Annotated in this window: 37 protein-coding genes and 2 pseudogenes; 15 read left to right on the forward strand and 24 right to left on the reverse strand. The window is 45.1% G+C overall.

The features are described from left to right. From ACNPNW_RS08575 to argS, 3 genes are all read right to left on the reverse strand, one after another. Nucleotides 1-284 (reverse strand): helix-turn-helix domain-containing protein (locus ACNPNW_RS08575; RefSeq protein ID WP_448766646.1); only part of this gene is annotated, 284 nt, incomplete at its 3' end. A 115-nt stretch (nucleotides 285-399) separates the two neighbouring features. Beyond that, nucleotides 400-1017 (reverse strand): SPOR domain-containing protein, encoded by a 618-nt coding sequence (locus tag ACNPNW_RS08580; RefSeq protein ID WP_005245641.1) that lies wholly within the window; start codon nucleotides 1015-1017, stop codon nucleotides 400-402. Nucleotides 1018-1374: 357 nt separating this feature from the next. Further along, on the reverse strand, nucleotides 1375-3165 hold the full coding sequence (gene argS / locus ACNPNW_RS08585; RefSeq protein WP_004729091.1) for an arginine--tRNA ligase: 1791 nt from the start codon (nucleotides 3163-3165) through the stop codon (nucleotides 1375-1377). 259 nt (nucleotides 3166-3424) lie between these two features. On the opposite strand from argS, the gene ACNPNW_RS08590 reads away from it, so the two are divergent. Then, nucleotides 3425-3712 (forward strand): DUF2798 domain-containing protein, encoded by a 288-nt coding sequence (locus ACNPNW_RS08590; RefSeq protein ID WP_004729094.1) that lies wholly within the window; start codon nucleotides 3425-3427, stop codon nucleotides 3710-3712. An 88-nt stretch (nucleotides 3713-3800) separates the two neighbouring features. On the opposite strand, the gene ACNPNW_RS08595 is transcribed toward ACNPNW_RS08590, so the two are convergent. The 3 genes from ACNPNW_RS08595 to ACNPNW_RS08605 are packed head-to-tail and all read right to left on the reverse strand — an operon-like array spanning nucleotide 3801 to nucleotide 6257. Next, nucleotides 3801-5102: a DUF445 domain-containing protein gene (locus tag ACNPNW_RS08595; protein ID WP_448766884.1), complete on the reverse strand. Its 1302-nt coding sequence runs from the start codon at nucleotides 5100-5102 to the stop codon at nucleotides 3801-3803. An 11-nt stretch (nucleotides 5103-5113) separates the two neighbouring features. Beyond that, nucleotides 5114-5665 carry a CC0125/CC1285 family lipoprotein gene (locus ACNPNW_RS08600; protein ID WP_148335211.1) on the reverse strand — a complete coding sequence of 184 codons (552 nt, stop codon included), beginning with the start codon at nucleotides 5663-5665 and terminating at the stop codon, nucleotides 5114-5116. Nucleotides 5666-5717: 52 nt separating this feature from the next. Continuing rightward, on the reverse strand, nucleotides 5718-6257 hold the full coding sequence (locus tag ACNPNW_RS08605) for a DUF924 family protein (RefSeq protein ID WP_004281270.1): 540 nt from the start codon (nucleotides 6255-6257) through the stop codon (nucleotides 5718-5720). Nucleotides 6258-6468: 211 nt separating this feature from the next. Here ACNPNW_RS08605 and gshA point away from each other — a divergent pair, with 211 nt between their 5' ends. Further along, nucleotides 6469-8046, forward strand: a complete 1578-nt coding sequence (gene gshA, locus ACNPNW_RS08610; RefSeq protein ID WP_005245643.1) for a glutamate--cysteine ligase — start codon at nucleotides 6469-6471, stop codon at nucleotides 8044-8046. A 19-nt stretch (nucleotides 8047-8065) separates the two neighbouring features. After that, a complete protein-coding gene (locus ACNPNW_RS08615; RefSeq protein WP_004729102.1) occupies nucleotides 8066-8593 on the forward strand; it encodes a disulfide bond formation protein B in 528 nt (175 codons plus the stop codon). Nucleotides 8594-8645: 52 nt separating this feature from the next. Here ACNPNW_RS08615 and ACNPNW_RS08620 read toward each other — a convergent pair whose 3' ends face one another. After that, nucleotides 8646-9977, reverse strand: coding sequence for a PGAP1-like alpha/beta domain-containing protein (locus ACNPNW_RS08620; RefSeq protein WP_448766885.1), 1332 nt, complete (start codon nucleotides 9975-9977; stop codon nucleotides 8646-8648). 246 nt (nucleotides 9978-10223) lie between these two features. On the opposite strand from ACNPNW_RS08620, the gene ACNPNW_RS08625 reads away from it, so the two are divergent. Both ACNPNW_RS08625 and parE read left to right on the forward strand, forming a co-directional pair. Further along, nucleotides 10224-10817 carry a YqiA/YcfP family alpha/beta fold hydrolase gene (locus ACNPNW_RS08625; RefSeq protein WP_005105323.1) on the forward strand — a complete coding sequence of 198 codons (594 nt, stop codon included), beginning with the start codon at nucleotides 10224-10226 and terminating at the stop codon, nucleotides 10815-10817. A gap of 1 nt (nucleotide 10818) precedes the next feature. Further along, nucleotides 10819-12699: a DNA topoisomerase IV subunit B gene (gene parE / locus ACNPNW_RS08630; protein WP_448766886.1), complete on the forward strand. Its 1881-nt coding sequence runs from the start codon at nucleotides 10819-10821 to the stop codon at nucleotides 12697-12699. 59 nt (nucleotides 12700-12758) lie between these two features. On the opposite strand, the gene ACNPNW_RS08635 is transcribed toward parE, so the two are convergent. The 9 genes from ACNPNW_RS08635 to urtA all read right to left on the reverse strand — a co-directional run bounded on the left by ACNPNW_RS08635 (nucleotide 12759) and on the right by urtA (nucleotide 21686). Beyond that, nucleotides 12759-13055, reverse strand: coding sequence for an FmdB family zinc ribbon protein (locus ACNPNW_RS08635; protein ID WP_044108806.1), 297 nt, complete (start codon nucleotides 13053-13055; stop codon nucleotides 12759-12761). 108 nt (nucleotides 13056-13163) lie between these two features. Next, nucleotides 13164-14342: a formamidase gene (fmdA, locus tag ACNPNW_RS08640; RefSeq protein ID WP_001163819.1), complete on the reverse strand. Its 1179-nt coding sequence runs from the start codon at nucleotides 14340-14342 to the stop codon at nucleotides 13164-13166. Between the two features lie 31 nt (nucleotides 14343-14373). Then, a complete protein-coding gene (locus ACNPNW_RS08645; protein ID WP_044108807.1) occupies nucleotides 14374-15498 on the reverse strand; it encodes an AAA family ATPase in 1125 nt (374 codons plus the stop codon). 26 nt (nucleotides 15499-15524) lie between these two features. Then, nucleotides 15525-16568 carry an aliphatic amidase gene (locus tag ACNPNW_RS08650; protein WP_004777704.1) on the reverse strand — a complete coding sequence of 348 codons (1044 nt, stop codon included), beginning with the start codon at nucleotides 16566-16568 and terminating at the stop codon, nucleotides 15525-15527. Between the two features lie 229 nt (nucleotides 16569-16797). Beyond that, nucleotides 16798-17496, reverse strand: a complete 699-nt coding sequence (gene urtE, locus ACNPNW_RS08655) for an urea ABC transporter ATP-binding subunit UrtE (RefSeq protein WP_004756673.1) — start codon at nucleotides 17494-17496, stop codon at nucleotides 16798-16800. A gap of 10 nt (nucleotides 17497-17506) precedes the next feature. Continuing rightward, a complete protein-coding gene (urtD, locus tag ACNPNW_RS08660; RefSeq protein WP_044108808.1) occupies nucleotides 17507-18265 on the reverse strand; it encodes an urea ABC transporter ATP-binding protein UrtD in 759 nt (252 codons plus the stop codon). After that, nucleotides 18262-19425 carry an urea ABC transporter permease subunit UrtC gene (gene urtC, locus ACNPNW_RS08665; protein WP_004813838.1) on the reverse strand — a complete coding sequence of 388 codons (1164 nt, stop codon included), beginning with the start codon at nucleotides 19423-19425 and terminating at the stop codon, nucleotides 18262-18264. The genes urtD and urtC overlap by 4 nt, the downstream gene beginning before the upstream one ends. 19 nt (nucleotides 19426-19444) lie before the next feature. Next, the gene (urtB, locus tag ACNPNW_RS08670) at nucleotides 19445-20365 is read right to left on the reverse strand and encodes an urea ABC transporter permease subunit UrtB (protein ID WP_000365952.1); all 921 of its coding nucleotides are present in this window, start codon (nucleotides 20363-20365) and stop codon (nucleotides 19445-19447) included. Between the two features lie 82 nt (nucleotides 20366-20447). After that, nucleotides 20448-21686: an urea ABC transporter substrate-binding protein gene (gene urtA / locus ACNPNW_RS08675; protein WP_004813834.1), complete on the reverse strand. Its 1239-nt coding sequence runs from the start codon at nucleotides 21684-21686 to the stop codon at nucleotides 20448-20450. A 204-nt stretch (nucleotides 21687-21890) separates the two neighbouring features. On the opposite strand from urtA, the pseudogene ACNPNW_RS08680 reads away from it, so the two are divergent. Then, nucleotides 21891-25034: pseudogene (locus tag ACNPNW_RS08680) on the forward strand (hybrid sensor histidine kinase/response regulator); the annotation flags it as partial. 325 nt (nucleotides 25035-25359) lie between these two features. Next, complete coding sequence (locus tag ACNPNW_RS08685) at nucleotides 25360-26280, forward strand: response regulator (RefSeq protein WP_005220520.1); 921 nt, start codon at nucleotides 25360-25362, stop codon at nucleotides 26278-26280. A 56-nt stretch (nucleotides 26281-26336) separates the two neighbouring features. On the opposite strand, the gene ACNPNW_RS08690 is transcribed toward ACNPNW_RS08685, so the two are convergent. From ACNPNW_RS08690 to ACNPNW_RS08705, 4 genes are all read right to left on the reverse strand, one after another. Next, complete coding sequence (locus tag ACNPNW_RS08690; RefSeq protein WP_129716220.1) at nucleotides 26337-27041, reverse strand: phospholipase D family protein; 705 nt, start codon at nucleotides 27039-27041, stop codon at nucleotides 26337-26339. Nucleotides 27042-27107: 66 nt separating this feature from the next. Further along, entirely contained in the window at nucleotides 27108-27830 is a 723-nt protein-coding gene (locus ACNPNW_RS08695; protein WP_044108811.1) for a hypothetical protein, read from the reverse strand. Between the two features lie 172 nt (nucleotides 27831-28002). Further along, nucleotides 28003-28515, reverse strand: a complete 513-nt coding sequence (locus tag ACNPNW_RS08700; RefSeq protein WP_044108812.1) for a GNAT family N-acetyltransferase — start codon at nucleotides 28513-28515, stop codon at nucleotides 28003-28005. Between the two features lie 81 nt (nucleotides 28516-28596). Then, nucleotides 28597-29322, reverse strand: coding sequence for an outer membrane protein OmpK (locus ACNPNW_RS08705; RefSeq protein WP_129716224.1), 726 nt, complete (start codon nucleotides 29320-29322; stop codon nucleotides 28597-28599). Between the two features lie 1006 nt (nucleotides 29323-30328). On the opposite strand from ACNPNW_RS08705, the gene ACNPNW_RS08710 reads away from it, so the two are divergent. The 4 genes from ACNPNW_RS08710 to ACNPNW_RS08725 all read left to right on the forward strand — a co-directional run bounded on the left by ACNPNW_RS08710 (nucleotide 30329) and on the right by ACNPNW_RS08725 (nucleotide 34002). Beyond that, nucleotides 30329-30694 (forward strand): HPF/RaiA family ribosome-associated protein, encoded by a 366-nt coding sequence (locus ACNPNW_RS08710; protein ID WP_004647220.1) that lies wholly within the window; start codon nucleotides 30329-30331, stop codon nucleotides 30692-30694. Between the two features lie 127 nt (nucleotides 30695-30821). Further along, the gene (locus tag ACNPNW_RS08715) at nucleotides 30822-31364 is read left to right on the forward strand and encodes an ankyrin repeat domain-containing protein (protein WP_039902494.1); all 543 of its coding nucleotides are present in this window, start codon (nucleotides 30822-30824) and stop codon (nucleotides 31362-31364) included. 21 nt (nucleotides 31365-31385) lie between these two features. Continuing rightward, entirely contained in the window at nucleotides 31386-32141 is a 756-nt protein-coding gene (locus tag ACNPNW_RS08720) for a transporter (protein WP_191112660.1), read from the forward strand. A gap of 19 nt (nucleotides 32142-32160) precedes the next feature. Beyond that, nucleotides 32161-34002: a protein-disulfide reductase DsbD gene (locus tag ACNPNW_RS08725; protein ID WP_448766892.1), complete on the forward strand. Its 1842-nt coding sequence runs from the start codon at nucleotides 32161-32163 to the stop codon at nucleotides 34000-34002. Between the two features lie 25 nt (nucleotides 34003-34027). Here ACNPNW_RS08725 and ACNPNW_RS08730 read toward each other — a convergent pair whose 3' ends face one another. Beyond that, nucleotides 34028-35224, reverse strand: coding sequence for a GGDEF domain-containing protein (locus ACNPNW_RS08730; RefSeq protein ID WP_191112659.1), 1197 nt, complete (start codon nucleotides 35222-35224; stop codon nucleotides 34028-34030). Nucleotides 35225-35566: 342 nt separating this feature from the next. Here ACNPNW_RS08730 and ACNPNW_RS08735 point away from each other — a divergent pair, with 342 nt between their 5' ends. Next, nucleotides 35567-36136, forward strand: coding sequence for an FMN-dependent NADH-azoreductase (locus ACNPNW_RS08735; RefSeq protein WP_448766887.1), 570 nt, complete (start codon nucleotides 35567-35569; stop codon nucleotides 36134-36136). Between the two features lie 61 nt (nucleotides 36137-36197). Here the strand turns inward: ACNPNW_RS08735 and ACNPNW_RS08740 are convergent, their stop codons facing one another. Further along, the gene (locus ACNPNW_RS08740; RefSeq protein WP_044108817.1) at nucleotides 36198-37109 is read right to left on the reverse strand and encodes an alpha/beta hydrolase; all 912 of its coding nucleotides are present in this window, start codon (nucleotides 37107-37109) and stop codon (nucleotides 36198-36200) included. 156 nt (nucleotides 37110-37265) lie between these two features. On the opposite strand from ACNPNW_RS08740, the gene ACNPNW_RS08745 reads away from it, so the two are divergent. After that, the gene (locus ACNPNW_RS08745; RefSeq protein ID WP_005105342.1) at nucleotides 37266-37703 is read left to right on the forward strand and encodes a DUF2147 domain-containing protein; all 438 of its coding nucleotides are present in this window, start codon (nucleotides 37266-37268) and stop codon (nucleotides 37701-37703) included. A gap of 73 nt (nucleotides 37704-37776) precedes the next feature. On the opposite strand, the gene ACNPNW_RS08750 is transcribed toward ACNPNW_RS08745, so the two are convergent. Together ACNPNW_RS08750 and ACNPNW_RS08755 are read right to left on the reverse strand one after the other, a co-directional pair. Continuing rightward, nucleotides 37777-38127, reverse strand: coding sequence for a Spx/MgsR family RNA polymerase-binding regulatory protein (locus ACNPNW_RS08750; protein WP_044108818.1), 351 nt, complete (start codon nucleotides 38125-38127; stop codon nucleotides 37777-37779). A 473-nt stretch (nucleotides 38128-38600) separates the two neighbouring features. Further along, entirely contained in the window at nucleotides 38601-39419 is an 819-nt protein-coding gene (locus ACNPNW_RS08755; protein WP_044108819.1) for an exodeoxyribonuclease III, read from the reverse strand. 40 nt (nucleotides 39420-39459) lie between these two features. On the opposite strand from ACNPNW_RS08755, the gene pyrE reads away from it, so the two are divergent. Together pyrE and ACNPNW_RS08765 are read left to right on the forward strand one after the other, a co-directional pair. Next, nucleotides 39460-40110: an orotate phosphoribosyltransferase gene (gene pyrE, locus ACNPNW_RS08760; RefSeq protein WP_044108820.1), complete on the forward strand. Its 651-nt coding sequence runs from the start codon at nucleotides 39460-39462 to the stop codon at nucleotides 40108-40110. Between the two features lie 130 nt (nucleotides 40111-40240). After that, nucleotides 40241-40729: pseudogene (locus ACNPNW_RS08765) on the forward strand (IS4-like element ISAbe18 family transposase); the annotation flags it as partial.

A 40729-nucleotide genomic window follows, 5' to 3' on the forward strand; every position in this document is an offset into this window, starting at 1 on the left:
CCTAAAATTTGTTCTGGTGACCAGTCCAAGCCAATCAAGTAATCAATATAAGCGAAGGCAAATGCTGTCATGGGTGATGAAGGACGGTACCGTCTTTGACTTGCAAATTTCGCTGCCTGTTGAGCTCTATATCCACGTTGCCCAGTATTTCTTTTTAATTCACGGTAGATGGTTGATCGTGAACGCCCTAACTCCCGAGCAAGGCTAGCGATTGAACTTTTACTTTTCAAAGTAGCATAAATTTCGTATCTTTCATCTTGAGAAAGTTGGGTGTATTTCTTCATTGTGTGCTTTCCAATTGCGAGTTGAAAAAGTCCAATGATTCTACGAATACACCTAACTTTTTCAACTAACTACAAATGTGTCGCACTTGAGATTTGAATCTGCGTTTCTAGAAAATTATCGTTTCACGACGATGGAATCGATTCCGCTATTTTGCAAGGTTTGCTGCGCGATAATCGCTGCTTCTGCAGAATCGTAAGGGCCTGAAACCACGCGATACCAGACTTTGCCATTTTCTACACTGCGTACCACATCGGCAGATAAACCATTGAGAATAATTTCGGCGCGGCGGGCATCGGCCTGATCTGGATCATCAAAGCTGCGAACTTGCAGAATATAACTGGCCGGAGCGGCAACGGGTGCTTCGCTGGCTTCTAAACCAGGCTCAGTTGTGGTCGCCTCAGGTGTAGCCACTTCAGGTCGAGGTGCTTCTACAATCACTACCGTATCCTGATTTTTGTTTTCAGGGACGGCCTGTTCAGGAATCGGCGTCACTTGCTGTTGTGGTAACAGGTCATAAAAACGATAATCTTTGTTGGTATCTTCTTCTTGGACAGATTCAGCACTTGTTTGAGTTTTCGGTTTAACCGGTTCCCATGGCTTCCAGAGCATCAGTGCCATCAAAAAACTTAACACGATTAAAATGATCACGAGTGTGCCGAGCCAGGTTGGAATAAGTGGCTTTTTAGGCTTATTCGGTCTTTCAGATACACCGCGTTGCGTTTTTCCAAACACTTGGGATTTTCCTCTTATTAATCGGGACATATAGAAAAGGCATAACAGCAGTTATACCCCTACTATCACTTCATCCTATGTGATCAGGATACAAAAGTCATCCTCTAGATCACAAATCACACAGAATTTTAATTTATCTGTATCTTCAAGCACATAGCTAAAGTTACAAAATGTCTGCTCAGCGGATAAACGGCAATGTTTTGCTTACATGCTCACTTCGAGCATAGCTCTTGTCTTGCATCAATGTAAAAGCAGTGCTTTGACTATTTACCTTCTTGCATCAATGTAAAAGCAGTGCTTTACATTTCTGCTTCGAGCCTAGCTCTCGCCTTGCGAGCATGCAAAACAGTGTTTTGCTTACATGCTCTCAGGAGCTGATACGCCAAGCAGTTCCAGACCGTTACGCAGTACCTGACGCACGTTCACTGATAACAATAAGCGTGCTTGGGTCAATTCAGCATCATCACCGAGTACTTTATTGTCGTTGTACCAGCCGTGGAATAATGCTGCCAGTTCTTTTAGGTAGTTACCGATTTGATGCGGCTCATAGCTGTTTGCAGCACGGACCAGAATTTCTGGATAGGCCGCCAGCTTGGCCAGGATTTCAGTTTCAGCATCAAGCTCCAGCTTAGCCGCTAAATTACGTGCCGCTGTAGCATCAAAGTTAACATTGGTAGAAGCTGCTTTTTCTAACATACGACAGATACGGGCGTGTGCATACTGGATGTAATACACGGCGTTGTCCTTGCTTTGTGACACAGCAAGATCCAGGTCAAAATCAATGTGCTGTTCAGACTTGCGCATCACGTAGTAAAAACGAGCGGCATCATTGCCGACTTCTTTACGCAAATCACGCAAGGTCACAAACTGGCCTGAACGGGATGACATTTGTACCATCTCGCCGCCACGCCATAGGCTCACGAACTGAACCAGAAGAACCGTTAATTTTTTCGAGTCATAGCCCAGCGCATCAATGGCCGCTTTTACACGTGCGATATAACCGTGGTGATCTGAACCCCAGATATCGATGATATCGGTATAGCCACGTTGTAACTTGTTCAGGTGGTAAGCGATGTCAGACGCGAAGTAAGTGGTCTGACCATTACGACGTTTCACGACACGGTCTTTTTCATCACCGAATGCAGTGGATTTGAACCAGATGTTGCCATCCAGTTCATACAGGAAACCACGCTGATCTAAGGTCTGTAAGGCTTCTTCAATTTTGTCTGTCAATGATTCTTCGCTGAACCATTGATTGAAGGTTACACCAAATTCGCCTAGGTCATCTTTAATATCATCTAAGATAGCTTTAAGCGCGGCTTGCAAGAATACGCGGTAGCCTGTGCCAATTAACGCTTGTGAATTAAAGATCAAACCATCGATGTGTTTTTCTTTATCGCCAGACAATACGACTTTATTACCATCTGCATCTAATTCAGCTGCAAACTGTACATCTTCAGGCACGTTTTTATACACGTCAGCCACAGGACGTACATAGGCGTCGCCATCCTGATCAATAATGCTTTGCGCGATTTCTTTAACGTAGTCACCTTGGTAGGCATTTTTCGGGAACACCAGTTCCTGACCCGTTAATTCTAAGTAGCGCAGATAAGTCGAAGTCGCCAGAATGTCCATTTGACGGCCAGCATCATTAACATAGTATTCACGATCGACTTTGGCGCCAGTCGCTTCAAGCAAGTTCGCAACCGTCATACCATACGCGGCACCACGACCATGGCCCACATGCAGGCTGGAGGTCGGGTTGGCAGACACGAATTCAACCTGGATACGTTTATCCGCATTGACCTGGGTACGACCATAAGTCGCCTGTTGTGCCTGGATTTGATCAAGGACTGCAAAGCGCTGGTCGGCATTCAGGAAGAAGTTAATAAAACCAGGACCGGCAATTTCTGCCTTGCTGATATCCGCCACTTCAGGCAGGGCAGCAAGAATTTTTTCCGCTAAATCACGTGGCTTCATAGCCGCAGCTTTCGACGCGATCATGGCAATATTCGACGCAAAGTCACCATGGCTTCGGTCTTTGGTACGCGTCAAATTACTTGTATTGTTCCAGTCAGATGGGAGTACGCCTTGTGCCTGTAAAGTGTGCACTGCATGATCGAGAGCTGCTTGTATTGCCGTATTCATAATCAGTCGAAAATAGAGATCGCAGAAAAACAGCAAATATAGCAAATTTCAGGCTGTTTAGGTAAAAGCATTTCTAGGGAATAAAAAGTAGAGGATCACTTCGTTAGAAGTTTTTGATTAAAGAAAGGGAAAATAACCGGATTAATCCCATGAAAATAAAACCAGTTTTTAGCTCAACATTTCAGATGAAAAAAACAATGCTCCACCGTACAGAATTTGGCTTATATTAGTCATCTGAAAACAGTAAAAAGAGCATGTCGTGGCTGCATCACAACGTCCGACCATTATCGGTCATATTCCTAAACTCCCTGCAAAATGGGCATTGATTATTGTGCCTTTTATCCTGTCCTGCCTGATGAGTGGCATTATTTCCATGATCAATATGCTGCGTAATCTTGGCTGGATTGATGGATTTATAGCACTCTGGTTTCATAACTGGATGATTTCCTGGGCGATTGCTTTTCCGATTGTAGTGACCTTATTGCCTTTTGTACGTAAATTCACTGGGCTATTGGTCGATATGTCCGGATCTCAGCCACCCAAATGATCATTTTTTAAATCTTAAATTTGATCTGGCTGGAGTCAATTCTTGGATATTTTAAAAGTCGGGATGTATGGGACGAATAGCGTCATCTTTAAATTAAATGCTCTACCGCCGCCCGGATAATCCCAAGCACCAGACCGATACAGGCACCGACCACGACTCCATTGACCCGGATCATATGCAGGTCGCCGCCGACTTCATTTTCAATCTTGTCGATCATCTCGCTTGAATCCCATTCGTGAATGCGCTCGCTGATAAAGCGAATGACTTTTTCACTGTACTGGTCACTCAGGTCAACCGCGATTCCGCTGAGACGTTTATTCAGCAGCTCACGTACCGAGGCATTTGAGATGATATTTTCTCCGACCTGTTGAATGGCAATTCTGAGATTTTCCGCAATACCAGAATCAGGTTTTTGCAAGTCTTCCTTGATCGCATCACATAAAATCACCACCGCACCGCTGATAAAATTCAGCACCTGTGGACTATCCAGTAAGGCATCTTTGGTTTCATTCAGACGCTGGCTGGCTTCACTATCGTTATCCGCCAGCTGTAACATCCAACTATGTCCCATGCTCTCAATTTTAAGTCGCCATGGATGATCTGGATCGGCCAGCATGGCTTCAACGCGCCCGATCACGGAATCAATACTGCGTTGCTGCACATCAATCCCGATCCAGCTAGCACCTTTGGCTAGCTTCCACACGCCCATTTCCTTAAACAGGTTACGGGTCAGCTCGCGGGTTTGTTCAGGATGCGAGGTCATCCAGGCATGCACCACATCCAGTCCGCGCTGTAGCACATCCTGATGGAAATCATTGTCCAGAACAGCATGCAGCATTTCGCTGGCCAAGGTATTGATCTGGGTATTTTTGACCCATTGCACGCTGTTGCTCTGGATAAATCCGGCAATCTGTTCCTGTCCGACAAATTCAAAGATTTTAGGAACCGTCTGCTGGATGACCTGAGTCACTTGGGCATTGTTTTGTGGATTGGCCAGCCAGCGCCCTGCAGCCAGACTCAGGTCGGTACTGTCCAGACTGCGTTGCACAATTTGCGGAGAAAGAAAATTTTCCTGCACAAAACGGCCCATCGACTCTGCAATACGAGCCTTGTTGCGTGGAATGATTTCGGTATGGTCACGTAAAAACTTGGGAATGGGCAATCTGCCAAAAGGGTTACGAAACAGCACGGTAATCGCATACCAGTCCGCCAGTCCACCGACCACACCTGCTTCTGCCGAGAGCATCAGAATATGAATGAGCCAGACATATTCTGGTAGCAGTTTGGCTGCAACCATCAATGCCAACCAGGTCAGTACGGCGACCACCAGGGCGATGGTCGCGAAACGTTTACTGCGTTGTAAGCTCGGGGAGATACTCTCTGTCTGCATAGATCATCCTGTCAGGAGGGATTGGCCGGTTGCGGTTGCAGCACTGCACCGGATGGACTTAAACCATATTTAGCCCCAAGTGACTGTAAAATCAAGCGGGCATCAAAAGCATCTTGAGGCGCCTGACTGGCCTTGAAGCATTCAATGGTGTAGGCCACCTGGGCAGGATCCAGAGTCACGGTATAAGGACGGTCATAGAATGGGTCCGGCCAGAATCCCGGATATCGGCGGTAATAGCCGTACGGATAAAAGCTCGGCGCCGGATAGACGATGGCTTGCCGTGGAGGTTGCTGGGTGCGGTTACTTGGATCATTCAGTACTCTGAAGAACTGAAAGCCATTTTGTACGGTAGTCTGTGCGGCTTTGAGCAGGGTAATTTCTTCCGCCGTTCCAAAACTCATGTTGGGGCGGGCCTGAAAGCTGATGCGGTAAGTGTTGCTATTGAGGGGAGTGGTACTGTAGCGACCTAACTGATCAAATGTTAAGGGCTTTGAAGGTGTCGTTGCACAGCCAGTCAGGCTGATGGCAGCAATCATACTCAATCCCAGTAGCATGTTTTTCATGTTCGATCTCCTGATGCAATGATCCAGTCCAAACAGCCGGTCTTAAAAAATCTTAAAAACTGCTATCGGGCTGGGTCAGGAAAGTAAGTTCTTCATCGGTCGATGCACGACCCAGAATCTGGTTTCGGTGCGGGTAACGTCCAAAGCGGTCAATAATGACCTTGTGCTTTTTCTCGAATTCCAGATTGGTCGGATTGCCCAGACGCTGAAACAGTTTTAAGGCGAATTCATGAATCAGTTTGGATTCGCTGTGCATAAATGGCATATACAGAAAGGCACGCTGTTCCGGACTGAGCTGTTGATCCAGGTTCAGGCTGATGGCTTCCTGAGCCAAGGCCAGTGCCAGACTGTCTTGGGCGAAAGCTTGGGGAGAATCACGGAATAAATTTCGTGAAAATTGATCTAGCACAATAATTTCGGCCAGCCGGCCTTCTGCGGTTTTACGCCAGCCCCAAAGTTCAGCCTGGGCTGCCTGCTGATGGGTGCTCATGAACTGCTGCGCAATACTTTGGTCGAATTCATGACTTTGGCTAAACCATAAGGGCTGGCTGTCCGCATGAAACCAAAAGTCTAAAATATCTTGATAATTCATAATATTTACAATTCATTAGCATCTATTTGTTAATAAAATCACAAATTTTCCATGTCTTATAGAGGAAGTTTGTGTTAAAAATTTGCCAAATTAAAAATCAATGGTTTGCCTGAAAACTAGGCAGCCTGTCATATGCCGGCACGAAATCACGTTATACTGATTAAACCGATGATTTTAATTTAATAATTTAGCCCCCTTAAGCGAGATTGTAATGAGTCAACCTGAATCGACTTCCCAAAATGTGTTACCGACCTGGGTCGAGTCGTCACTCATCAAAGGCATGTTGCGTGGTATCGAGCGTGAAAGCTTACGTATGCAAAGTGATGGTTTCCTGTCACAGGCAGCGCATCCTCGTGCCTTGGGTTCAGCCTTGACTCATCCACATATCACCACGGACTATTCTGAAGCATTGATGGAGTTTATTACTCCGCCACAGGACAGTATTAAAAAAGCGCTGGACTATCTCAGCGATATTCATGCGATTGTCCATCGTCATCTGGAAAATGATGAAAAGCTCTGGCCTTTGTCGATGCCGTGTATGCTGGACAGCCGCGATGACAGCATTCCGCTGGCACAGTATGGCAGCTCGAATATCGGCCTGTTTAAAACCTTGTATCGTCATGGTTTAGGCGTGCGTTATGGTCGCCGTATGCAGACGATTTCAGGCGTGCATTACAACCTGTCTTTCCCGGATCATCTGTTCGAGGCCTTACAACAGCAGGAACAGGACGAGGCGCTGCAAGCATTGAGCTTGCAGGATTATCGCAGTCATCGTTATATGGGCCTGATCCGCAACTTTATTCGTCTGACTCCACTGGTGATGTTCCTGGTGGGGGCCAGTCCGGCGGTTTGCCAGTGCTTTATGACTGGCCGTGATCATTTCTTGCTGCCATTGGTGAAAGGCACCTTGTATTCGCCTTATGCGACTGCGCTGCGTATGGGACGTTTTGGTTATCAAAACTCTGCGCAGAAACAGCTCGGTATTCACTACAATAATTTGCAGGACTATCTGGACGGGCTGCAAAAAGCCGTCAAAACGCCGTATAAACCGTTTAGTCGTCTGGGACTGGATGATGCCAATGGCCAGCCGATCCAGATCAATGATCATGTGCTGCAAATCGAAAATGAATATTACAGTCTGGTGCGTCCGAAACAGGTGCCGATCGCGGGTGAAACGCCGTCACAGGCACTGGAAAATCGTGGGATTGCCTATGTCGAGCTGCGCGCAGTCGATGTCAATCCATACAGCCCGATTGGCATTAATGAAGATACGGCCGGTTTCCTTGAAGTGGTAGCCTTGTACTGTTTATTGCAAGACAGTCCGGCGCTTCTTAGTGATGAACAGGATATTATTGAGCAGAATCAAGCCGAGGTCGTCAACCGTGGCCGTGCGCCAAATGCCGCAATTATGGAAAATGGCCAGTCTTATCCGATTGAAGACTGGTGTGCCATGCATTTGCAGCGTATGCATCCCTTGGCCAAGCTGTTAAATTCGGCCTATGACAGTACTCTATATACTGATGCTTTAAAAACCATGATGATCCGGGTCGATGAAGTCGATGCCACCTTGTCTGCTCTGGTGGTCGGGGATACACGTGAGCAGGGCGGTATGTGGCATTTTGGCCAACATCTGGCCCAACAGCACAGCAGTGTCTATGAAGAACATCAGCTCAGCCCGGAAACCCTGGCTTATTTTGAAGAAATGTCACAAAAGTCATTGCAGCAGCAACAGCAACTCGAGCAAGATAGCAGCGTCAGTTTTTCTGATTATTTAGCCCAATATCGATAAAAAAATAAGAGGATTCACCATGCAATGGGGTTATCGCTTCGTGAGTGGTATGTTGTTTCTGGCTGCTGTCATCGGCATGGCATTTGCCTTATATCTTGAGCATGTACAAGGTCTGGCGCCTTGTCCGCTCTGTGTGTTTCAGCGTGTCGGATTAATCGGACTCGGGATCATCTCACTAATCGCATGCCTGCATAATCCTGCATCCAATGTCATGAAGCGGCTGTATGCCTTGCTGGGTTCGCTCAGTATTTTGTGGTCTGTGGGCGTGGCTGCGCGTCATGTCTGGTTACAGAACCTGCCACCGGATCAGGTACCGAGCTGTGGTCCCGGTCTGGAATACTGGCTGGAAACCCTGCCAATGCAGTCCGTACTGCAGCAGGTCTTAAATGGTTCGGGGGAATGTGCTGCGATTGACTGGACTTTCTTGGGTCAGTCCTTGCCTGTCTGGTCTTTGATCTTCTTTAGTATTTTATTGCTGGTCAGTTTATGGCAATTGCTGCGTAAATATAAAACCGTAGCGGTTAAACGACTCAGAGATAAATATTAATTCCGCATTTAAAAAAAGTCCTCAATCGAGGGCTTTTTTATTTTGCTTAAGTTTAGGTCAGGGCAATGCCTTCCAGACTGTCCAGATCCATCACATATTCATGAATCTGATCAAAGGCTTCATCTTCTACACTTGGATAGAACCAGCGCGCCACCTGCTCGGCCACCAGCGGATGATACTGAATTTCAAAATGGTTCAGGCCATAGAAAATCGCCTTGTTTGCATCTGGGACTTTGAGCTGAAAGCGCGGATTGGGATGCTCGCCCAAAGCACTTTCAATACTGACCAGATAATCGCCAATCACATGCAAGGTCTTGTTCTTGCGGTTTTCAAACTCGATGGTGCCGGCGACCAGATAGGTATCGATATGAGATGGAATCGGGGCAGGTTTACGGTGATCGTCCATAAAGCCGATCCGAAGCGGATTATGCTCCCAGTCATCATCTCGGACGCTACCATGGCGTAAATCCAGAATACCGTTACTGCGAATATTGACCAGATGGCCAAGCAACCGGATCAATGGAAAATGTCCGAGTTTGTCCTGCAAGCTAAAACCAAAACGTTCCAGTACCGCACCATGATGCGGTGAACCCAGACAGACTAGATTTTCCACCATATTGACCCAGCTATAGACATTCTGCTTGCCATAAAACAGCGCACCACGAGAGACCAGACCACCCATGCTATGCCCGATCAGGTCAATACTGGTAATTCTCGGATTGCGAGCAATCAGATCCTGTAAGGTATTCGCCAGACTTCGACCATTGGCAGAAATCCGGCGTCCAGTATTGTAATTCAGATAGAGCATGGTATTGCGGTCACGCTGCGCCAGTAATTTTGCCCCAATGCCCTCATATTTGCGATTTGACCAGTCTAAATGGTTCATGCATAAGCCATGTACAAACAAAGTAATACGACCGCTTAGCTCACCTTTTTGCAGCGAGCCATAATGGTCATAGATCACCATCGGCAAGGCCAGAGGATTCTGATATTTCAGCAGATAATCCCCGATAATGCCATTTAAGACACTGACCAGGAAATGCAAGGAAGGTGTCAGCGGTTTATTATGCAGTTTAGGAAAGCGTTCAATAATCTGGCGCAAAGCAGGGGCAATCAGGGTATTGCCGTAATGAAACAGCATGTCATAAGACATTTGATAGAGCCGCACAATCGACGGAATACTCTGAATTTTTTCAGAATTATTTTCACTTAAACCGAAAATACTCATTAAAATTTCGCGTTGAATACTCTTGATCAGCTCCTGGATCACATCGTTAAAGCGCATCGTTACCAGCTGCGCCAGACCTTCCAGTACATCGGCCTGACTCGGCGGGGTTCGATCCCATCGACAATAGGTTTCATGTAACGGTGTCAAACTTGGCATCTGATCCTGTCCTTTCAATGAGCCGCATGTGGTGCCATCTTTCTTTTTAAAGAACTTCGCGGTATAAATTCTTTTTCTTGTTGAGTTTCCTGATTTTGAGGGCCTCAGCTTAAAATAACGAGAATGAGAGAAGATTTTGAGCTTTTTTGTCAGACAATTTAAGCAATTAACTGGTCTTATAACGTAGTGTACTGCACATTTTTAAAATTAAATTTTAATGATTAATGGGTTTTTTGTTGGTAGTTCATGAATATCATTTATTTGCATGGTTTTAAGAGTAATTCGAACTCGATCAAGGGGAAATTGCTGCAACATTACTGTGCAAAGTATCCTGAAATTCAGGTACATTTACCCGATTTAAACATGTCACCGAAGGCTGCCATTGCGTATGTTTCTGGCCTGATTGAATCGATGCATGATGTGGCGTTACTGGGCAGCAGTCTCGGCGGATTTTATGCGACACATCTGGTCGCACAGCATGCTGTGCCTGCTGTACTGATCAATCCGGCTATGCGACCATGGCAACTGTTTCGTGAACTATTTGATGAGCAACTGCCTTATCAGGTTCATCCGAAATGGTGTCTGGATGAAGCAGATCTGGTACAACTCCAGCAATTGGCCCTGCCTGTTGCACAAGATGCAGACAAAATACTGGTTCTGCTGCAACAAGGCGATGAAGTTTTGGATTATCGTGAAGCACATCGTTATTATAGTGCTGCGCATCCCCCTGCAATACTGATGACTGAAGCGCATGGCAGTCACGGGATGGATGATTTTGCGGAAAAAATTCCGTTCGTCTTACAGTTTTTATTGGACTGCATAAAAAAGGAAACCGAATAACGTGTCTCAATATACGGCTCAATCTCTTGAAGTTTTATCTGGTCTGGATCCGGTCCGTCGTCGTCCGGGCATGTATACCGATACTTCTCGTCCCAACCATTTGGCACAGGAAGTGATTGATAATGCTGTCGATGAGGCACTGGCAGGACATGCCAACAAGATTACCGTCACGGTCTATAAAGATGGTTCTTTATCAGTCGAAGACAATGGCCGTGGGATGCCGGTGGATATTCACCCTGAATACGGCCAGAGCGGTATTGAAATTATCATGACCAAACTGCATGCCGGCGGTAAGTTCAGCACCGATAACTACCAGTTTTCCGGTGGTTTGCATGGCGTCGGAATTTCAGTGGTCAATGCGCTTTCGACCCGGGTAGAGGTTGAAGTTCAGCGTCAGGGCAATCTGTATAAAATGGCCTTTGAAAATGGCGAACCGGTTGCACCGCTTGAAGTGCTGGCAGGTAAGGCACCGAAACGGGTATCAGGAACTACGGTACAATTCTGGCCTAAAGCCAAATATTTTGATTCGCCTAAATTTGCCTTAAAAGCGTTAAAACATAATCTCAAAGCCAAAGCTGTTTTGGCGGCGGGTTTACAGATCAATTATGTTGATCAGATCAATGATGAAAAGATTACCTGGCAGTTTGAAAATGGTCTGGTTGATTATTTGATGGACGAGCTGGAAGACCGCGAAATTATTCCGGCACCGGCGTTTGTTGCCACAGGCGATGCGGAACGTGCCAGCGCAGAATTTGCAATTTGCTGGAATGTCGAAGGGGGTGAAAGCGTCCAGGAATCTTATGTCAACCTGATTCCGACCGCACAAGGCGGAACGCATGTGAATGGTCTGCGTTCAGGCGTCACCGATGCGATGCGTGAATTCTGTGAACTGCGTAATTTGCTGCCGCGGAATATGAAACTCTCTGCCGAAGATGTCTGGGACGGCGTCAATTATATCCTGTCGCTGAAATTTCAGGAGCCGCAATTCTCAGGTCAGACTAAAGAACGTCTATCGAGCCGTGAAGCAGCTGGAATTGTGCAGAATATTGCCAAAGATGCCTTTGCATTATGGTTGAACCAGAATTCTGACATCGCCATGCAACTGGCAGAAATGGCCATTTCCAAAGCCGGTCGCCGTCTCAAAGCAGCGAAAAAAGTAGAACGTAAGAAAATTGTCGCGGGTCCAACCTTGCCGGGGAAACTGTCGGACTGTGTAGGCCATGATCTGGATCAGTCAGAACTGTTTATTGTGGAAGGGGATTCTGCGGGTGGTTCGGCCAAGCAGGCGCGTGATAAGAACTTCCAGGCGATTATGCCAATTCGTGGAAAAATCCTGAATACTTGGGAAGTCTCTTCTGACGAAGTTCTAGCATCGCAGGAAGTACACAATATTGCGATTGCCATTGGCGTTGATCCGGGTTCGGATGACTTGTCTGAACTGCGTTATGGCAAGGTCTGTATCCTGGCGGATGCCGACTCGGATGGTTTGCATATCGCGACTTTGCTGTGTGCCTTGTTTGTAAAGCATTTTCCTACACTGGTCGAGGAAGGGCATTTATTTGTAGCGATGCCGCCATTGTTCCGAATCGATGACAACAAAGATGTGCACTATGCTCTGGATGAAGACGAGCTGAATAGCATTCTGAAAAAATGTAAAACCAAGAATCCGCAAATTACCCGATTCAAGGGACTGGGTGAGATGAATGCCAGCCAGTTGCGTGAAACCACCCTTGATCCAAACACGCGGCGTCTGGTGCAACTAGATTTAGATGATGCTCATCATACTGCAAGTTTACTGGATAAATTGCTGGCAAAAAAACGTGCCAGTGACCGCAAAGACTGGTTAGAGCAAAAAGGTAATCTGGCAGATCTGGTGGTTTAAACTACCGATTTTAAGCAATCAAAAAATCCCGCCAGAGCGGGATTTTTTATGAATAAAGATTAGACATCGCATAAAGAACAGTTAACGCCGCGGCAATTATGTAAAACCGAGCTGCGTGCGCTATTTTTATTGGTACCGGGTCCTTCTACCAGAGGCCCTGCAAGTTTTTCTGCGCCTGAACCCGGACGCCATTTGCTTTTCATATTGATTTTTTGATGACCGGTGATCATCGGTTTAGCTAAAGTCTGCTGTTGGCAATAATTACATTCAATCGTATCGGTTGAGATACGGGCAATTGGAACCCGTTGTTCAAAAATTCCCTCGCAATGCTCACAGCGGAAATCATATAACGGCATTTCTGTACTCCTGTCGCATGAAGGCCTCAAATTAAAAAGACGGGTAGCCGAAGGCTTTAGGTTGGATGACTACCCGTTGTGAAGCTAAAACAACAATAAATTGTAAAACTAGCGTTTATGCCCCCAGAATTTGTCATCGTTCAGTGCACCCTGAGGAAGGATGTTCTGCTCGAAGATTGAAGTTGGCAGAGATACGGTACATGCACAATTTGGAATATCCACGATGCCACCGATACGGCCTTCAACTGGTGCGGCAGTCAGCAACATGTATGCCTGTGAGCCAGTAAAGCCAAAGTTTTCAAGGTATTTAATCGCTTTTAAACACGCCTGACGATACGCTACAGTGGCATCCAGATAATGGTTAACGCCATCTTCAACGCTGATGCCTTCAAAGGTCAGCCACTGGTCATAAGCCGGACGGACATTACTTGGCACAAAGATTGGAGAATCAATATTATATTTCTCCATACCACCTTTGATCAGGTCGAAGCCGACACGGGTAACACCGTCCATTTCGATCGCGCCACAGAAACCGATTTCACCGTCTCCTTGAGAGAAGTGCAGATCGCCCATCGAGAAACCGGCACCTTTTTGATAAACAGGGAAATAGATACGGCTACCTGCTGCCAGGTCTTTAATGTCCGTATTTCCGCCATGTTCACGTGGTGGAACAGTGCGCGCAGCTTCTGCTGCCATACGGTCGAATTCGGCACCTGTTACGCCACGCAAAACGGCAGTACGCGGATCAGGTGGGTTGGCTTGGCCTTTAGGCACCAGTAGTGCCTCACGACGGTTCCACTCTTTTAGCAGGTCATGTGAGGGTAAGGTTCCCATCAGGCCTGGGTGTTTGAGGCCGGCAATACGAACGCCCGGAATATGACGTGAAGTTGCAAATAAACCTTTTAAGTCCCAGATGGCTTTATCAGCTTCAGGGAAATAGTCAGCCAGGAAGCCACCACCATTTTCCTTGGCAAATACACCAGAGAAACCGACATCTGAAATTGGCTGGATGTCGAGCAGGTCAATTACCAGTAAGTCACCTGGTTCAGCACCTTCTACATAGAAAGGACCGGTTAATGGGTGGGCACGGGTCAGGTCGACATTTTTGACATCAGAAATGTCATCGGTATCTTTAATCTGCGCATCCAGGAAATCCAGACTTTCAATCAGGATTTCTTCACCCGGTTTTACCGAAGTCAGAAATGGCAAATCCGGATGCCAGCGGTTATGTCCAATTTCCGCCTGTTCTGCCAGCGGAACTCCCGGTTTAATTTTAATATGTTGCATGTTTTATCCCCTGTGTTGAGGTCGAATAAAGCTAGTTTTTGATGTTATTGCCCGTGTCATCCATGATGAACAGCGGATCTTCGATCACGCTTTCAACAGGAACTGACTGAACCTGGATCGTTTTGCCGTCATAATCAATGATGATCTGACTAGCTTCTGGATGCTGAATAAAAAATCTAGCGAGTTGTGGCTCAACCAAAACCCGAAAGCGGCGACTCAAGCCTCGTGCACCGAAGCGAACATCGTGTCCGGTAGACAGAAACTGGGTGGCAGCGGGTGTAAGTTCAACCGTACGGCTCTGCTTACGGAGTCGCTGATTCAGTTTCTCGATTTCCAGACTGACCAGTGTTGGCGCCAAATCAGCTTCAACCGCTTCATACTGCAGAATACGTTCAATACGATTCAAAAATTCAGGATCAAACTTCTTGTACAGAGCGCGTTCGGTAATCTGGCTGTCATCCAGTTTGGCCAGTCGGGCCAGTTTTTGAATAGGCTTTGGAAGCTTGGCCAGCTGTCTTAAGCGTGCCTGAGCATCTTTGGCGCCGACGTTACTGGTCATAAAGATCATGCAGTTTTTGAAATCCAATACTTTGGTACCCGCGGTCAGCTTTAAGGTTCCGGTTTCCAGAACGTTGAGCAGACCCCGAATGACTTCGGTACTGGCTTTTTCAATTTCATCAAACAGCACAATACCTGGCTTGGAAAAACTGCCCTGAATATGGGCTTCATCAAACAGGGTATTGCCTTCTTTAGAGCCGACATAGCCTGGAGGGGCACCTGTCAGTGCTGCAGCATAATGTTCCTGTGCCAGTGTGTTCATGTCGATCCGGCAGAATGCATCGGGCTTGCCATGGATTGCCTCAGCAATCAGCCGAACCGTTTCGGTTTTCCCCACACCCGTCGGTCCTAGCATCAATGTGACTGCCAGTGGCCGGGTAGGGGCATTAAAATCTGCCTTGACGGTTAAGAGCATGTTTTCAATTTCATCCAGTGCGGCACGCTGCCCAATGATATGACCACGGACATGCTGCATGACTTTTTCAGGATCAAAGCTAAAGCGAGAGGTACGTGCAATACGTTCTTTGCTCTGCATCTCATAACGCTGTTTGGCCAGGGTTTCCTGATTGGCACTGATGCGGTCGCTGGCAAATGTCATATCGAATACCTCCTCTCAGACCAAACTTAAGATGCTTCTTTTTCTAGGCCTTCATGTGGCAAATTGCCGATTGGGCATTCCGCAACACCGATGGTAGAGCGGGTAATTTTTTCCACGTTCTCTTGCGCTTTTTGAGCATCCAGAACCCAGGTTTTGTAGAAGTCGAATGGACAGTCCGCAACGCCTTTATCGCCGTCACCATTGTTATAGACACCGGTATAGCCGCGGTGCAGCAATTTAAATAAATGGTTTTGTGACTGGTCGTATTTACGTGCATCACGAATTTCATGCAGTGACAATTGTGCGTATTGGATGCCGTTTTCTTCCGTACCACATTCACCCAAGGTACGGCCGTCGAAGCCGACTACTGCTGAGTGACCGAAGTAAGTGTAAACGCCGTCAAAACCGGTACAGTTGGCAACAGCAACGTAAACGTTATTTGCCCATGCCATGCATTTCGCCATGTTGATCTGCTGATCTGCTGCCGGGTACATATAGCCTTGGCAACGCACCACCAGTTCAGCGCCTTTCATGGCACAGTCACGCCAGATTTCTGGATAGTTACCGTCATCACAGATGATCAGTGACATCTTGATGCCCTTCGGTCCTTCAGTCACATAGGTGGTATCACCTGGGCACCAGCCTTCAATCGGGCACCATGGGATAATCTTGCGGTATTTCTGAACGATTTCGCCCTTGTTATTAATCAGGATCAAAGTGTTATAAGGCACCTTGTTTGGATGTTCCTCATGTTGTTCACCGGTAATCGAGAACACGCCCCAGACGTTGGCTTCAATACAGGCTTGTGAGAAAATCGCGGTTTCATCGCCTGGAATGGTGGCAGCGGTTGCCATCATCTCGTCATGGTCGTACATAATGCCCATGGTGCTGTATTCGGGAAAAACAATCAGGTCCATACCCGGAATACCCTGTTTGATTCCTTTCAACATTTCAGCAATTTTTTTTGCGTTCTTAAGCACTTCCGCTTTAGTGTGCAAACGAGGAATTTTGTAGTTTACAACTGCCACACCTACTGTATCTGGGCTGCTTGAGATATCACCGTGACGCATTCAAATTTCTCCAACTCTTTTATCGATTCAACTTTATGATTCGAGTGTCGCGTGAAATGCGTTACAGCAAAATACGTTGAATTGCGTATATGGAGGGGGGAGACTGAAAAGAGTTTTTAAATGTGAATAATCAAATAAAATATTAAAATCAGCTGCCGATTAATTAAGTGAAATAGAAATTAAAAATCCCCCGACGAATCGGGGGAGGTGGAGAAAAATTACAGCCAGATTAAACAGACAGATATTTACTGATGGTGGTCTCATCAACATTTTCACGGACATTTTCATAAGCAAAGCGACCTTTGTCGATCACCAGGAAGCGATCGGCCATCGCCATGGTGAAACTCAGCACCTGTTCAGAGACCACAATGGTCAGGTCACGCTGGTCACGAATTTCTTTCAGAGTTCTGGCAATGTCCTTGATAATAGAGGGCTGAATCCCTTCCGTCGGTTCATCCAGCAGAAGTACTTTAGGATTAGTCGCTAAGGCACGGGCAATTGCTAATTGCTGTTGTTGCCCACCCGATAAGTTTCCACCTTTACGTTTGCGCATATCCCAAAGTACAGGAAACAGCTCATACAGGTCATCCGGTACTTTGCCGTGCGCAGAAGCCGGTAAACCGGTCTGGATATTTTCCAGTACGGACATGGTGGAGAAAATCATCCGGCCCTGCGGCACATAAGCCACACCATTTTCTACGCGCTGGTAAGGATCCAGTTTTTCCAGATTTTTGCCATCCAGCTTGATTTCACCTTTGGTATTTTTAATATCACCAATCAGGGTTTTGAACAGGGTGGTTTTACCCATGCCGTTACGGCCCATGATCGCTACAATTTCCTTCGGTTGGATCTTCAGTTCCAGGTCGTGAATCACCTGACTTTGTTTATATCCTGAACACAAAGCATTAATTTCTAATAATCCGCTCATGGTGGCCTCCTTAGTGTCCCAGATAAACTTCAATCACTTTTGGATCATTTTGCACATCGTCCATTTTGCCTGCTGCCAGAATTTTGCCCTGGTGCAGTACCGTGACTTTGTCAGCAATGGTTTTGACGAATTCCATGTCATGTTCAATCACCAGCACAGAACGTCCTTTGCTGATTTCCCGTAACAGTTGCGCCGTCTGCTCACGTTCCGAGACACTCATCCCTGCGACAGGTTCATCCAGCATGAGCAGCTCTGGGTCTTGCATCAATAACATGCCAATTTCCAGCCACTGCTTCTGGCCATGAGAGAGCAGACCAGCGGAGGTATCCAGCAGGTCAGTCAGGAAAATCTTGCCAGCAACTTCACGAATACGCTCATCGACATCTTTAGTGCGTCTGAAGAACAGCGCACCAAAGACATTACGGCCACGCGGGAAGGACATTTCCAGGTTGTCATAGACCGACAGATTTTCATAAATATTCGGGTTCTGGAATTTACGCCCAACCCCTTTACGGACAATGTCGAACTCTTTCAGTTTGGTCAGTTCAATATCATTGAACTTAATGGTGCCTGAAGTCGCTTTGGTCTTGCCGCAGATCAGATCCAGCACTGTGGTCTTGCCGGCTCCATTGGGGCCGATCACCACATGGACTTCGTTTTTATCCAGATAGAAGTTGAGATCACTGACTGCCTTGAAACCGTCGAAGGACACGGTGAGATCTTCAATGACCAGTACCGGTTTACTCATTTCTACGCCAACTTTGTTCATTTCACACCTCCTTCCACAATTGGATCGATCGTTTTATCCGGATCACTACTTGGCGGTGGCGAAGTGCTGTCGATCGGTTTCTTTTTCAGGAACAATGGACGGACATATTTTTCATACAGACCCGCTAAGCCATTAGGTAAGAACATGACCACACCGATGAACAATGCACCGAGGAAGTACAACCATACTTCAGGGAAGGCTTCAGAGAAGTAAGTTTTACCCAGATTCACCAGTACTGCACCATACACTGCACCAATCAGCGACAGACGACCACCGACTGCAGCCAGAATGACCATTTCAATCGAAGGTACGATGCCGATAATCGTTGGTGACATGAAGCCGACTTGCAGGGTAAACATCGCACCACCAATAGATGACACCACAGCTGCGAAACAGAAAATGAATACTTTGTACATGGCCACGTCATAGCCAGAGAAACGTACACGTTCTTCTTTGTCACGCATCGCAGAAAGTAGACGACCGAGTTTAGAACTAAGGACAAAACGGCTGATCATGATTACTGCAATGAGTAGCAGGGCATTGATGTAGTACAGGACATATTTGGCTTCATCGGTACGGATATCCCAGCCATGTAAGGTTTTCAGGTCTGTAATCCCGTTAATGCCGCCAGTGAAACCTTGTTGACCAATAATCAGAATGGTCAGGATCGCTACAATGGCTTGCATGATGATCGAGAAGTACACATCACCGACACGACGGGTAAACATCGCGAAACCGATGATGAAGGCAAGCAAGATTGGAATGATGATGATGGCAAACAAAGTAAACCCGAAGCTATGGAAAGGTTCCCAAAAGCCTGGCAAGCTGGTGATCTGGTTCCAGTCCATAAAGTCTGGAATTCCTGGCGTGGTTTGCGCTGCTGTAGATTGCATGTCTGAAGCTTCAAGTTTCAGGAACATGGCCATGCAGTAGCCACCAATGCCAAAGAAAATCCCTTGACCTAAACTTAAGATACCACCGTGTCCCCAGCACAGAACCAGGCCGATTGCGACAAAAGCAAAAGTCAGATATTTACCCATCAGATTCAGACGGAAAATATCCAGGAACATTGGCATGACCAGCAGGATCAGTACAGCAAGAATCACCAGACCAATCGCACCTTCTTTACCGCCTAAAAAGGCATTCATTAGATTTTTCATAATATCTCTCCTGAATCCCCTATTTACGTACTTTGATTGAGAAGAGACCCTGAGGACGCAGCATCAGGATAATAATGACTGTAGCCAGTGTCAGGACTTTAGCGACAGAACCAGAAAGGAAGAATTCCAGAATAGATTGTGCTTGCGCGATACTGAATGCGGAGGCAACGGTGCCAAGCAAGCTTGCAGCACCGCCGAAGACCACGACTAAGAAGGTATCAACGATATACAGCGAACCTGCTGTAGGACCAGTAGAACCGATGGTTGTGAAAGCTGCACCGGCAATACCTGCAAGCCCACAACCCAAGGCAAAGGTTAAGCTGTCAACACGTTTGGTATTGATCCCGACAGCACCACTCATAAAGCGGTTCTGGTTGGTTGCACGAAGTTGTAAACCCCAGCGTGAACGGTAAATCAGAAAGTAGACAAATGCAGTGACACAGAGGGTAACGCCCACCAGGAACAGACCATTGATAGGAATATCGATGGCTTCCGTCGGTTGATAAGAACCCATTAACCAGTCAGGTAAAGTCGGGCTGACTTCCTTAGGTCCGAAAATAGAACGGAACAACTGCTGCATGATGAGGCTCAAGCCCCATGTTGCAAGAAGTGTATCGAGTGGCCGTTGATAGAGCCGGCTGATCATGAGTCGTTCCACCATGTAACCGATAATGCCTGCTGTGAGGAAGGCTGCAATGATTGCAATCAGGAAATAGTAAGGTAGGAGTTGAGGGAAAAAACTTTCAGTCAGTGTGGAAATGAAAAATGTCGTATATGCACCAATGGTCAGAAACTCACCATGTGCCATGTTAATTACGCCCATTTGCCCAAAGATAATTGCAAGGCCGAGCGCCATCAATAACAGCACACAGAACACAGAGAGACCATTAAAGCCTTGCATGGCAAATATTGCACCGAATTCTGCAAATGATAGATCCATCGCATCATCCTCCAAGCTTTAAAAAATTGTGTGGAATACAAAGATCAGGAGAATGGCTTCCCCTGATCATGTGGCTGTTAACTCAGTAACCTTTAGGGAATGGGTTTGGTTTGATTAGACCTTTAGACTCGTAAACAACCTTGAACTGACCATTTGGTTGCACTTGACCAATACGTGATTTGCTCCATAAATGGTGGTTCGGGTCAATTTTCACGTAGCCTTCAGGCGCAGTTTTCATTTCTAGGCCTTTAGATGCTGCAGTCACTTTCGCGACATCGAAGCTACCGGCTTTTTCAACTGCGGCTTTCCATAACCATGGACCTAGGTAAGCGGCTTGTGTTACGTCACCTACCACCGCTTTAGGGCCATATTTCGCTTTAAAGGCTTTTACGAATGCAGCATTATTGGGGTTATTCAGGCTTTGGAAATATTTCATTGAAGAGTAGAAGCCCTTCATGTTTTCGCCGCCAATCCCCAGCAATTCATCTTCAGTCACTGAAAGGGTAAGCAGTGTCTGTTTGTCGCCTGTTACGCCCGCAGCTTTCATTTGTTTGTAGAAGGATACGTTTGAGCCGCCCACGACTGCTGCAAAGATGGCATCTGGTTTACGCAGTTTGGTTTTGTTGATGAGAGAGCCGAATTGAGTGTGGCCCAGAGGATAGTATTCTTCACCAACCACTTTACCTTTCAGTACTTTTTCGATGTGGGTACGGGCAATTTTCATGGTGGTACGCGGCCAGATGTAGTCAGAACCAATCAGATAGAAGGTTTTGGCTTTTTTCTCTTTTGCCAGCCAGTTCAGTGCTTCAAGTACCTGTTGAGTTGCTTCCTGACCGGTGTAGATTACGTTTTTAGATTGTTCTAAGCCTTCATAGAAGGTTGGGTAATAAAGTAGAGAGTTGTTGCGTTCAATAATTGGCAATACGGCTTTACGAGAGGCTGAAGTCCAGCAGCCGAAAATTGCAGCAACACGGTCTTTTTCAGACAATTTACGTGCTTTTTCTGCAAAGGTTGGCCAGTCAGAAGCACCATCTTCCTGAATAATTTTGATTTGTCGACCGAGAACACCGCCCTGTTTATTGATCTGTTCAATGGCCAGACGTTCTGCCTGAATCGAACCGGTTTCAGAAATTGCCATGGTGCCGGTTGCTGAGTGCAACTGACCCACATACACAAACTTGTCATCGACTTTAAGTTTGGTGGTATTGACCTTTGCTGTTGCAGGAACGCTGGCATTGGTCAGTGCGGGCGCCAGCAGGAATGGAACAGCAAGTAAACCTGCCAGTAATCCAGATGTCTTTACTTTTGATTTCAAGCTCATGTCGGGTTCCCCTATAGAATTAGATATGCTGATGCGCTTAATCATTGGTTTGCGCTTGGTATGGAACTAAGCCTAAGGGGAGTTAAAAAATGAGCATATACGTCACTTTACGTATATAGCATTCAGTCGGATTATTTTTAGATACTGATAGGCTGGGCATAGTTATTGCTTTTAAGAGCAGATATTTAGCTTGATTTGATCTGTATGGACCCAACAGTGAATACCAGTCAGGCACCGCAGCGCGTCATTCATACCCGGCGTAAATACAATACCTGGGTGGTCGATGAAAGTATTGAGGATTATGCCCTGCGCTATGCGCCTAAATCCGTCCGGAAATGGTCACTATGGACAGTGACCAATACGGCGCTTGCGGCCGTCAGTTTCCTGGCAATGGAGGCACTTGGAGCCACCATGCTCTGGCAATACGGTTTCGGTAATGCTTTCTGGGCCCTGGTGGTTGTGGCGATTATCATTTTCCTGACCAGCTGGCCGATTGGTTATTATGCTGCCCGTTATAATGTCGATATTGATTTACTGACCCGTGGTGCCGGATTTGGCTATATTGGCTCCTCCATTACCTCGGTCATTTATGCCAGTTTCACCTTTATCTTTCTCGCCTTTGAAGCCGCCATCATGGCGCTGGCATTGGAGCTAGGCTTAGGGATACCCCTGAGTATTGGCTACCTGATTTCAGCACTGGTGATTTTGCCATTGGTGGTCAAAGGTATTGGCTTCATCAATAAGGTGCAGGCCATCACCCAACCACTCTGGTTATTTCTGCTTTTATTACCATGGTGCTTTGTGTTGGTGAAGCAACCTGATTTGATCAGCAATCTTGCATTGATTGAGGGCGCAAAAAGTCAGAGCGCTGCCTTTAATCTGTCTTTTTTTGGTGCATCCTGCACGGTGCTCTTTGCCTTGATCACCCAGATCGGAGAACAGGCGGATTATCTGCGGTTTTTACCCGATAAAAAACATATTCAGCGTAAATGGAATTGGGCTGTCTTTTTAGGTGGGCCGGCCTGGATTCTAGGTGGATTTATCAAGATATTCATGGGTATGCTGCTCATGGCACTGGCAATGCAGTATCTGGTTGCTGATTCTGAACTGAGTAACCCCAATTATCTGTACTGGATTGCTTACCAACAGGTGGTCAATCATCCCGGGATCGCTTTATTTCTGACGGTTTTATTTGTCTGCGTTGCCCAGATCAAGATTAATGTTACCAATGCCTATGCAGGGTCATTGGCCTGGTCGAACTTTTTTGCGCGTCTGACGCATAGCCATCCAGGGCGCGTAGTCTGGCTGGTATTCAATATCTTTATCGCTTTGCTGTTGATGGAACTTGGGGTAATTCATGCGGTGGAGCGTGTGCTTGGCTTATACAGTAATGTGGCCCTTGCTTGGATCGGTGCCATTGTTGCGGATCTGGTGATCTGTAAACCACTGGGATTGAGTCCAAAAGGAATTGAATTTCGACGGGCCTATCTATATGACATTAATCCGGTTGGAGTCGGTAGCCTGATCATTGCATCGGTCTTATCCATGTTGTGTTACTGGGGCGTTTTTGGAGAGATTGCCCGGTCCTTGGCCGGCTTTATCGCACTCGGTACGGCGATGTTATGTGTACCGCTAATTGCCTGGTTTACCAAAGGTAAATACTACTTGGCACGTCAAGAAAAGCCTGAACTGAATCTGGTCGAGACACAGACGTGCGTGGTGTGTGAGCATGATTATGAAACTGCAGACATGGCCAGTTGTCCAGCCTATAGCAGTCAGATCTGTTCTCTGTGCTGCACGCTTGAAGCACGTTGTCATGACCTGTGTAAGCCGCATGCACGCTGGTCTTCACAGCTCAGAGTTTTTGCGGCCTGGTTCCTGCCGAAATACTGGGTACAACATATTAATACCCGCTTGAGCCTGTATATCCTGCTGATTTTTGTCTTAGGTGTGGTGCTGGCAGTGAGCCTGAGCCTGATTTATTTACAGGAGTCTGCCAGCCTGGGCGCTTTGTCACAGCAGCAGGATGCGCTGACAATGCTGTTCGTCAAAATCTATGCCGTGCTGTTTTTACTACTTTGTGTGGCCGCCTGGTGGTTAGTGCTGAATGATGAAAGCCGACGTCAAGCACAGCTGGAAAGTAATACCCAGACTCAACTGCTGATGGATGAGATTGAAGCGCATAAGGTTACCGATCGCCAGTTGCAAGATGCCCGTATTCAGGCAGAAAAAGCCAATGAAGCCAAAAGCCGTTATGTGATTGGCATCAGCCATGAGTTACGAACACCGTTGAACAGTATTCTCGGTTATAGCCAGCTACTGCAGAAACAGGAAAAACTGTCTGAACAGGGCGAATCTGCCCTGGGCGTGATTAGCCGGAGCGGTCAGCATCTGACTTCTCTAATTGATGGTCTGCTGGATTTGGCACGGATTGAAACTGGCAAGATTTCTTTGGAAAATTCCAATATCGACCTGCCAAAATTTCTTAAACAGATCGTGCATATATTCGAGCCACAGTTTGCCCAAAAGCAGCTGAACTTTGATGTGGAGATCAGTAGCAAGATTCCACAGTATGTCCGTATTGATAAAAAACGTCTGGAACAGATACTGATTAATCTGTTGGGTAATGCTTTGAAATTTACCCTGGAGGGGGTAGTCAAATTTAAGGTCGATTACCGTTTTCAGACCGCTTATTTTGAAATTCAGGATACCGGTTGTGGGATTGCTGAGTCGGATGTTGAGCGGATCTTCCAGCCTTTTGAGCGTGGTCGTAATGTGGTACAGGGCAGCTTTGCTGGCACGGGTTTGGGGCTGCCAATCGTGAAGCTCTTAGTCGATATTCTCGGTGGCGAGCTGACCCTGAGCAGCCAGTTAAAACAGGGTTCAGTGTTTAAAATAAAACTGTATTTACCTTCTAAATCCCTGATCCATCCGATCGCGGATGTTGCCTCTAATACCGTGACCGGTTATACCGGAGAACGCCGTAAAATACTGGTGGTTGATAATGAAGCAACCGATCGTGGTCTAGTTTTAAATTTCCTGAAACCACTGGGTTTTATTTTAGAAGAGGCAGAATCAGGTTTAGCCTGTTTGCGCCAGGTACCAGAATTTAATCCTGATCTGATTCTGATGGATTTGAGCATGCCTTTACTGGGCGGCTGGGAAACGGCGAAATTGCTGCGCCAAAATAAAATGACCAATGTACCGATTATTATTATTTCTGCAGATGCCAATGAGCGGATGATCAATCCGGAAACCGATGTTCTCAACGAAGACTTTTTAGTAAAGCCGGTCGATCTCAATTTATTATTGAACAAAATTGGTGATAAATTGGGCTTAAGCTGGCTGCATCAGCATGAGCAGCAGCCAGAACAAGAACAGCCTTCTGACCAGAAAGGACAGATCTCCACGGTTGTGATTGAAAGCAGAAATGAGTTGAACCCATCCATTCCATTGTTGAACGTGGCAGAGGCGGTCCTTCAGCTGGAACAGCATTTAAGTATTGGTTTTATCCGGGGGGCAAAAGATGTCCTGCATGAATGTGGCCAGCACTTTGAACAATATAACGATATATGGCATCAGATTGAGCAGGATTTAAAACAATTTGATTTTAAAAGAGCAATTCAGCGACTTCATGAGCATGCAGATGTGCTGAAGTAGGGGTAAGGTGGACATGTTGGAAAGTATTTTGATTGTGGATGATATACCTGAAAATCTAAGTCTATTGCATGAGAGCCTGGATCAGGCTGGCTATCAGGTACTTGTAGCGACCAATGGATTTGATGCAATTGAAATTGCGCATCGCATTCAGCCTGACATGATCCTGCTTGATGGCAGTATGCCGGAGATGGATGGTTTTGAAACCTGCACTCAGCTTAAAGCCAGTCCAGTGACTGAACATATTCCAGTGATCTTTATGACCGGGCTGACAGAAACTGAACATATCCTCAAAGGCTTTCAGGTTGGTGGGGTAGACTATGTCACCAAGCCTTTAAATATTGATGAAGTTCGGGCACGAGTAAAAACCCATTTGTTACAGGCTCGTTTAATGCATCAGCAGCGACAAATGCTGGATGCAACCGGCAGTGCGATTCTATCGCTGAATCTGGAAGGTGAAATTATCTGGCAGACCCCAATCGTCAGTGAATTGCTGAAAAATCATCAGGTGGATGTACAGCATTTTCAGTCCAGTTTGAATCAGTGGCTACAGGACTTGCTCAAGCAGCCAGATCAAGCACACTTACTGCATGGTCAGTACGGTCATGGCCATCAGCAGTTACAGCTTAACCTGCTCACCAAACTGTATGCAGGGCATATCTCTAAACATGTATTGGTGCAGTTGAAAGAGCAGACCCAAATGCCGAGCGCAGAGGAAATCGCGCAGGCTTGTCCCAACCTGACACCGCGTGAAGCAGAAGTGATGCATTGGGTCACGATGGGGAAGACCAACCGGGATATTGCCGAGATCCTGCAACTCAGCCCACGGACGGTAAACAAGCATCTTGAGCATGTCTTTGAAAAGCTTTATGTAGAAACACGGACAGCTGCGGTGTTACATGTCATGTCGGCCTGTCAGAATCAGGCAGTGGCTTGATACTTTTGGCTATCAAGTTCCCTTTTCTGGAAAGAAAAGGAACTTAAAGTTTTTCTTTAAATCTCGATATTTTCATTCCAGAGAAAATAGCCGCCATACTGACTTGGTCTAAACTCACCATCAATTTCTTTCCCTTGCTCAGTTAGAAGATGTCTGCCATTTTCATTAAGTTTTAGAAAACCTTTTTCTGTCATCTTATCCAGGAAATCAGCTGTTTTGATTTTGTGCTTTGCAGCGAGTTTAGACGTGGTAAGTTTAGACAAAGTATTACTTTCTTCATCTATTTCAATTTCTTTAGAACTAGAGTCATTTTTAACTTCATCTAAGCTAATCCGGACTTCTTCGCTAATCCGAATAATACGCTGCGCTTCTTCATACGCATCTTTAAAAACTTCATCATCTTCATACTTACGAACTGAAATGCCCATTTCATTGTTATTGACCTGGCTAAATTCATATAAATTCAAACTCGAAATAATACATTCCGATTCATTGAGATAGCACTTTGCATGCAGGTTTTTGCAGAAACTCAAACGCACATAGTCCAGTTTTTGAATCCATTTGATTTCTTCAGGATGCAAATCACTTTTGCCATAGACAATGCGAACATCAATTTTTAGCCGGTCTTTGTCTTCTAATAATTCTTTGATGCGGTCATTGAGACGTAAATACGGACTGATTAAAATTAGACGTTCTTTGGCATTTTTAATGAGTTCTTCTAAGAAAAAATTAGTTGCACTGGTATTTAGAAATTTAGCCATATTTTCCCTGTAATATTTTGAATATTATGTTTGTTATAGGGCAATAAGATATCGCTGAATCAGCAATCACTCAACCTTTAAATACATGCCATCCGCCGAGACATTATGTCCAAAACCACAAGACATCGGATTGCTGCTATTCACCGCAATCTGTTGTCCAATTTGAGCGTTAAACTGAAATTTCAAATCAATTTTGCAATCTTCTACGCTGTAATTGGTCTGAGCTTTATTCAATGGCATCCGGGTTGAAAATTCTCCTATATTTGGTCCATAAATCAGACTGCGCAAACCCATATAGAGTCCATTAAACTCAATTTGGTAGGCATTCGAAGCCCGTTTAACTTCCATCGTATTCCACTGGCCAAAACCTGCATAGCGGACATATTTGCCTGCAAGATTCTTCGGTTTTTCTGGTGCAGGCAACTGTTTTAGATTGAACTGGCTGGCTTTAGCATTCGGAAAAACGGAAAACCAGGCGCGTGCCCATTGCGGCTTTCCAAGCTTGGCATAACTTAAGCCAACATTATTAAATGCCGTGGTGATATCACGCTCAGAAAAAGCTGTACCACCGTCTTCTACATTCATCGCACAAAAAGATGACCAGGCGGCTTGTTGTTTGAATTGCGCTATGGCCTTTTGATATTGTTTTTGGTCGTAGAATTTCTTGCCATTATTTGCATAGTTTTGGACTTGGCTACAGCCTGAATACAATTCTTTTTCAAACTCTGAATCAGCAAAAGTGAGCATACTTAAACTTAAAAGACCAATAGACAATAGAGATTGATACATAGCGTTATTCAGTATAATTTTGAACTGAATAAAACATAGCCACTCGTATAAGTAAATAGAACTTGTGCTTATTAAACTGGATAACAACAAAATATCGTGATGGCCAAATATTAAAAAGCTGAAGAGGAATATCCAGAAAGCAGTTCTGGAATAGCTTTAAACTAAGAATTAATCAAGCTTGATCCAGATTGAGTTGTAAGAGGACCAAATCACGCCAGTGCCCAAACTTCTGTCCGACTTGCGGCATATAGGCAGTTTGAACGAACCCCAGTTTTTCATGCAGATGAATCGATGAGGTGTTTTCAGAATCAATCGCCGCGACCATGATATGCAGTTTCTGTACTTGAGCCTGTTCAATTAAATACTGCAATAGTTTAGAACCCAAACCTTGCCCTGCATAATCCGGGTTTAAAAAAATAGAATGTTCTACCGTCTGTTGAAAGCCCTGAATACTACGAAACTGATCATAACAGGCATAGCCAGCGACGACTTGATTTTGAGTATCTTCAACCACAAAAACCGGGAAATTCTGATTTTTAAGCTGTTTAAACCAGATTTTGAAATAGTTCAAATCAAAGGCTGTTCTGTTCCAGGTCGCAGTACCATAGAGTACTTCCTGATTATAAATCTCGAGAATGGTTTCAAGATCATGTTCGGTCGCAGGTCGAATATCAAAATCAGGCATATTCTTGTTCTAGTAGAGGTGAGCTGAAATCACAGTTTAAAAAAAAGCAGAACCGGAGTTCTACTTTTGATCATACATCAATTAGAAATGATATTTCACAAGTGCGCTGACATTGTTTTCGTCTTGATTTTTAAGACCAAACTTGTTGTTCCACACTGAATGTTCAACACCGAGGTATAAACGGGTATCTGGAGAAATGTGTTTGCCCGCATTCCATTTCCACTGTGTAGTCCAGTTTAACTCGCTTGCTTGAGCGTCTTTTTCAGCAGTTGACCAATCAAGGAAGCCATCTACAAGAAAATCTTCAGCACCCAGTTTAAATGGCACACCATAGGTAAGCGTCATTTGATAATCGTCTTTATTGCCAAACACTTTTTCATTGTTTGCACGATAAAGATTTAAGCTTGCATATTGAAAGTATGGGATATCAAGGTCAAAGCCCACGCCATATAGGAAGTTATCAGCATTATCTGAACCTTCCCACGTTGTTGAAATAAGCACATCTTTCACTGGACCAAAGGCAAGTTTTTGGCCTGTAACTTCACTTAAGCTTAAACGTGGTGATAACTCAAAGTACGTACTTTTAACATCATCGCCACCGCGCAGACGATCCATAAAGAAGAATACATCTGCATATTTAACTTTTGCAGCATATTCAACAGTTAAAGTAGTTTGCTGATCGTCTACAACTTCATAGTTTTCACCATAAAGACCTGTAACGCTAAAGTCCTGCCAAGCTGGTTTTGCTTGAGCAAATGCTGCAGTTGAAGCCAATGCACAAAGTGCCGCAAGTTGTGTAAATTTCATTTAAATCTATCCCCCCGAGAAAGCAGAATAAGCATACAGATTAATAAGTAAAAATAAAGTTAAAAGTGATCGCTGACTTAAATATATTTCAGCCCCCATGAGTTGAATGAAGACGATCATCTTCCTCAGTTTTCATTGCCTTTCGCTGATACTTCTCTAAATTATTATTTTTTAAATAAAGTTGAATATGTAGTGCCTTAAAAGACTGAATGTATAACTAAAAATATAAAATCACTTCAATTTACGATGATTAACTTACAAAATCAGTAAAAAATAGGGGGGGATATACAGATTGTTTAGTAATTAATTTGGGCCTGAGGCTGAACAGCTTTGTTCTGTTTGTGTAATGAGGTTAGTTTGAAAATCTCAAATGACCGTCGTTTTATAAGCCTGTTCTCAGCCTCTTCAAGTGAGATTGAACGGTCTTATATTTCAATAAAAAATTATTTTGCAGGTTGTTATTTTAAAATGACGAAAGAGTATTTTTCCCGGTTATGCAAAAGCAACTAAATAATGATAAAGCAAATGATCTATTCAGGACTGTAAGGCTGACTAGGCGCTGATCTTATAAGATAAATTATTAGGTAAAAGTGAGCTAATTTCGATAAAAAATACTTTTAATTCCTCCTTTTTTAGGTTTCCTGGTCGAGTGTTATTTAAGCGATTTATCGGTCTGGCTAAAAAATTATTTCAAATTAAATCATGTGAAAGGTTGTGAAATTTCCGTTTGAAAAATCCTGTATTTTTGAGCTGAGTAAGCAGTTGTCACAATGGATTATTCTTTTGCTAAAAAACCAAAATATCACTTGCATATTTCCAAGATACAGCCGATATTCAAGATATAAGGACACGATTCTGCAGACTCAAAAATGTGTTCATCATTCAAAATGGAGGGTGTGATTCCAATCATTTGAAGAAGTGAAATGCGATGCGAAACAGCAAGCTACAAACGTGCCAAGATAAAAATTTTGCACTCAAAAGTTACAAAGATTGAGGATGGTAATATATGAATATTGAACTTCGTACCGATAACCACATTCAGAATAGTGATCGTTTAATTACTTATGTACGGGAAGAATTAAATCAAGAATTCCAGCGCCACAGCGAACGTATTACCCATTTTTCAGTCCATCTCAGTGATGAAAATGGCGCCAAAGGCGGCGATGACGATATTCGCTGTATGATTGAAGCGCGCCCTGCAGGCTTGAAACCTGTCGTAGTCAATCACCGTGGCCATAATGTCGATACCGCGATCCATGGTGCAATTGACCGACTAAAACGTAGTCTGGAACATGTGATCGAGAAAAAAGACAATGTTCGTCCTGGTGCTCTCGAACTAGCAGACACAGATACTGCGGATATCGAAGACTAAGCCGAACTGATTTGAAAAAGCCCTGCGGGGCTTTTTTCGTATTAAACAAAAATATAGTTATGAGAAGCACAACAAATCCTGCTTTATTCGGCATAATAGTCGAAAACGAATCAAAGTGAGCTCCATCATGTTAACTGCGCAACAACAGCTTTTTGTGCAAGCACTCGAAGAATTAAATCTGGACCAGGTCAAACAGCTGCTGGCAGATGGACTCAACCCGAATTTTATTGATCATGACAAAGGCCCGGTGATTTCGGTCTGGTCAGATGGCCTGTTTAAATGGTGGGAAGAGGTGTGTGAGCTGTATGAAGCCGGTACACCACTTTCAGAAGATGAGAAACAGGCACGTTTGGCCGTACATTTACAGATTCTGGAAGAACTGATCCAGGCCAAAGTGAATCTGCATTTGTGGGATGCAGAAGAAATTTATGGCCCGCTCTGGGATGCCGCAAGTGCCGCATGCGCGCCTGCCGTACAGCGTTTACTGGATGAAAAAGTCGATCCAAATAGCAAAGATGAAGATGGCATGACTATTTTATCTTCAATTAGTGATCTATTCTTTGATTGTGATTTTGATGAAATCAACTGGTCAGAAGCTTTAGACGAAGAAAAACAGACGCTAGAACTGCTTCGCAAGCATGGCGCAAAAATGACCAAAGAACTCAGTTAAATTTTAATAAAGAGCTCCAACATGACAACATTAAAAACCTTGGGTTTGATTGCACTGGCCGGTTGTAGTGCACAGCTTTTCGCAGCAGATTTTGAATTTGATCGACCAGGTGAGGGTCTGAGTACTGGAATTACGCCAGTCGGAAATGTCGCTTGGGAGCAAGGCTTGCCTACAGCGCGTTATAGCAAGTCGGGCGATCAGACCGAGACCACCCTCAGTGCAGATATGTTGTTACGTACCGGACTCAGTGATGATCTGGAATTGCGTTTAGGTTGGGCTGGCCCGACCTGGACACAAGTGAAATCCAATGGCCAGACTGAAGAAGATGATGGTCTGGGCGATGTTAGTATTGGTCTGAAAAAGGCCATTGATTTGGATGATGACAAACTCAGTATGGCTTTGCTGGCCGAAGCTATCATTGCAACAGGCAATGCCGGTTTCACTAATGAAGAAGATATTTACAGCTTGGGTTCTGTCGTGTCGTATCAATATAATGACTTGGTCAGTACCGCATTGACCATGCGTTATGAATGGCAGGACAGCAACTGGGCAGTGTCTGCGATTCCTTCTCTAGGCTACCGCATTACTGATCGCTGGTCAGGTTATTCTGAACTGATTTACCGTAAAGCTGAAAGTGTCGATAATCAATACGCGCTCGGTACCGGGGTCATGTATGCCTTAAATGATCGTGTCCAATTAGATGCGAATGTCGGTGTGGATCTGGATGGTGCAGATCGAAGTTACTTCTCAGGCCTAGGTTTCTCTGTGCTGTTCTAAGTTATTCAACTCACAGATGATGAAATACTCGCAGTTCCCGACCTGGGGGAAAATGCTTGCGCCGGTTATTTTGGGAAGCACCTTGTTCAGCAGTCCTGTTCAGGCAGAAACTGCATTGTTGTCTGCCGAGCAGGCCTTTCCTGTGAGCGTGATCTCTACCAGTCAGCAGCAGGCTGAACTGAGCTGGCAGATTCCGGACAACTATTATCTGTATCAGCATAAAATTGAAGTCCGGCAGGGCAATCAGCCGGTGTCGTTTGAGTTGCCACCCGCTGAAGATTTATATGATGATAACTATGGACATACCCAGGTTTATTATCAGCAGTTAAAGTTTCAGATTCCGACTCAGGCGGGGCAATCCTATCAGGTCAGCTGGCAGGGTTGTGCCAAAGACCGGATCTGTTATCCGCCACAAACCATTCAGTTCAAGACCGATTTGTCCGGTCTGGTGCAATTTGAAGCTGCCGGATCAGGAGCAAAGCGTTTACTTGATCTGAATACGTCATCACTGCAACACAATACCCTGTTTAATACAGCGGATTCCTCAGAGTCTGCAGCAGATGGACTCTCTGCATCAGCCCACACACAAACCGAACCCTATGCAGCACAAGACCAGAAATGGTCAGCCCAACTGCTTGAACGCTCTTTGGGCTATGGGCTTTTACTGTTCTTTGGCTTGGGAATTTTACTGGCTTTTACGCCGTGTTCCTTGCCGATGCTGCCGATTCTGACCTCGCTGATCGTACGTGACAGTAAAGGCCTGAAAGCCTGGATGATTGCACTGACTTTTGTCAGCAGTATGGCCGCTGTCTATGCGGTACTCGGCCTAATTGCGTCTTCGGCCGGCCTGAATTTTCAGCGCTGGTTGCAGCAACCGGGAACCCTGATCGCTTTTAGTGTGCTATTTGTTCTGTTTGCTCTGAATCTGTTTGGCCTGTTTGAAATCAAATTGCCGCAACGTCTGGTTCATCGTCTGGATCGGGCACAGGCCATGCAGCAGGGAGGCAGTCTGGTCAGTGCCGGCGTTATGGGCATGATTTCGGCGCTTCTGGTGGGGCCATGTCTGACCGCACCGCTGGCAGGTGCATTATTGTTTATTTCCCAGACACAAAGTCAGTGGCAGGGGGCTTTACTGCTGTTTACCCTGGGTTTTGGGATGGGCACGCCTTTATTGCTGGCCAGTATTCTGGGGGCGCGGATTCTACCTAAAGCCGGGCACTGGATGAATCAGATCAAAGTGCTCTTTGCCTTTATCATGCTGGCGCTGGCGCTATATTTTATTCGCCCGTTGATTTCAGAAGCTGCGTTACAGTGGTTATCCTTAGCTTTGGGCATGGTCTTCGTGGCTTACGTACTGTTCCGGATTTTCTGGCATCGCACTGGTCTAAGATGGCTGTATATCCTATGTCTGGTACTGGCCGTGCCTTATATTGCTTATAGCCAATATCAGCACAGTCAGCGTTTTTTTGTGGAGCAGGCGAGCACAGAAGCCAAGTGGCATGTAGCACGCAGTGCAGCAGAATTTCAGCAGATTTTGGACAAGGCTCCACAAGGGCAAAAGATCATTATTGATATCTACGCCGATTGGTGTGTTGCCTGTCAGCCGATTGAACATCGTATTTTAAAATCTGTAGCGGTGCAGCAGGCGCTTGCGCCATATTTCCTGATCAAGCTGGATTTAAGCCAATATAATGCCTCTCATCAAGCGCTGTTAAACCAATGGGAAATTCTAGGACCGCCAACGTATTTATTCTTGAATGCACAGCAGCAGGAAATTCGTGGCTTGCGTTTGACCGGTGCCTTTAGCGAGGCAGAATTGCTAGCACAGCTGCAAGCACTAGCTCAAAGTGAAAATCCATAATCAAGTCTTAAAAAGCTGAACCCGTTTAAGAGACCTGTATCTGTACTGGAACCGGTTCAGCATAGGCTTTGACCAGATTACGCCCACCGGCTTTGGCTTGATAAAGCGCCTGATCGGCCTGACTCAATAATTGTTGTGGGCGTAATTCCGCGCTAGAAATAGCAATCCCGAAACTGGCGGTCACCGGAATCAGCTCACCCTCATCACTGAAAATCTGCAATTGCTGAATGGCGATACGGCAGCGTTCAGCCACTTGTTCGGCTTTTTCCAGACTGGTATTTTTAAGCACCAAAATAAATTCTTCCCCACCAAAACGGCCGACCACATCACTTTCGCGCAATTGCTGGTTCAGCACAGCACTCACTTCAACTAAGGTTTGATCGCCCTTATGATGGCCATAGTGATCATTAATTTTCTTGAAATGATCCAGATCCAGTAAGACCAAGGCGTAATTCGGAGTTGCTGCGGCATTCAGTTTATCCAGACATTGGTTGATGCTACGGCGGTTAAACAGATTGGTAAGCGGATCAATCTGACTCAGTTGTTTGATCAGCTGCTCACGATGCCGCCATTGACTGAGCAGAATCTCGAATAAGACCATACAGACGGCCAGAATTGGCAAAATGAAATACAGCATCGATAACAGCCAGAAACCATTATAGAAAAGCTTGTCATCGATATTAAATAGCGGTGAATAAGGCAATTGATGACTGAAACTTAAATAGGCACATCCGCCTAGGAAAATTGACGCTGGAATCAGCATGCTATAAACCAGCGTGCGATGGAACAGCACCAGTCCCACCATAATTAAACAGACATAGGAGGTCGTGGCCACAGGGCTGATCACCCCGACGAGATAGGCGTCACGACACAATGAGATAACAAAAGTACCCACTGCCATATAAGGCAGATAACGTTCAATCAGCTGATTCCCCTGAAATTTATAACAGGGAAAAATCAGGAGAAATAGAATTACCAGAAAGCTGCTGTTCAGAGTAATTTGTGTATAGACCCGTTCTAGATGAACATATTGCCAATATTCGGGATTTAATAACACGAAAATATCCCAGCCGAGCCAGGTCAGATGTACTCCGCATCCCAAGGTCAGCATCAGGATGCATTTCTTCAGGATGCGCCAGTTCATCACGACTTCATCTTCGACCAGATATTTCTTGATTCTGTGTCTTAGCACTTTTTCTAATACAGGCGATATTCGCTTCATGGTCCCGGTCTGACTTTAATTGTTATGGCAGATTTTTTTTAAGACTTATTGGATATTTATAACTTTATTTACACAAGATAACATAAGTTTGAATGCTTGATAAACAACAATATTTAAAACATTTTTGTGATTTAGTTGATATCTGATCTGCTCAGTCTTTGCCGATAGCGCAAGTGATCCAGGCTATGTCAAAGGGTCTTAATCAAAATTAAAGAGGTTAAGAGGTATACAGTTTCGTTCTAAATTCAGGATGATGTGTTTTATTTGTACTAATTATTTCAATATAGTCAATCGTTAAAATGGCTGCATTGTTAGAAACAACCAAAGATAAAGAGCGAAGCCATGAAAGTTTTACAGATTGATTCCAGTATTTTAGGAGATGCTTCTATTTCGCGTCAGTTGACTCAGGCCGTGGTGGAACAATTGCAGCAAAAATATGCTGAGGCCATTGAAGTTGAATATCTGGATCTGGCTGCACAGCCTATTCCCCATCTTACCGCCGAAATTTTAATGGGTCAGAACGCAGAACAGACGGCATTGGGCGAGGAAATTTTAGAGCAATATTTGCAGGCGGATATCGTGGTGATTGGTGCAGCGATGTATAACTTTGGTTTGCCATCGACCCTAAAAGCCTGGATTGACCGGATCTGTGTCGCGGGACGTACCTTTAAATATGCCGAACAAGGTCCTGTAGGTTTGGCGGGCAATAAGAAAGTGTATATTGCCAGCAGCCGTGGTGGTGTCTATGGCGAGCAAAGCCCGGCTGATTTTCAGGAGGCTTTCCTGAAAACCGTATTTAACTTTACCGGTGTGAATGATATCGAAGTGATTCGTGCTGAAGGGGTGAACATGGGCGAAGCGGTTAAAGCCCAAGCATTGCAAACTGCATTGCAGCAGGTTCAGGCCATTTAAAACCTAAAACCTCTTTTCAAAGGTCAGCTACGGCTGACCTTTTTTATGCATTGAATTATGGTTAATCTCGGTCCAGACGATGGGCAAATTCTGCAAGATCGGTCAGGGCCTGCTTGGCTTCATCGAACCAGGCACTGAACATCTGGAAGTTGTGCCACATGCCGGTATACAGTTTAAATTCGACCTCGACACCCGCCTGTTCCGCTTTTTCTTTAAAACGGCTAGCATCATCCAGCAGAATTTCCTTGGAACCTACCTGAATATGAATCGGTGGCAAACCGGTTAAATCGGCAAAAAAAGGAGAAACTTCCGGATCACCCCGATCAATTGAACGCGGTACATAATATTCAATCCCGGTTTGAACTGTTTCCAGAGACAGCAGGGCATCATGCTTCTGGTTATAACGTAAAGATTCACTGGTCAACGTTAAATCTAGCAGTGGAGACAGCAGAATCAGACCGCTGACCTGTGGAAGACTTTCCTGCTGTATTTTGAGTGCCAGCGCCAAGGCCAGATTGGCACCGCAAGAATCGCCGGACAGAATAATATCTTTGGCCTGAACACCTTGATCCAGCAGCAGATTATAGACATCAAACAAGGCTTCTAATGCTTCTGGATAGGCAGATTCAGGTGATAGCGGATAATCGACATGCAGTACCTGCATCTGGGTTCGAGCCGCAATTTGAGTCATAAAGGCGCGATGGGTATTTAAAGAACCTAAGTAAAATGCGCCGCCATGAATATGAAAAATCAGCTGGGTCGATTCCTGCTGCGGCTTAATTTCTTCCGCGCGCAGTCCGGCCAGTCGGAGCGAGCGAATCTGTACCGTTTTATCCTGAGGGAAAAGTTTGCACATCTGTTCCAGAGCAATGCGCATTGAACTCGGTGGAAGACTGAATCTGCTCGGGGCACGAATGGCCGTTTTTAAAAAGCTTTCTGTAATTAATTGTTTCGTTAGCGGGCTTATCTTCATCTTCCTTCCATCTTTTTGTGCTTTTATTGATCGTGTAGATTATTTACCAACCATATTTACAAGGTTACACTAAATAGTCACACCTAAAAATTGAAAAATTGTTGTGACTTTTTAATACTACATGGGTCTATTTTCAGACTAAGGAAATGAAGAAAAATGAAAAAAATAGCGCTTACGTTAGGACTACTAGGCTTATCTGCACTGGCTAATGCCGCGGATCCTTTAAATGGCACGGTATGGAAAACCATTGATGATAAAACCAAGCAGCCTAAGGCCATGGTTAAATTCACTGAACAAAAGAACGGCACTTTGTCAGCCAGTATTCAGTCTGTGTTAACTCCAGGTGAAGAAAATGCCTGCAAGAAATGTGAAGGTCCATATCACAACAAATCTCTGAAAGGCTTGACCATTGTTAAAGGTCTGAAAAATGCTGGCGGGACCAGTTATGACAGCGGTTCGATTCTTGATCCACAATCCGGTAAAACCTATAAGTTGAAAGGCCAGCTGGCAGACGGCGGCAAGAAACTTGAGCTACGTGGTTTTATCGGCGTAGCGGCATTGGGTCGTAACCAGACCTGGATTCGCGCCAACTAATTTATTTTAAGTAGATATACAAAAGCCTGACCAATGTCAGGCTTTTTTTATGAATACCATTTAGAGCAAGAGATTAGTGATTCAAGCCACGATAAGCTGTTTCATCAAAACCGGCAATAAATCCTGTGGAGGTTGCCAAGATTGGACGTTTGATTAAACTGGTATGGGTAGTTAATACATTAATTAATGCATCTTCACTCGACAGGGCGGTCTGTTGCTCTTCTTCACTGAGTTTACGCCAGGTAGTCCCTTTTTTATTCAGAACCACATCCTGCCCCAAGGCATCCAGCCAGGTTTTGACGGTTTCAGCATCGATGCCCTGTTTTTTATAATCATGAAATTCATAACTAAGACCTTGCTCAGTCAGCAGATCAAAGGCTTTCTTCATCGAACTACAATTTTTAATTCCGTAAATTTTTAACATAGCTGCCATCTAAAAAATTTAAATCATGAACTAGCTTAACCAAATTGGCAGCAGCAGACCATGCAAAAGCAAATGAAAAAAAGGAAAAAATTTTAAATAGCAGAAAAGTCATGTCATCAAAATGACATCAAGCAGCTTTAACATGAGCACTAAGAAAAAGAACAATCTAAATAATAAGAAAAATAGAAATTTGGGGATAATAGAAATAGAAAACCCGCATTTAATCATCCTGATCATGCGGGTCTCAATCCAACGTCCAATGTCACATCCATGCAAAACAAGCTAAATCTATAGTCTGTTTTATTTTCGTCCTACGGCGTCCTGTCCTTATGTTGTCGTCCTGACATGTCCTTGTGCCGTAGCGCTATAATGCTATGTTATTACATTGAGATAAACCCAAAAAATACGTCATGTCATGTAAGAGATAAGCCTTAATTGAGTGAACAGCTGTTCACTCAATTAAATAGAGAAGATTATAATTTATAGTCGATGATCACGGGGGCGTGGTCGCTAAACCATCGTTCTTTATAGACCCAAGCATTAACGGTGCGCTCTTTCCAGTCCGGAGAACAAGCATGATAATCAATCCGCCAACCAACATTCTTAGCACGCGCCTGTCCACGGTTTGACCACCAGGAATATAACTCGGCTTCTTTACGCACTTCACGGAAAGTATCAACATAACCGAGTTCATCGTAGATATGATCTAACCATGCACGTTCATGCGGTAAGCAACCCGAGGCTTTCTGGTTACCCGACCAGTTTTTAATATCAATACGTTTATGCACGATATTATAGTCACCGCAGACAATTACCGATTTATTTTCATCGCGCCACTGTTTCAGAATTTTTGCGTATTCTTCCAGAAAGTGATCTTTACGTGCTTGCGCTTCATCACCCGATGAACCGGAAGGCAGATACAGGGAACAGATCTGTACAGTTTGTTCTAGACCCAAGTCAAATTCAGCAGCAATAAAACGGCCTTGTGAATCGGCCAGTTCAAAACCCAGGCCATCGGTTAAAGACACAAAAGGCAGACGGCTATAAATGGCAGTACCGGCATAACCCGGACGCTCGGCAGGAAACAGGTGCGTGTACCAGCCTTCAGGCTTGAATTTATCGGTCCACTGCGCATGCGTGATCCGGCTTTCCTGCATGCAAATCACGTCGGCATCCGACTGTTCCATCCATTCCAATAGGCCTTTGGTGACAGATGAACGTAAGCCGTTGACATTAATTGAAACGACGCGAAGAATTTTTTGATCACCTGGATAGCTACTCTTTGGTATCATGCGCAAGTCTTACCTTAATTAATGGATTTAGGAGCACCTCATGTCAACGCCAGCTCAGTTTAACCCGCAAGCTTTTATCGAACTCGCATTATCACGCGGTGTGCTTAAATTTGGTGAGTTTACTTTAAAATCGGGACGTGTGAGTCCCTATTTTTTTAATGCGGGTCTGTTGAATGATGGTGAAGCCTTGACACTGCTGGCTTCTGGCTATGCTGCAAAACTGACTGAATGTGACCATGTTGAAGTGATCTTCGGCCCTGCCTATAAAGGCATTCCCTTTGTGGCAGCAACTGCTGTGGCTTTGTCACAAAATCATGGGGTAAGTGTGCCGTGGGGTTTTAATCGCAAAGAAGCCAAAGACCATGGTGAGGGTGGCGTATTGGTGGGTGCTTCTGTAGAAGGTAAAAAAGTCTGGATCATTGATGACGTAATTACCGCAGGAACGGCGATTCGTGAAGTCGTCACCATCCTGAAAAATGCCGGTGCCCAAATTGCCGGTGTACTCGTGGCGCTTGATCGTCAGGAAAAAGGTCAGGGTGATTTATCTGCGATTCAGGAAGTGCAGCAAGAGCTTGAGATTCCTGTACATGCCTTAGTTACCATGAAAGATTTAATGGACTATCTGGAAGCGAAAGGCGACCTAGAAGCTTTGGCGAAAATGGAAGATTACCGTGTTAAATATGGGATCTAAGCCTGGATTGGCATAGAAAAGGAAGCTTAAGCTCACTGCTGTCCCATAGTTTGCTTTAAATAAAAAAACCTGAGTCCTAACAGTTAAAATATGAGTGCAAACAAACACTTTAACGACCAGGATTCAGGTTTTGTCACATCAGAATACCGTATTTCATGAGCTAATTAAACCTGTTGTGCGACAGGATTTTGAACAACTTGCTAAAGTACACCATGTTGGACAGAAATTTAGAGCGGCTTCCCGGTGGGATCAGTTTATTGCCATATTGATGTCTCAATTCTCTTGTAGACAAAGTCTGAGAGATATTCAATCCAATTTGGAGTGCCAACAGGAAAAGCTAAGTCATCTCGGAGCAAAGTCTATTCCCCGAAGCACGCTGGCACGAATCAATGAGCAGCAGCCTGCTGCCTTGTATCAACAGCTATTTTACAAGTTGCTTAAATACTATGAACACTCAAAAGTAGCTCATAAATTTCGCTTTAAGAATCCCTTGTATTCCTTGGATGCCAGTCATATTGACCTGTCGCTTTCCTTATGTGAATGGGCCAAAGTTCACGACTCAAAAGCCAGCATGAAACTCAGCATAGGATTGAATCACAGCAATGATATTCCTGAGTTT

The organism is Acinetobacter endophylla, assembly GCF_053543775.1.

Excerpts from the sequence above, each read along its gene's own strand:
- fmdA (WP_001163819.1), bottom strand. The coding sequence starts at position 14,342 with ATGCAACATATTAAAATTAAACCGGGAGTTCCGCTGGCAGAACAGGCG.
- ACNPNW_RS08685 (WP_005220520.1), top strand. The coding sequence starts at position 25,360 with ATGTTGGAAAGTATTTTGATTGTGGATGATATACCTGAAAATCTAAGT.
- ACNPNW_RS08755 (WP_044108819.1), bottom strand. The coding sequence starts at position 39,419 with ATGATACCAAAGAGTAGCTATCCAGGTGATCAAAAAATTCTTCGCGTC.
- urtD (WP_044108808.1), bottom strand. The coding sequence starts at position 18,265 with ATGAACAAAGTTGGCGTAGAAATGAGTAAACCGGTACTGGTCATTGAA.
- urtB (WP_000365952.1), bottom strand. The coding sequence starts at position 20,365 with ATGGATCTATCATTTGCAGAATTCGGTGCAATATTTGCCATGCAAGGC.
- ACNPNW_RS08720 (WP_191112660.1), top strand. The coding sequence starts at position 31,386 with ATGACAACATTAAAAACCTTGGGTTTGATTGCACTGGCCGGTTGTAGT.
- ACNPNW_RS08605 (WP_004281270.1), bottom strand. The coding sequence starts at position 6,257 with ATGAATTATCAAGATATTTTAGACTTTTGGTTTCATGCGGACAGCCAG.
- argS (WP_004729091.1), bottom strand. The coding sequence starts at position 3,165 with ATGAATACGGCAATACAAGCAGCTCTCGATCATGCAGTGCACACTTTA.
- gshA (WP_005245643.1), top strand. The coding sequence starts at position 6,469 with ATGAGTCAACCTGAATCGACTTCCCAAAATGTGTTACCGACCTGGGTC.
- ACNPNW_RS08725 (WP_448766892.1), top strand. The coding sequence starts at position 32,161 with ATGAAATACTCGCAGTTCCCGACCTGGGGGAAAATGCTTGCGCCGGTT.
- ACNPNW_RS08615 (WP_004729102.1), top strand. The coding sequence starts at position 8,066 with ATGCAATGGGGTTATCGCTTCGTGAGTGGTATGTTGTTTCTGGCTGCT.
- urtA (WP_004813834.1), bottom strand. The coding sequence starts at position 21,686 with ATGAGCTTGAAATCAAAAGTAAAGACATCTGGATTACTGGCAGGTTTA.
- ACNPNW_RS08695 (WP_044108811.1), bottom strand. The coding sequence starts at position 27,830 with ATGTATCAATCTCTATTGTCTATTGGTCTTTTAAGTTTAAGTATGCTC.
- ACNPNW_RS08635 (WP_044108806.1), bottom strand. The coding sequence starts at position 13,055 with ATGCCGTTATATGATTTCCGCTGTGAGCATTGCGAGGGAATTTTTGAA.
- ACNPNW_RS08620 (WP_448766885.1), bottom strand. The coding sequence starts at position 9,977 with ATGCCAAGTTTGACACCGTTACATGAAACCTATTGTCGATGGGATCGA.
- ACNPNW_RS08700 (WP_044108812.1), bottom strand. The coding sequence starts at position 28,515 with ATGCCTGATTTTGATATTCGACCTGCGACCGAACATGATCTTGAAACC.
- ACNPNW_RS08715 (WP_039902494.1), top strand. The coding sequence starts at position 30,822 with ATGTTAACTGCGCAACAACAGCTTTTTGTGCAAGCACTCGAAGAATTA.
- ACNPNW_RS08730 (WP_191112659.1), bottom strand. The coding sequence starts at position 35,224 with ATGAAGCGAATATCGCCTGTATTAGAAAAAGTGCTAAGACACAGAATC.
- ACNPNW_RS08740 (WP_044108817.1), bottom strand. The coding sequence starts at position 37,109 with ATGAAGATAAGCCCGCTAACGAAACAATTAATTACAGAAAGCTTTTTA.
- ACNPNW_RS08600 (WP_148335211.1), bottom strand. The coding sequence starts at position 5,665 with ATGAAAAACATGCTACTGGGATTGAGTATGATTGCTGCCATCAGCCTG.
- ACNPNW_RS08705 (WP_129716224.1), bottom strand. The coding sequence starts at position 29,322 with ATGAAATTTACACAACTTGCGGCACTTTGTGCATTGGCTTCAACTGCA.
- ACNPNW_RS08650 (WP_004777704.1), bottom strand. The coding sequence starts at position 16,568 with ATGCGTCACGGTGATATCTCAAGCAGCCCAGATACAGTAGGTGTGGCA.
- ACNPNW_RS08645 (WP_044108807.1), bottom strand. The coding sequence starts at position 15,498 with ATGACATTTGCCAGCGACCGCATCAGTGCCAATCAGGAAACCCTGGCC.
- pyrE (WP_044108820.1), top strand. The coding sequence starts at position 39,460 with ATGTCAACGCCAGCTCAGTTTAACCCGCAAGCTTTTATCGAACTCGCA.
- ACNPNW_RS08595 (WP_448766884.1), bottom strand. The coding sequence starts at position 5,102 with ATGCAGACAGAGAGTATCTCCCCGAGCTTACAACGCAGTAAACGTTTC.
- ACNPNW_RS08710 (WP_004647220.1), top strand. The coding sequence starts at position 30,329 with ATGAATATTGAACTTCGTACCGATAACCACATTCAGAATAGTGATCGT.
- ACNPNW_RS08745 (WP_005105342.1), top strand. The coding sequence starts at position 37,266 with ATGAAAAAAATAGCGCTTACGTTAGGACTACTAGGCTTATCTGCACTG.
- ACNPNW_RS08750 (WP_044108818.1), bottom strand. The coding sequence starts at position 38,127 with ATGTTAAAAATTTACGGAATTAAAAATTGTAGTTCGATGAAGAAAGCC.
- urtE (WP_004756673.1), bottom strand. The coding sequence starts at position 17,496 with ATGAGCGGATTATTAGAAATTAATGCTTTGTGTTCAGGATATAAACAA.
- ACNPNW_RS08625 (WP_005105323.1), top strand. The coding sequence starts at position 10,224 with ATGAATATCATTTATTTGCATGGTTTTAAGAGTAATTCGAACTCGATC.
- ACNPNW_RS08735 (WP_448766887.1), top strand. The coding sequence starts at position 35,567 with ATGAAAGTTTTACAGATTGATTCCAGTATTTTAGGAGATGCTTCTATT.
- urtC (WP_004813838.1), bottom strand. The coding sequence starts at position 19,425 with ATGAAAAATCTAATGAATGCCTTTTTAGGCGGTAAAGAAGGTGCGATT.
- ACNPNW_RS08690 (WP_129716220.1), bottom strand. The coding sequence starts at position 27,041 with ATGGCTAAATTTCTAAATACCAGTGCAACTAATTTTTTCTTAGAAGAA.